Genomic DNA, 52,005 nt, shown 5'->3' on the forward strand with positions numbered 1-52,005 from the left:
TTCGAACCCGGAAGCTAAGCCTTACAGCGCCGATGGTACTGCAGGGGGGACCCTGTGGGAGAGTAGGACGCCGCCGAACAATCATTGCGAGAAAACCCCGCACCGGGAACGGTGCGGGGTTTTCTGCGTTTAGGGTCTCTGTATGCGCTATGACTTGGTCATCTTCGACAACGACGGCGTGCTCGTCGACAGTGAGCCGATCTCCAACCGGCTGCTGGCCGGTTATCTCACCGAGCTGGGGCACCCGACGTCCTACGAGGACTCGTTGCGGGACTACATGGGGGCCGCGATGCACAGGGTGCACGACCTCATCCTGGAGCGGACGGGGCGGAGGCTGCCCGAGGACTTCGACGACGTCTTCCACGGGCGGGTGTTCGCCGCCTTCGAGAGGGACCTGGAGCCCGTACCCGGGGCTGTCGGTGTGCTGGAGAAGCTCGCTGCGGACGGGGTGGCGTACTGCGTGGCCTCCTCCGGGAGTCATGAGCGGATTCGGGTGGGGCATCGGAAGACCGGACTCGACCGGTGGTTCGACGACGAGCGGATCTTCAGCTCCCAGGATGTGGGGCGGGGGAAGCCGGCTCCGGATCTGTTTCTGCACGCGGCCGGGCGGATGGGCGTCGCGCCGGAGCGCTGTGTCGTGATCGAGGACAGTCCGCTCGGTGTACAGGCCGCTGTCGCCGCCGGTATGGACGTGTACGGGTTCACCGCGATGACGCCGGCCACGAGGCTCGCCGAGGCCACCCGACTCTTCGCGGACATGGGGGAGTTGACCGACCAGCTCGTGTGCTGACGGCTGACATTTGTCATGCGGGGCTCTGGACGGTTGTTTCTACTGGCGGGCCCCGCTCTGCCGCGAAGCTGAGCGCATGACGACGAACACAGGAACGCAGGGCAAGCGTCGTACCTTCGTGTCGCTGTTCCTGGACGTGGGAGTACCCATTGGGTCGTACTACCTGCTCAAGGGCGCGTTTGGGATGAGTGCCGTCGCCGCGTTGGGGTGGAGCAGTGTGGTGCCCGTGCTGCGGACCGGGTGGGGCGTGCTGGGGCGGCGGGAGGTGAACGCGCTCCCCTTGCTGATCCTGCTGGCCAACCTGGTCGGGCTGCTCCTCAGCTTCGGAACGGGGGACGCGCGGCTGATGCTGGTCAAGGACAGTGCGGTCGGGAGCCTGGTCGGGTTCGCGCTGCTGGGGTCCGTGGTCCTGGGGCGGCCGATGATGACGGCGACCCTCAAGCCGTGGCTGGTCAAGGGGGATGCGGGGCGGGAAGCGGCCTGGGGGAGGCTGCGGCGGGAGTCGGGGGCGTTCCGGCGGGCGGAGTCGCGGTTCTCCGCGGTGTGGGGTGTCGCCTTCGTCGCCGAGTGTGCGCTGCGGGTGGTGGGGGTCTACACGTTTCCGGTCGACACGATGGTCTGGCTCGGGACGGTTGTCATGATTCTTGCCATGGTGCTCGCGTTCGTGGTCAGTGGGGCGCTGGGGGCCGGGCCCATGGCCCATATGGTCGGGGCCGCCGCTGCCTCGGCCCGCGCGCCCGAGAGTGTCGCCGCAGTCCTTGAAGCTGAGAAGAATTCATCTTTGACTGGATCTACCCACGGGTAAGCCGGGACTCTACGCTCGCCGCCATGACTGATGTGCTGCGGCGCGGCAGGGCCTCGCTCGCGTTCGGCTTCTTCGCCCAGGGGGTCGCGTTCGCGCTGTTGGTGACGCGTATCCCGGCCATCCAGGACCGGTACGGCGTCTCCGACGCGCTGCTGCCGGCTTTCCTCGCCGCCGTGCCGATCCTGGCCGGTGTCGGGAGCGTGGTGACGGAGCGTCTGGTGCGCCGGGTGCGGCCGAGCCGGCTGCTGCGATGGTCCCAGCCCGTGGTGCTGCTGGCGCTGCTCGGGGTCGGGGCGGGGGACCGGGTGGCGCTGCTGGCCGTGTCGCTGGCCGTCTTCGGGCTGGCCGTGGGTGCGCTGGACGCCTCGATGAACATGCTCGGGGTGAGCCTGCAATGGGCGTACGGGCGCAGCATCATGCTGGGGTTTCACGCGGCGTACAGCCTGGGCGGGATTCTGGGGGCGTCGCTGGCGTGGGCGGGCGCGCACTGGGATCTGGCGCTGTGGGTGTCGTATCTGCCGGTGGTCGTCGTGCTGCTGCCGGCCGCGATGGTGGGGAGCCGCTGGTACGTCGACGGGGAGGGTGCCGGTGGGGCGGAGGGGGCGGAGACGCCGCGGAAGGGTGAGGGCGGTGTCGGCGGCGGCGTCGGCTTCAAGGTGCTGTTGCCGCTGTGTCTGGTGATGACGTTCGCGTACATCGGGGACTCGACCGTCTCCAACTGGAGCGCCAAGTATTTGCAGGACGTGCTGGGGAGTTCGGAGCAGCTTGCCACCGTGCCGTACAACGTCTACATGGTGACCACGCTGGTGGGGCGGGCCCTCGGGGACTTCGGGGTGCGGCGGTTCGGGGCCGTGGCGGTGGTGCGGGGTGGGGCTGTCGTCGCGGCGGGTGGGTTTGCCGTGGTGGCGTCGGCGCCGGGGGCCTGGGTGGGGATGCTCGGGTTCACGCTGCTGGGTCTTGGACTGTGTGTGCTGGTGCCGCAGACGTTCGCGGCGGCGGGGCGGCTCGCTGCCGAACGGGACGGCCGTCCCGGGGCGTCCGATGCGGCGGTGGCACGGCTCAATGTCTTCAACTACGTCGGTTTCCTGATCGGTTCGCCGTTGGTCGGGGCGCTCGGGGACGCCTGGAGCTATCGTGGGGCGATGCTCGTGCCGATGGTGTTGGTGCTGGTGACGGTCGTGTACGCCAGGTCGTTCGAGGCTCAACCGGACCGATACGGTGGCGGGCATGAGCGGCCGCGCACAGCTGATGTGGGACGAGGCAGTAACGGGCTATGACTTCGGTCCGGAGCATCCGATGGATCCGGTCCGGCTCGCCCTGACGCGAAGTCTGGTCGGTGCCCTCGGGCTCGACCGGGAGGTGGAGGTCGTCGCGGCGCGGCCGGCCGGCGAGTCGACGCTGCGGCTCGTCCACCGGGAGGACTACATCGACGCGGTGAAGGCGGCGTCGGCGAATCCGGGCGCGGCGGACGGGGCGTACGGGCTCGGGACGATCGACGACCCGGCCTTCGCGGGGATGCACGAGGTGTCCGCGCTGATCGCCGGGCAGTCGGTGGGCGCGGCGGAGGCGGTGTGGCGCGGCGACGCGCTGCACGCGGTGAACTTCGCGGGCGGCCTGCACCACGCGATGCCGGGCGCGGCGTCCGGGTTCTGCGTGTACAACGACGCGGCGCTGGCGGTCGCGCGCCTCCTTGAGCTGGGGGCCGAGCGGGTCGCGTACGTCGATGTGGACGTGCACCACGGGGACGGGGTGCAGGCGGCGTTCTGGGAGGATCCGCGGGTTCTGACGGTGTCGCTGCACGAGCATCCGGCGACGCTGTTCCCGCAGACCGGGTGGCCGGAGGAGACGGGCGCGGAGTGCGCCGAGGGGTCGGCGGTGAACGTCGCCCTGCCGGCGGGGACCGGGGACGCGGGGTGGGTGCGGGCGTTCCACGCGGTGGTTCCGGAGGTCCTCGCGGACTTCAGGCCGCAGGTGCTGGTGACGCAGCACGGCGCCGATACGCACTTCGAGGATCCGCTGGCGCATCTCGCGGTGTCGCTGGACGCGCAGCGGGCGGTGCAGGTGGCGTGTCATGAGCTGGCGCACGAGTACGCCGGGGGGCGGTGGGTGGCGCTCGGCGGGGGTGGATACGCGGTGGTGGAGGTGGTGCCGCGGTCGTGGACGCATCTGGTGGGGATCGCAGCGGGGCGGCCGGTGGAGCCGGAGACGGTGATTCCCGAGGGGTGGCGGCAGGAGGTGTTCGCGCGGACGCGGCAGCTTGGGCCGCAGCGGATGACCGATGGGCGGTGGCCGGTGTCCTGGGCCTCGTGGGAGGCGGGGTACGACCCTGCGGATCGGTTGGATCAGGCGGTGCGGGCGGCTCGGCGGGCGGCGTTTCCGTTGCGGGGGTTGTTGGCGTAGGGGGTGGGGACGCGAACCGGCGCCGGCCGGGTGCCGCCCCAGCGGCACGATTGCCCGCAGCTACGCGGGTGTTACGCCGACCGTGCGTAGGTTCTTCCGTTTCGTGCCCGGTGTGCCGGATGAACCGGCAGCATCGGAGGTGTGCTGACCCGTGGAGCTCTTCGGGCTCATCTTCTGGATGTTCGGCTTGCCGGGGTGGTGGCGACCTCTCGGGAGGTGAGTCTGCGGAGTTACCGGTTGTTCGCCGCCCGGGATCCGCGGGTGCTCATCGGGATCGACCCGGCGGGGGACTGGGGGCAGCGGGAACTGCTCGGGCTGATGGCGCAGAGGTGCGGGGTCTCGGCCGATCCGCGTGACACTTCGGGCCCGGACGTGATCGACCCGGACCGGACGCTCGCCGCCCTGGACGCGTTCGCGGGCCGGCTCGCCGCGGTTGCTCAGCGTCGCGCTCCGGTGCTCCTCGGCACCGGGCATCCGCATCGACTGCTCGGTTTCTACGTCGCCTTGGCCGAGGCGCTGTCGGCGGCGGGATGTACCGTCCTCACCCCGGCGCAGTGTCGTCGTGTCGACATAACGACCCGGTTCGGTCTACGCACCCACACCCTCGACTACGTCCGGGGAGTCGCGCTGGTGCGGGAACCCGACGCCGGGCGCGCCGGTGGTGAGCCCGGCGTACACACGCACTCGCCGCTGCCGGTTCGGGTCGCGCTGGCCGCCGCGGCCGAGGGGGGCGGACCGTTGCCCGAGCTGGTGATCGGGGATCACGGGTGGGTCTGCGGAGCAGGTCAACTGGGGTTCGAGGCCATCGGTCCGGCCGATACGGACGACCCCGCGCTCTTCGTCGGGGAGGCCGAGGGGTTCGTGTCCGTCGCCGTTCCACTTGATGACGCTGTGCGGTCTGAGTACTACCGTCCGCTTACCCGCTACGTACTCAATCGGGCGTGTCTGTCACGGTAGGGAAGCGATGGGTGCACCTCTTCCCCATTCGCATCACCCGCCCCTACATTGGGGAGTGAGCACGCAACGACGAAGAGTCACCGGAAGGGGAAGCCGGTGGCCGTCGAGTGCGGAAGGTTCAGGTGTGACATGGCTGCTGGCGAAAGGCCTCTGAACGAGGTTCAGTTCCTTACCGTGGCGGAGGTCGCCTCGGTGATGCGCGTGTCCAAGATGACCGTGTACCGGTTGGTGCACAGCGGTCATCTGCCCGCGATCCGGGTGGGACGGTCGTTCCGCGTCCCGGAGCAAGCGGTTCACGAGTACCTCCGCGACAGCTACGTGGGGGTGGAAACGGCCTGACGGGCCTCGATTACGACCTCGGCGCTCGGACGGGTAGGCTGGCCCCTCGTAGGTCGTGTGGGCCCATGGCGCTCACCAACCGAGTGATGAGAAGTGAGCGAGGATAGTCGTGGGCTCTGTTATCAAGAAGCGGCGCAAGCGGATGGCGAAGAAGAAGCACCGCAAGCTGCTCAAGCGCACGCGCGTTCAGCGTCGTAACAAGAAGTAGACGACGCTGCGCCGTCAGCGTGGTCTGTGGCCCCTCACCGCATCCGGTGGGGGGCCACAGTCGTACGCCCGCCATTTTTCGTCACGTGCCGCGTCCGGCGGTCGTCACGGCGCAACACCTACCGGCTAAGTTGGCCCGCAGGCGGGGAACGCGGCAGGCTACGGGGCAGGCGGAAGGAAGGCGCTGATCTTGGGCAAGGTCGTGCTTGTGACCGGAGTGGCCCGGCAACTGGGCGGCCGGTTCGTCCGGCGCATCCAGCGTGATCCCGACGTGGACCGGGTCGTCGGCGTGGACGCCGTCGCGCCGGAGCACCATCTGGGCGGCGCGGACTTCGTCCAGGCGGACATCCGGCAGTCCGCCATCGGGCGGGTGCTCGCCCAGACCCGGGCCGACACGGTCGTCCACCTGGACGTGACGGGCACGCCGCTGGGCAGCGGCAGCCGCACGTCGGTCAAGGAGACCAACGTCATCGGCACCATGCAGCTTCTCGGCGCCTGCCAGAAGTCGCCGATCGTGCGGCGGCTGGTGGTGAAGTCCAGTACCAACGTCTACGGGTCCGCTCCGCGCGACCCGGCCGTCTGCACCGAGACCACCGCGCCCAAGTCCCTGCCCAGCGGCGGCTTCGCCAAGGACGCGGTCGAGGTCGAGGGGTATGTGCGGGGCTTCGCGCGCCGCCGGCCGGACGTGTCGGTGACCGTGCTGCGGTTCGCCAACATCCTCGGCCCGGCCGCGGACACGCCGCTCGCCTCGTACTTCGGACTGCCGGTGCTGCCGACGGTGTTCGGTTACGATCCGCGGCTGCAGTTCGTGCACGAGGACGACGTGATCGAGGTGCTGCGCCTCTCCTCGCACGAGCCGCAACGGTCCACGCTGAACAGCGGGACCTTCAACATCGCCGGGGACGGTGTCCTGGTGCTCTCCCAGTGCTCGCGCCGGCTGGGCCGCCCCACGGTGCCGTTGCTGTTGCCGGCGGTCACCTGGGCGGGCTCGCTCGTGCGTACGCTGGGGATGACGGACTTCTCCCCCGAGCAGATCCGGCTGCTCACCCACGGGCGGGTCGTGGACACCACGCAGATGCGCGAGACGCTGGGTTTTCGGCCGAAGTACTCGACGGCCGGGGCGTTCGCGGACTTCGCGCGCGGCCGTGGCGCCGGGCTGCTGCCGCCCGAGGCCCTCGCGGGCGCAGTGGACCGGCTCGCGGAGCTGTCCCTGCCGGGCAGCGGCCACCTCCCGACGCAGAGCGCCAACTGAGGAGCGCATCAACGATGGCGGACGCCAAGGTCATTCCGTTCGACGACGACCGGTCGCGGGGGAGCGGTGCGGGCGGCGGGAGCGGGGGCAGTGCGGCACCGCGCCCGGCACGGCGCCGGGGCGCGGGCAGCCGGCGCAAGGGCACGGCCGAGTCGGAGTCGGAGTCGGAGTCGATGGGCGAGGTGCAGCCGCTGCCCGTGCGGGGGGCCGCCGGGGAGAAGGACGACCCCGGGACGCACGAGTCGCCCGGGCCGCAGCCGTCGGCGGGGAACGGTGTCGACGAGAACGGTGTCGACGAGGACGGCGGCCTGGAGCGGCGTATCGCGGGTGGCCTGTCCTTCCTGCGCCGCCGGCTCACCGGGGACTACGAGGTCGACGACTTCGGCTACGACGCCGAGCTGACCGACCAGGTGCTGATGTCCCTGCTGCGCCCGGTGTACGAGAAGTACTTCCGGGTCGAGGTGAAGGGCGTGGAGAACATCCCGGCCGAGGGCGGTGCGCTGATCGTCGCCAACCACTCCGGGACGCTGCCGCTGGACGGGCTGATGATGCAGGTCGCCGTGCACGACCATCATCCGGCCGACCGGCATCTGCGGCTGCTGGCGGCGGACCTGGTGTTCGTGCTGCCGGTGGTCAACGAGCTGGCCCGCAAGCTCGGTCACACGCTGGCCTGCGCGGAGGACGCCGAACGGCTGCTCGGTCAGGGCGAGCTGGTCGGCGTGATGCCGGAGGGCTTCAAGGGCATCGGCAAGCCGTTCGGCGAGCGCTACAAGCTCCAGCGCTTCGGGCGGGGCGGCTTCGTGTCCACGGCCCTGCGGCAGGGGGCGCCGATCGTTCCGTGCTCGATCGTCGGGGCGGAGGAGATCTACCCGATGATCGGCAACTCCAAGACCTTGGCGCGGCTGCTGGGTTTCCCGTACTTCCCGCTCACGCCGACCTTCCCGTGGCTGGGGCCGCTGGGTGGGGTGCCGCTGCCGACGAAGTGGACGATCCAGTTCGGTGAGCCGATCCCGACGGACGGCTATGCGCCGGAGGCGGCCGAGGACCCGGTGCTGATGTTCAACCTGACCGACCAGGTGAGGGAACAGATCCAGCACACGCTCTACAGGCTGCTGGTGCAGCGGCGGTCGGTGTTCTTCTGACACACCATGCGGTACGGCGGTGGGGCGGCACCCCTTGCTTCGGGTGCCGCCCCACCGCCGTACGCGCGTCGGCTCGGCTCAGTCCGCGTCCTCCGCCTCGATGCCCAGGCCGGGCAGGAGGCCCGGGAGGAGGGGCGGGAGGGTGACGTCCGGCTCCGGGGGCGGGGTGTTGCCGCCCGTCGGTGGGGAGGAGGTGCCGGTGTCGTCCTTCGGCGGGTCGAGCAGGCCGCCGCTGCCGCCGCCGAGCAGGCCGTCGTTCTCGTCGCCGGAGTCGGCGGACTCGCTGGGACGGTCGGACCGGGAGCGTCCGCGTTCGGACGTGCCGTCGTCGCCGGTGCTGGGTGCCGACGCGCGGCCGGAGCCGGGGGTGTCGGTGTTCGCCGAGCCGGAACCGCCAGGTCGGTCGCCGCCGGCACCGCCGTCGTCGTCCCGGGCCGGCGGCTGCGGCAGCATCGACTGCAGCGGGGCGACGTCGTCCTCTATGGCGTCGAACACCGACGACACCTGCTCACTGACGTCCCCGAGCTGCACGGGCAGCCGCTCGCGCAGTGCTCCCCAGGTCTCCCGGTGGGACCGGGAGAAGGCGGAGAGGGCCTGCATGGGGGCCAGCGAGTCGGGGTCGCGGGCGTAGGCCGCGCTGAGCAGGCGGTGACCCTCGGAGGCGTCGTGCCGCATGCCGGACAGGGCGCGGCGGACCTCGCCGAGGGACTCGTGGTCGAGGGGACCGCTGCGGCCGCGCTCCATCAGGCGGCGTGCTTCGCTGAGGCGGGTCGAGGCGAGGTCCAGGTAGGCCCGGCCGCGCTCGTCGTTGCCGTCGGCGAGGCCGAGGCGGAAGTCCTCTATGCCGCGCTTGAGGCCGTAGAGCGAATCGCCCGGCAGGGCGTCCGAACTGGCGGCGGCGACTCCGCCGAAGGCTCCGGCGGCCACGCTCACGCTCAGTCCGCCCGCGGTGAGGCCCTTGGCCAGCCGCGAGCGGGGCCGGAACCTGCTGAGCGGGGCCGCGCGGTGGGTGCCACGCGCCCGGCGCTGCTCGGGTACCGAACCGGAACCGTCCGCCGCCCCGCCGCCCGCGGTGCCCTCCTGCAGCATGGCCTCGAAGGCGGCCACGAGCTGGGCCCGCTGGACGACCTTGACCTCGGGATCCAGCTTGGGCCGGGGCAGCGTCTCCAGACCACCGGCGAGGGTCACCAGGCGACCCTGCTCGGTCGGTTCCGCGGTCGCCCCGTCGGTTGCCGGTCCTTCGGACTGCTCGGCCGCCGCCCCGGGATCGGACTGCTCCTCCAGAGCCTGGGCGAAGGCGTTCGCCCGCCGGTGTGCCGATACGTTCGCGATCACTGGCGGCACCTCCTCTCGTCATCACGGTCGACTCCCCAGGGGGTCCTGAGGGTTGCACGCCCTGGTCGGAACCATCCGATCGGGTGATCGGAGTCGGCCAGGGAGCGACCACAGGGAGCCTGCATCCCGCACAACGAGCGGCGTGGCACTTGGGTTACGGACGGTGGATGATCGGACCGCGGACTCAACGGTCCTTCACCGAAGGTGATTTGGCGGATGCGGAGAGTTCGGATTGCTCGTGGGTTGCTCGTGGGTTGCTTGTGGGTTGCTTGGGGAGGGTCAGCGCGCGTCGTCCGGGAGCAGCCGGGCGAGGGTGCGTACGGCCCGGTACTGGAGTGTCTTGATGGCGCCCTCGTTCTTGCCCATGACGCGGGCGGTCTCGGCGACCGAGAGGCCCTGGAGGAAGCGCAGGGTCACGCACTCCTGCTGCTGCGGGTTGAGCCGTCGTACGGCCTCCAGCAGGGCGGCGTTGGAGAGTGATTCGAGGACGGAGTCCTCGGGGGACCGCTCGACCTCGTTGGCGTCGAGCATCTCCCCGGTGGTGACCTCGAGGCGGAAGCGGCTGGACTTGAAGTGGTCGGCGACCAGGTTGCGGGCGATGGTCACCAGCCAGGCGCCGAAGTCGCGGCCCTGCCAGGTGAAGGTGCCGATGCGCCGCAGCGCCCGCAGGAAGGTCTCGCTGGTGAGGTCCTCGGCGGTGGCCTTGCCGCCCACGCGGTAGTAGATGTAGCGGTACACGGTGTCGCTGTACTGGTCGTAGAGCCGGCCGAAGGCGTCGGCCTCGCCCGCCTGGGCCCGTTCGACCAGGTCCATCATGCGGGCGCTGTCGCTGTCCGCGGCAGGGCGTCGGTGGGTGGTGGGCGCGGCCCCGGACGAGGACGAGCGCGCCCGTCTGCCGACGGCGGCGCTTCCTTCGGCCAGTGCGTAGCACGGACCGGCGGGCACGGCGGCCGCGGCGAGGGCGGGGACGGCATACGCGGTGGGGACGAAGCCGCGCAACAGGTCGCGGGCTGACTTGACCGTTGCGCGCAGCGTAGCCAGGCCCGAGGCGTCAACCCCGACGTGTGGGTACACGGGACTCCCAGAGGCAGAGCTTCCATCACGTGCAGTACGGAACCATTCACCCGTCGTAGCGAAGGTGGGGTACCGGAATGCGTCTGAGGAGAATAACGCTTCGTGCAGGCACTGCTACGCCCAGTTGCTCAAATCATCGATTACGTCGCTTCTGTGCCCGATTGACGCTCGATCAGGTGCGGCAGAGTGATCGGTTGATGACCGGAACGGTTCGGATTCTTGGTAACTACAGAGCGTGTTGTGGCCGATGTGAGTAAAGGTGACTGGAGGGCGTGTCCCGGGGGTACGTCATCCCGGTTGGGGCCCGGGATGTGGGGCCCGAGATCAGGACCTCGGTGGGGGCGTGGTCACCGGCGGCGGCGGTGCAGCGCGATGGCGGCCGCGGTGCCGCCGGCCACCGCGCCGACGCCCGCGGCCGCGGGGATGCCGACCTTGGCCGCCTTGCGGCCGGTGCGGTAGTCGCGCAGGCGCCACTCCAGCTCGCGGGCGTGCTTGCGCAGCTTGGAGTCCGGGTTGATGGCGTACGGGTGTCCGACCAGGGACAGCATCGGGATGTCGTTGTGGGAGTCGCTGTAGGCGGCGCAGCGGGACAGGTCCAGGGCCTCCGCCGCCGCCAGGGCCCGCACCGCCTCCGCCTTCGCGGGGCCGTGCAGCGGCTCGCCGACCAGCTTGCCCGTGTAGACGCCGCCGATCGACTCGGCCACCGTGCCGAGCGCCCCGGTCAGTCCCAGGCGGCGGGCGATCACCTGGGCGATCTCCACCGGGGCCGCGGTGACCAGCCAGACCTTCTGGCCCGCGTCCAGGTGGGCCTCGGCGAGGGCGCGGGTGCCGGGCCAGATCCGCTCGGCCATGTACTCGTCGTAGATCTCCTCGCCGATCGACTTCAGCTCGGAGACGCGGTGGCCCTTGACGATCGACAGCGCGGAGTCGCGGGCGTCCTGCATGTGCTCCGGGTCCTCGAGCCCGGCCAGCCGGAAGTACGCCTGCTGCCAGGCGAACCGGGCGAGGTCGCGGGTCTCGAAGAACTTCCGCTTGTACAGGCCGCGGCCGAAGTGGAAGATCGCGGCGCCCTGCATCACGGTGTTGTCGAGGTCGAAGAAGGCGGCTGCCCTGTCGTCGCCGTGGACCGGGAACTCCGCTTCCGCCCCGGATTCGGGAGCGGATTCGAGAGCGGAGTCGGGGGCGGTCTCCTCCGCCGTCTGTGCGGACTTGCGGGCTGCCTCGGCCGAGGCCTCGCCTGCCAACACGCTCCGCGCCGTGGCGGAGCGCCTACGGGGAGTGAGCCATCGAAGAGCGGCCATGCCCGTGAGCATAGCCAGTTTGTTCGGAGGCTTCGGACTCGAGAGGTTCGCAGGCCGTGAACTCTGGGCGACCGTGTCGTTAAAGGGCCGCCCGCGCGGGTGCGCCGGTGGGTCGACCGGGCAGGCGGACCGCCCGCCGCCGAGGGGTCGGCGTACGCCCGCCCGCGCGCGAGAATGGCCGGCATGAGTCCCCTCTTCCGTCGAAAGCCCACGCGAGAGCCCACGCGAATGTCCACGGGAAAGCCCGCGCAGTCCCCTGAGTACTCCGAGAACCATCTCGTCACCCTCATCCGCAAACCCGGCTGTCATCTGTGTGATGACGCACAGCTCGTCGTCGAGAAGGTCTGTGCCGACCTCGGTGTCCCCTGGGAGGGGAAGGACATCACCCAGGACCGCCAACTCCACGACGCGTACTGGGAGCAGATTCCGGTCGTCCTGGTCGACGGCAGGCAGCACACCTTCTGGCGTGTGAACGAGGAACGGCTGCGCAAGGCACTGACCGACCAGTCCAAGTAGTCCGTATGGTCGCTTAGGATCGATGGCGACCAGGTCTCGGGGGCGTTGATCGTGAGGAGCGTGTGCGGCTTTGCCCCCGATGAGTGAGGAACGAGGGTCCGTATGCGCCGGTTCCCGTACCGTGCGCCGGGGGCGCGTGACCCCGGTCACGTTGGCCGGGCAAATCGGACACCATCTTTGTGCACGCGTTCACAAAGACATAGCCTGCATTCGACGGGGCGGTCATGTAGGGACGTATGACCGCCTACAGCCCCGCTCTACCCGCAGGAGCACCGTGGCAACTGGCCGAGCACACCGACCGGCGACCCGCAGCCGAGGGATTCCCGAGGCCACCGTCGCCAGGCTTCCGCTGTACCTCCGCGCGCTGACCGCGCTCTCCGAGCGCTCGGTGCCCACGGTCTCCTCCGAGGAGCTGGCGGCCGCCGCGGGAGTCAACTCCGCGAAGCTGCGCAAGGACTTCTCCTACCTCGGCTCCTACGGGACCCGGGGCGTCGGCTACGACGTCGAGTATCTCGTCTACCAGATCTCGCGTGAACTCGGGCTGACCCAGGACTGGCCGGTTGTGATCGTCGGTATCGGCAACCTCGGTGCCGCGCTCGCCAACTACGGCGGGTTCGCCTCCCGCGGTTTCCGGGTCGCGGCCCTCATCGACGCCGATCCGGGGATGGCCGGAAAGCCCGTCGCCGGCATCCCGGTGCAGCACACCGACGAGCTGGAGAAGATCATCCAGGACGACGGTGTCTCGATCGGCGTGATCGCGACCCCCGCGGGTGCCGCCCAGCAGGTCTGCGAACGCCTCGTGGCCGCCGGCGTCACCTCCATCCTCAACTTCGCGCCGACCGTGCTGAACGTCCCCGAGGGCGTCGACGTGCGCAAGGTCGACCTCTCCATCGAGCTGCAGATCCTCGCCTTCCACGAGCAGCGCAAGGCCGGCGAGGAGGCCGCGCCCGACGGCGTCGCGCCGCCGCCCGTCGTCGCCCGCAAGCGGCCGCACTCCACCGACCAGGGGCCCGACGGGGACGTACCCGCCGTGATGCCGGCATGAGCCTCCTCGTCGTCGGGCTGAGCCACCGCAGCGCCCCCGTCAGCGTGCTGGAGCGGGCCTCCCTGAGCGCGGACGCGCAGCTCAAGCTGCTCCAGGACACGGTCGCCGCCGAACCGGCCGCCGAGGCCGCGGTCCTGGCCACGTGCAACCGCATCGAGCTGTACGCCGACGTGGACAAGTTCCACGCCGGTGTCGCCGAGCTGTCCACGCTGCTGGCCCAGCACAGCGGGCTCGGCCTGGAGGAGCTCACTCCCCATCTCTATGTGCACTACGAGGACCGGGCCGTCCACCACCTGTTCTCGGTGGCCTGCGGGCTCGACTCGATGGTGGTCGGCGAGGGGCAGATCCTCGGCCAGATAAAGGACTCCCTGGCCCGCGCCCAGGACCTGCACACCGCCGGACGCCTGCTGAACGACCTGTTCCAGCAGGCGCTGCGCGTCGGCAAGCGCGCCCACTCCGAGACCGGCATCGACCGCGCCGGGCAGTCCCTGGTCACCTTCGGCCTGGAGCAGCTTTCCGCCGGAGCCGACGTCCAGCAGTGGGCGCGGGGCAAGAAGGCCCTGGTCATCGGCGCCGGTTCGATGTCCTCGCTGGCCGCCGCGACGCTCGCGCGTGCCGGGGTCGCCGAGATCGTGGTCGCCAACCGCACCTTCGAGCGCGCCGAGCGCCTCGCGCTCCTGCTCGAAGAGCAATATGGACAACGTCTTTCCGAGGGCGACGACACGGACGTGCTGGCCCGCGCGGTACCGATGGACGCGGTGCCGGGCGAGCTGACACGTGCCGACGTGGCCGTCTCCTGCACCGGCGCGACCGGACTGGTCCTCACGGCCGACTCCGTGGCGGCGACGGTCGCGGTCCGCACCGGCACCCCTGCCGTCGAGGCCGACGACGCCCGTCCGGCGGAAGCAGCGGATGTGGCGGATGCCGCTGAAACGCCACTGCTGGGCGCAGGCGCAGGCGCAGTCGCCGGTACCGCCACCGGTGGCGACGGCGACGAGAACTGCCCCCTGGACCTGTCCTCCGTCCCCTCCGGCTTCTCCGTCATGGGCGAGGCCGCCGTGGCCGGCATGGACGCCGCGACGCTGGAGCAGCACGGGGCGTGGGCCGCGGGCGGTACGGCGGTGGACCGGACGCGCGAGGCCGGACGCCCCGGCCCCGAGGCGGACGCCGAGCTGATCGACGCGCTCGCCGCGACGGCGACGCGCGTCGGCCGCATCCCCGAGCGCCGCCGCCCTGCGCCGGTCGCCGAGGTGCCGCGCCCGCAGCCCGTGCTCTTCCTCCTCGACCTCGCCATGCCGCGCGACATCGACGCCGCCGCGCACCGGCTGGGCGGGGTGCGCCTGGTGGACATCGAGTCGCTCGCCGACGCCTCAGCGGACGCACCGATGGCCGCCGACGTCGACATGGTCCGCAGGATCGTCGCCGACGAGGTCACCGCCTTCGGCGCCGCCCAGCGCGCCGCGCACATCACCCCCACCGTGGTCGCCCTGCGCAGCATGGCCGCGGACGTCGTGGCCGGCGAGATCGCCCGCCTCGAAGGCCGACTGCCGGAGCTCGACGACAAGCACCGCGCCGAGATCACCCAGACCGTCAAGCGTGTGGTCGACAAGCTGCTGCACGCGCCGACGGTACGGGTCAAGCAGCTCGCCGCCGAACCCGGCGGTGCCGGGTACGCGGACGCGCTGCGCACCCTGTTCGACCTCGACCAGGAGACGGTGGCCTCCGTCTCCCGCGCCGAGAACAGCACTGAGAAGAACCGAGGGCCGGCATGACTGAGAAGGCACTGAGGCTGGGAACCAGGCGAAGCAAGCTCGCCATGGCCCAGTCCGGGCAGGTGGCGGACGCCGTGAGCCAGGTGACCGGTCGGCCCGTTGAGCTGGTCGAGATCACCACGTACGGCGACACGTCGCGCGAGCAGTTGGCGCAGATCGGCGGCACGGGCGTGTTCGTCGCCGCGCTGCGCGACGCACTGCTGCGGGGGGAGGTGGACTTCGCGGTTCACTCGCTCAAGGACCTCCCCACCGCGCAGCACGAGGGCCTGGTGATGGCCGCCGTACCGGAGCGCGAGGACCCGCGGGACGTGGTCGTCGCCCGGGACGCGCGCAAGCTGACGGACCTCCCGCGCGGGGCCCGCATCGGCACGGGTGCGCCGCGTCGCATGGCGCAGTTGAACGCGTACGCCCGCACCCACGGGACGGAGTTCGAGACGGTCCCGATCCGGGGCAACGTCGACACGCGCATCGGATACGTCCGCAGCGGTGAGCTGGACGCGGTCGTGCTGGCCGCCGCCGGACTGAACCGGGTGGGACGCACCGACGAGGTGACCGACTTCCTGTCGGTCGACACGGTTTTGCCGGCCCCCGGCCAGGGGGCACTCGCGATCGAGTGCGCGGCGGACAACGCCTCGCTGATCGCCGCGCTCGGCGAACTCGACGACCCGTTCACGCGGGTCGCCGTAACCGCCGAGCGGTCACTGCTCGCCGCCCTGGAGGCCGGTTGCAGCGCCCCTGTGGGCGCGCTGGCCGACCTCCTGGCCGACGGGCAGACTGTCAAGGAAATGCGCCTGCGCGGCGTCGTCGGCACCACCGACGGCTCGACGCTGGTGCAGTTGTCCACCACCGGTCCCGTGCCTGAAACGCACGAGGCGGCACTCGCACTCGGTCGCGAACTCGCCACCGAGATGCTCGCCCAGGGCGCGGCCGGTCTGATGGGGGAGCGAGCACATTGAGCCCCACCGCCTTTCCCGCCGGTCCGGAACACGGGCACGTCACCTTCCTCGGTGCCGGACCCGGAGATCCGGGACTGCTGACTCTGCGCGCCGTGGAGGCGCTGTCGCACGCGGACGTCCTCGTCGCCGAGCACGAGGTGCTCGACGTCGTACGCACGCACGCGAGGCAGGGCGTGTCCGAGGTGCACACGGATGCCGATCCGTCGGATCCGGGCACAGGCGCGCCTCAGCTAAAGGTAGTTGACGGTGCGTCAGCCACCCCCGGCACTCCCGTTGTGCGAGATGCCGCACATCTTGTCATGGAGGCCACGCGGGGCGGCAGGCGGGTCGTGCGTGCCGTGACCGGGGACCCCGGGCTCGACGCGTACGCCGCCGAGGAGATGCTGGCGTGCGCCGCGGCCGGGGTGCCCTTCGAGGTCGTCCCCGGCATCGCGAACGCCGTCGGCGTGCCCGCGTACGCCGGTGTGCCGCTGCGCGACGCCGAGGGCGCCGACGTGCGGTTCGTGGACGCCCGTACGGCGTCGGACCGCTGTTGGACCGAGGTCGGCGCCTCCGACGGCACGGTGGTCGTGTCGACGACGCTCGACTCGGTCGCGGCGGCCGCCGGTGAGCTGGTGTCGGCGGGCCGCAAGCCGGACACCCCGCTGACGGTGACGATCGCCGGCACGACGACGCGGCAGCGCACCTGGACCGCCACGCTCGGCACGGTCGCCCAGACCCTGAAGCAGGCGAAGGTGCTGCCGTCCCCGGACGGCGGCCGCCCGGTGATAGCCGTGGTCGGCGAGCGCAGCGCCCCCGCCCGGCGCGACCAGTTGTCGTGGTTCGAGTCCAAGCCGCTGTTCGGCTGGAAGGTCCTCGTGCCGCGTACGAAGGAGCAGGCGGCGTCGCTCTCCGACCAGCTCAGGTCCTACGGCGCGGTCCCGCACGAGGTCCCGACCATCGCCGTCGAACCGCCGCGCACCCCGCAGCAGATGGAACGCGCGGTCAAGGGCCTGGTCACGGGCCGCTACGAGTGGATCGCGTTCACGTCGGTCAACGCGGTGAAGGCGGTCCGCGAGAAGTTCGAGGAGTACGGGCTCGACGCCCGCGCCTTCGCCGGCATCAAGGTCGCGGCAGTGGGCGAGCAGACGGCGAACGCCCTCATCGCCTTCGGCGTGAAGCCGGACCTGGTCCCCAGCGGCGAGCAGTCGGCCGCCGGTCTCCTGGAGGACTGGCCGCCGTACGACCCTGTTTTTGATCCCATTGACCGGGTCTTCCTCCCGCGCGCCGACATCGCCACGGAGACCCTCGTCGCCGGTCTGATCGAGCTGGGCTGGGAGGTCGACGACGTCACCGCCTACCGCACGGTGCGCGCCTCGCCGCCCCCGGCCACGACCCGCGAGGCCATCAAGGGCGGCGGCTTCGACGCGGTGCTCTTCACGTCGTCGTCCACGGTCCGCAACCTGGTCGGCATCGCCGGCAAGCCGCACAACGTCACGGTGATCGCGTGCATCGGCCCGGCGACGGCCAAGACCGCCGAGGAACACGGGCTGCGCGTCGACGTCATGGCTCCCGAGCCGTCCGTCCACAAGCTGGCGGAGGCCCTCGCCGACTTCGGCCTGCGCCGCCGCGCGGCCGCGGTGGAGGCGGGGGACCCGGTGACGCGGCCGAGCGAGCGGCGGCCGGGGGCGCGGAGGCGGCGGTCTTCTACGTGAGGTGACGCGGGGCGCCCCGGCCCAGGTGGCTCGGGGGCGCCCCGCTGGGGCCGATCGGTGATTGGACAGTTTGTCCCGGCGACACGCGGCAAAAGTCGCGTTTCTTCCGGGACGGACTGTCCAATCACTGGGGCACTCCGGCCCAAGCCCGTCCGTATCCGCCGCCCTCGAGGCCGTGCACCACAATCCATGGATACATGGTTCTGTGAATTCAGGCTTCCGTGTACTGTCGGTGGGGTGCTGACTCTCGCTGCTGACATCGAGGTGCTGGCGCGGTTCGGCCGCGCCCTCGCCGACCCGATCCGCTGCCGGATCCTCCTCGCCCTGCGCGAGGCCCCGGCCCACCCCGCCGACCTCGCCGACACCCTGGAGATCTCTCGCACCCGGCTGTCGAACCACCTGGCATGCCTGCGCGACTGTGGCCTGGTCGTCGCCGTCCCGGTCGGCCGCCGCACCCGCTACGAGCTCGCCGACGAACGTCTCGGCCACGCACTGGACGACCTGCGCACCGCCGTGGTCGCCGTCGAGGCCGACAAGACCTGCGTGGACGCGGACGAGACGGGCTGCTGCTGACATGACCGAGATGTCCATCGGCATGGGCCCTGCCCCGGCCCGCCGCGACGTCCTCGCCCGCCGGATACGGCTGCTGGTCGCGGCCACCATCACCTACAACGTCATCGAGGCGATCGTCGCCATCACCGCCGGCACGATCGCCTCCTCCACCGCCCTGATCGGCTTCGGCCTGGACTCCGTCATCGAGGTCTCCTCCGCCGCCGCGGTCGCCTGGCAGTTCTCCGCCCGCGACCATGCCGTACGCGACGCGCGGGAGAAGACCACCCTGCGGATCATCGCCGTGTCGTTCTTCGCGCTCGCCGCGTACGTCACCATCGACGCCGCCCGCGCGCTGACCGGCACCGGCGAAGCCGAACGCTCCATCCCCGGTATCGTCATCGCCGCCCTCTCCCTCGCGGTGATGCCGTTCCTGTCCGCCGCCCAGCGCAAGGCCGGCCGCGAACTCGGCTCCGCCAGCGCGGTCGCCGATTCCAAGCAGACCCTGCTCTGCACCTACCTCTCCGCGGTCCTCCTGGTCGGCCTCGTCCTCAACGCCACCCTCGGCTGGTCCTGGGCCGACCCGATCGCCGCCCTCGTCATCGCCGCCATCGCCGTCAAGGAAGGCCGCGACGCCTGGCAGGGCAAGGGCTGCTGCGCCACCCCGGCCACCACCACAGCGGCCCCGAACGCCGCCGTGGAGACGGACGCCTGCGGCTGCCGCCCCGGCTGCGACTGCTGCGGCGGCTGACGAGCTGGACTTCGCTGTGGCCCATTGGGCTGCCGTCCCGCAGGCGCGGCAGCCTGAACGAACCTGCGAGTCCTGAGCAGAAGACTAACGCCGCCGTGCGTCCGAGTCCGGGCGTCCGCCGGTCCAACACCCGCTCCGGTGTCGTCCACGTACGCACGTACCAGTCGGGTCAGTACGTCGTCATCGGTCATCACCTCGCCCAGCACCACCGGCTGTCGCTGACCGCGATCGGGCTGGCCACGCACATCCTGTCGCTGCCGGAGAGTGCCCTCGTCGACATCCGGAGCCTTGCCGAGCGTTTCCCGGAGGGGCGTGAGCGGATCGCTTCCGGCCTGCGGGAGTTGGAGGAGCACGGCTATCTGGAGCGTGTGCGTGAGCGTTCGGAGACGGGGCGTCTGGTCACGCGTACGTATGCCCATCACACGCCTGAGCGGGCGGTCGCGCCCGCCGTACGTCGGCGCGCGGTTGCGGTGGTACGGGAGGGCGGGAATGCCGCCACCACGGCAAGGCCGTCGCCCTTCTGGCGGGACCGCGCCGTACCGGCGAACGTCTCACGCTGTCCTCCCGAGACGTGAACACTCTGACCCCGAGTGTCATCCAGTGGTTTGAGAGAGGAGCCACGACCGGCCTCGTCCACCGGGCGCTGACCTCGGATCTGCCCGTGGAAGCGACGCGCCGCCGGTGTGTGACGGCTGCGAACGGGCGGGGCTACGGGCGGTCCGCCGGTCGGTGCACCGCCCCCAGGTCCAGCGGTGGGGCCGGTGGGAGTGGGCCGGGGCGGGACGGCGGGTGGGCCTGGAAGGACTGGAAGAGGTAGGTCAGGAGGCGGCGGGCGGCGGGGAGGGCGACCTCGGGGGGCTGGGTGGCCAGGCCGCTCACCGCCAGGAGGAGGAGAGGGATGTCGGCGGGGGCGAAGTCCTCGCGGAGCTGGCCGGCGTCGCGGGCGCGTTGGATCAGGTGGCTCAGGCCCTCCTTGGCGCAGGCGCGGTCGCAGGCGCGGTCGCAGGCGCGGTCGCGGTGCAGCGCTTCGGGGAAGTCCGTCAGGAACACCGTGTCGAAGCCGCGGTCCGTCACCAGCGTGGTGCACACCTTCTCCAGGAGCGTGTAGAGCCCGTGCCCCGGGTCGGGGTCGGACAGCGCCGTGTCGAAGAAGGCCGCGCACTCGGAGAGCTGGTTGTCGAAGGCGGCGGTGAGGAGTTCGGCGCGGGTCGGGAAACGGCGGTAGAGGGTGGCCACGCCAACGCCCGCCCGGCGGGCGACCGCGCTCATCGGGGCGTCCGTGCCCTGCGCCGCGAACACCTCGCGCGCGGCCTCCAGGACGCGTTCGCGGTTGCGGCGGGCGTCGGCGCGCAGGTCGTCCGGTCCATGGTGCGCGGGGGTGCGCTCGGGGGGTTTGTGAGAGGTGTGGGGTGCCATGTCTTCTCATTTCCGGGCAAGTGGATGGCATCGTCCACTTACGAGGTTAGCGTGGGCGGTGCAAGTGCATCGGCCGTGGTCATCGGCCCTCAGTCTGGAGGAGAAACATGCAGGATCTCTCTCGCCTGTCCGGCACCACGGCCCTGGTCACCGGGGCGTCGGGAGGCATCGGCGCCGAGTTCGCGCACCGGCTCGCCCGGCGCGGTGCGGACGTGGTCCTGGTGGCGCGGTCGGGCGACAAACTGGAGGGACTCGCCTCGTCCCTGCGTTCCGCGCACGGCGTGCGGGTCCTGACGCAGAAGCTGGACCTGTCCGAGCCCGGGGCGGCGGGCGCGATGTACGAGTGGAGCGTCGAGAAGGGTGTGGAGATCGGTTTCCTCGTCAACAACGCGGGCGGCGGGGTCGGCGGTGCGGCGGCGAAGGCCGACCCGGCGGCCGTCGCGGCGATGGTGCAGCTGAACGCCAACACCCCGGTCGAGAGCACCATCCGCTTCCTGCCGGGCATGGTCGAGCGGGGTACGGGGACGGTGGTGAACGTGTCGAGCGCCTCCGCGTTCCTGCCGACGCCGTACCTGGCGGGCTACGCCTCGGCCAAGGCGCTGGTGCGGTCGTTCACGCTGGCGGTCGCCGACGAGGCCGCCGGCTCGGGTGTCCGGGTGCTGGCGCTGTTCCCGGGAGTGACCGCCACCGGGCAGAAGTCCGAGGACGTGCTGCCCGAGATGGCGAGACTCGGCGGCATACGCACGCCCGAGCAGGTCGTCGGCACTGCCTTCCGGGCGTTGGGCTCGGGCAGGATCTCGGTCGTCGACGGACGTCGCTACGCCACGTTCGCCCGGCTGAACCAGCTCCTGCCGGAGCGGGCGGCCCTCGCGCTGGCACGGCGGTTGACGAAGCGCATCGCCGCGTTCTGAGGGGCCGTACCGTGCACCGAGAGGGGACGGCTGGTTCCTGGCCGCGTTGACAGTCCGGCGGGCCGGCGCGTGTAATGAGGGCGGTGCCGCGTGGCGCCGGTCAAAGAGCAGTGGGCCGGCCGGCGATCGGGCGAGCGCCCTTCAGTCAAGGGGTCCGTGATGCGTTCCTACTCCGCGCCCTGATTCCGAGTCGTCCGACGCAGCGCTTCCGCGCGTCGGCTCTCGTGCTTGTTCCCCGCCCTTCGTGCGCCGCGGCACGTGTCGTTGCCGTCCCGTGGCCTGCCGTTCCGGAGACACAGAACCGTATGCCCACGTCATTCCAGCAGTCCGTCATCGACGAGTTCCGCGCCAACGAGGGGAAGGTCGGCGGCCCCTTCGAAGGCGGCGACCTGCTCCTGCTGACCACCACCGGCGCCAGGTCGGGCTCCTCGCGGACCACACCGCTCGGTTACGTCCGCCACGAACACTCCCTCCTCGTCGTCGGGGCCAACCTCGGTGGACCGCGGCACCCCGGGTGGTACTACAACCTGCTTGCCCATCCCGTGGTCCGGGTGGAGGTGGGCACGTCGAGCTTCGAGGCGCTCGCGGTGCCCGCCGAGGGGGCCCGGCGCGAGGAGCTGTTCGCGCACGTCGTGCGGGCGGCGCCCGGGTACGGCGACTACCAGGCCCTCACCAGCAGGGCGCTGCCGGTCGTCGTGCTGGAGCAGGCCGAGCCCGAGGTGTGGGAGGGGCGGCCCCGAGAGGTGCGTACGCTCGCCGACAAGCTCCTGGAGGTGCACACCTGGCTGCGGGGGCAGGTGCGGCAGGTGCGGGCCGAGGTCGAGGCCCACTTCGCGTCCCGGGGTGGCGGTGGCGGTGGCGGTACCGGTACGTCGCCGGGGCTCGGGCTCCAGATACGGCAGCGCTGCCTCGCGTTCTGCCAGGCGCTGGAGTTCCATCACGTGAGTGAGGACGGGCACCTGTTCCCCGGGATCGCCCGGCACCACCCCCAGCTCACCGACGTCTTCGACCGGCTCGCCGGGGAACACCGCACGGTCGCCCGCATCCAGGGCGAGCTGGCGGCCCTGCTGGACGGTGTCGCCATCGCCGATCCGCCGCGCTTCCGGGCCGAGCTGGAGGAGATGTCCGCACAGCTCAACGCCCACCTCGACTACGAGGAGGAGGTGTTGCTGCCGTTGCTGGCCGACGTGCCGTGGCCGCCGGTCGCGCCGCCGGTCGGGTCTTAGGCGGACTCCAGCAGTTCCTTGAGCCGGGCCAGGTCGGCGGCGACCATGCCGGCGTCACGCTCGAAGTCCGCGTCGTTCGTCTCCGGCTGCCGACGGAGGGTGAACACCACCTCGCTTCCCGTGGCGTCGGCGATGACGCGGAGCGGGTTGTAGACGGTCTCCCCGGAGGGGAGCGTGACGTAGTGGTCGAGTACGCCCAGTTCGTTACGGGGGGCGAAGGCGACTGTGACCCGGCCCATGGGGGAGGACTCCGCGATCCATCGGTCACCGGCCCGCTCGATGGATCCGCCCAGGCCACGGGCCCAGGCGGGCAGGTTGGCGGGGTCCGAGGCGTAGGCGTAGACGTCGTCGAGGGTGCGGTCGACATGGATGCTGAGGTGGCGTGATTCCCTGCCGGTGGCGTTCATGGCAGCGACGGTAGCGGGCCGCCGGCACCGTTCTCTTGAACGAATCGGACACCGGCCCGGGCCGACTCGCCGTCGGCAAAGGCACGGGTGGGGCGGGCGTAGCGTAGGTGGTATGTCGACGTACGGATCCTTTCCCGGTACCCGGCCCCGGCGGCTGCGGAGCACTCCTGTCATGCGGCGGATGGTCGCCGAGACCCGGCTGCACCCCGCCGACTTCATCCTCCCCGCCTTCGTGCGCGAGGGCGTGCGCGAGCCGGTGCCGATCGCGGCGATGCCCGGCGTCGTGCAGCACACGCGGGACACGCTGAAGAAGGCCGCCGCGGAAGCGGTCGAGGCGGGGATCTCCGGCATCATGCTCTTCGGGGTGCCGGAGGACGGGAAGAAGGACGCGGCCGGGACGGCCGGTACCGACCCGGACGGGATTCTGCAGGTCGCGCTGCGCGATGTGCGGGCCGAGGTCGGGGACGAGCTGCTCGTCATGTCCGACCTCTGTCTCGACGAGTTCACCGATCACGGGCACTGCGGGGTGCTGGACGACCAGGGGCGCGTCGACAATGACGCCACCCTTGAGCGGTACGCCGAGATGGCGCAGGTCCAGGCCGACGCGGGCGCCCATGTCGTCGGGCCCAGCGGGATGATGGACGGGCAGATCGGGGTCGTCCGTGACGCCCTCGATCAGATCGGGCGGGAGGATGTCGCGATCCTCGCGTACACCGTCAAGTACGCCTCCGCCTTCTACGGGCCCTTCCGTGAGGCCGTCGGGTCGTCGCTCAAGGGCGACCGGAAGACCTACCAGCAGGACGCCGCCAACGCGCGGGATGCCATGCGGGAGCTGGCGCTGGACCTGGAGGAAGGCGCCGACATGGTGATGGTCAAGCCGGCCGGGCCCTACCTCGACGTCCTCACCAGGGTCGCCGACACCGTGGACGTGCCCGTCGCCGCCTACCAGATCTCCGGCGAGTACTCGATGATCGAGGCCGCCGCCGAGAAGGGCTGGATCGACCGCGACCGGGCCATCCTGGAGTCCCTCACCGGGATCAAGCGGGCGGGCGCGCGCAACATCCTGACGTACTGGGCAACCGAGGTCGCCCGCACGCTGCGCTGAGCGACCTGTGCCGGCCCTCCACACAGGGGGTGCGGGCGCGCGGACCCCTTCAGTACTCGAGCGCGTTCGCCGCGCTGGTCTGCCAGTAGGTGACCGTCAGCGCGGTGTCGACGTACACGCCGCCGGAGGGCAGCTTCACCGTGGCGATCGAGCCGTCCTCGAAGGGGATCGTGAGGGTGTTCGCGTCGTAGCCGTTCTCGCCGCTGCCGTCGGCGGACGACAGGAGCACGCCCGCGTAACCGGACTCGCCGGGGGCCAGCGTCGTCAGCGCCTGCGGCTGGCTGGACTCGGCGACGGGCGGCACCGACTGGGCCTCGCCGAACCGCGCCGCCGGGTACGGGGGCAGCGCGCACGTCTTCGAGCCGGTGTTGGTGGCGGTCAGCAGCAGGTGGTTGACCGGGCGGGGGGCGTTCGCCGCGGTGATCTGCACGTCGGAGGCGGAGCACTTGCCGGCGACGTCCGAGTCGGAGCCGCCGGAGCCGTCGCCTGCTCCCGCGCTGGAGCCGGAACCGCCGCTGCCGGAGCCGCCGCTGCCGGAGTTCGACGCGTTGTCGTTGTCCGAGGAACCGTTCGAGCCCGCTTCGCCGGTGTCGCCCTTCGCGTCGTCCGACGGCTGGGTGGTGTTTCCGTCCGCCGACGTGGAGGTGGAGGAGGCCGGCGCCGGGGAGCCCGTGACGTCGTCGCCCTCGCAGGCCGTCAGGGAGAGTGCGGCCAGTGCGACCGTGGTGGCGGCGAACAGGCGGGTGCGGGTGGTGCGTGCGGACATGGAGGTTCCTCTTCGGATGTGGGAGTGCTGGGAGTGGGGTGAGTCGCTCGACCGTTCACCGGGAGCGGCTGCTTGGATGACCACAGCTTGCGGCCGTGCTCGTCCCGGCCGCCAGCGCTGGGGGAACATGCGGGACGATGGGACGCCTGGAACGCTCTGACCTGCGGGAACAATGTCCCGCTGGGATGCGGTACGGGGATGCGAGGAGAGGGAGGAACGGTGGCGGGGGACGACTTCGCGGGGCTGCTGCGGGAGTTGAAGGAGCGGTCCGGACTCAGTTACGGGGTACTCGGCAAGCGGCTGCACATGAGCGGCTCGACCCTGCACCGGTACGTCAGCGGGGAGGTGGTTCCGGTCGAGTTCGCTCCCGTGGAACGCCTCGCCCGCGTGTGCCGGGCGACGCCCGAGGAACTGCTCGAACTCCACCGCCGCTGGATCCGCGCGGACGCGCTGCGCGGCGTGAAGAAGGAGGAGACCGAGGACGGAGAGGGCGGAGAGGGCGGAGAAGGTAGAGAAGGGGGCGAGGGCTCGGTCGGGGGCAGTGCCCCGCCCGCCCCGCCCGCACCGCCCGCACAGGACGTACCGGACGCACCGGATGCCACCCCGACCGCCCTCGTCGCACCCGGCCCGCCCCGCCGCCGGGTCCCGCGCGCCGCGCTCTACGCCGCGTCCGGCGTCGTCGCCGTCAGTGCCGCCGTGGCGCTCGTGGCCAACCTCGTGTCGAGCCCGGACGGCGACGGAAACCACGGTCCGGCCGGGGCCGTCGCGCGGACCTCCGCGTCGGTGTCCGGGACCGCGACCGGGACGGGGTCCCCGAGCGCGAGCGCCTCCACGTCCGCCCCGTCCGCCTCCGCCTCCGCGTCCTCGTCGACGTCTCCCTCCGCGTCACCGTCGCGTCCGGGCACCCCGACGCCGAGCCGCGAGGCAGCCGCCGGCGGCCCGGCGCTGACCGTGTCGACGACCCCGTACTACTGGGACCTGCCCTGCGACCACGCCTTCCTGGTCGACCGCAGCCCGCAGAACGTGCCGAAGCCGCCCCCTCAGCAGGACGCCGTCGGCTGGGCCACGCCCCTCAACGCGGTCTCCGCGAACCGGCAGACGGTCGTCCTCACCGTGCAGGGCACCGGCCCGGAGACGGTGGTCCTGGAGGACCTGCACGTCCGGGTGAAGAGCAGCGGACCGGGGCTGGACTGGAACCAGTACGTGATGGGCAACGGCTGCGGCGGCCAGGTGCACACCACGGCCTTCGACGTCTCGCTCGACCTGGGCACCCCGACGGCGACGCCGATCGGGGGCCAGCGGGACTTCCCGTACAGCGTCAGCGAGTCCGACCCCGAGGTCTTCCACGTCAACGCGCACACCAGCGCCCACGACGTGAGCTGGGAGCTGGAACTGGAGTGGTCCAGCGGCGGCCGGCACGGCACGACGCTCATCGACGACGACGGCAAGCCGTTCCGCACCAGCGCCTCCCGGGACGAGTCCTACTACGCGTACCCCCTCGGCAGCGACGCCTGGGAGCTGGTCGAGGGCGGCTGAGACGGGACCAGGGCTCCGCCAAGTGCACGCGGGGACTAGGTTGTTGGCCGACAATCCGGTTCGCTTCGGTTCACTTCGCTTCGTCAGGAGACGCCCATGCCCGGTGACGCCCTCAGCCAGGACCCCGCGGAGCTGCGGAGGAGGATCGACAGCAGCAAGGCGCACCCGGCGCGTGTCTACGACGTCTTCCTCGGGGGCAAGGACCACTATCCGGCCGACCTCGGTGCGGCGGCCGCCGGGCTCGCCGCCAACCCGCGCGGCTACCTCGACGTACGGCACAACCGCGACTTCCTGCGGCGCGCGGTGACCACGCTCGCCCGCGAGGACGGCATCCGGCAGTTCCTCGACATCGGCACCGGGCTGCCGACCGCCGAGAACGTGCACCAGATCGCTCAGCGCATCGCCCCCGAGTCGCGGGTCGTCTACGTCGACAACGACCCGGTCGTACTCGCCCACGCCCGCGCCCTGCTCACCAGCGGACCCGAGGGGCGTACGGACTACATCGACGCCGACCTGAAGAGCCCGGCGCAGATCCTCGAACAGGCCGCCAAGACCCTCGACTTCGACCGGCCCGTGGCGCTGTGCCTCGTCGCCATCCTGCACTTCGTCGAGGACGCGGAGGCGTACCCGATCGTCCGCGAACTGGTCGACGCGCTGCCCGCCGGCAGTCGTCTCGTGCTCAGCCATCTCACCGAGGACCTCAACGCGGAGAACGTGCGCGCGGTCCAGCGGACGTACACCGAGCGGGGCTTCACCTTCGTGCTGCGCTCCCGCGACGACGTCGAGCGGTTCTTCGCGGAGAGCGGTCTTGAACTCGCCGACCCGGGCGTCGTCCCGGTGCACCACTGGCGGCCCGACCACGCGGCGCCGGTGCCCGAGCAGCCGGAGGAGTCGTACCTCGCCGGTCTCGACGACATCGAGAAGGTCCGGTACAAGGACATCAACGACGTCACGGACGCGGACATCAACGTGTACGGCGGGCTGGGCGTCAAGGCCTGACACCCCAGGCAGTCGCACGGGTGTCCGGATCGCGGAAAGTCGCCTGTACGCGGCACGCATTTCCATACGCTGCGCGCATGACCGTGACCGTGACTGAGACCGCGTCCGATGCCGCCACACCCGCCCGCGCCCAAGCCCACGCCCCGCTGCCGTCGCTCGCCGCGCGGGCCCGGTCGATCGGGGGTTCCCCGGTCCGGGACATCCTCGCCGTCACCGCCCGCCCCGAGGTGATCAACTTCGCGGGCGGGCTGCCGGCCCCCGAGCTGTTCGACGCGGAGGGCATCGCCGCCGCGTACCGGGACGTCCTCGCCGAGGCGCCCGCGCGAGCCCTGCAGTACTCCACCACCGAGGGCGAGCCCGTCCTGCGGGCCGCGCTCGCCGCCCGCACCTCGGCGCGCGGACTGGACACCGGCGCCGACGACATCCTCGTCACCACCGGCTCCCAGCAGGCCCTGTCGCTCCTCGCCACCGCCCTGCTGGAACCCGGCGACACCGTCCTCGTCGAGAGCCCCTGCTACCTCGCAGCGATCCAGGCCTTCGGCTTCGCGGGCGCCCGGGTCGTCGCCGTACCCGGGGACGAGGACGGGATCGACCCCGGGGCGCTGGAGGAACTGGTGGTGCGCGAGCGCCCCAAGCTGCTCTACACGGTCCCCACCTTCCAGAACCCCACCGGCCGCACCATGCCCGCCGCCCGCCGCGCCGCGGTGGCCGAGGTCGCCGGGCGGTGCGGGCTGTGGATCGTCGAGGACGACCCGTACGGGGAGCTGCGCTTCGAGGGTGAGCGGCTGCCGTGGATCGCCTCCTACGAGGGTGCCCGGGACCGGACCGTGCTGCTCGGCTCCTTCTCCAAGGTCATGGCACCCGGCCTGCGCCTGGGCTGGCTGCGGGCGCCCGCCGAACTGCGCCGGGCCTGTGCGGTCGCCAAGCAGGCCGCCGACCTGCACACCCCGACCGTCAACCAGCTCGCCGCCGCCCGCTACCTGGCCGACCGGGACCTGGACGCCCACGTCGCCCGCGTCGCCGCCGTCTACGGCACCCGCCGGGACGCCATGCTCGCGGGCCTGGCCGACGCGCTCCCGGCGGGGTCGGTGTGGACCCGCCCCGAGGGCGGCATGTTCCTGTGGGCCCGGCTGCCCGAGGGGTACGACACCACGGCCCTGCTCCCCGGGGTGGTCCGGCACGACGTGGCGTACGTCCCCGGCGCCCCCTTCCACGCCGGCGAGCCCGACCGCGCCACGCTGCGGCTCTGCTTCGTCACCCAGACGCCGGACGAGATCGCGGAGGGGCTGCGGAGGCTGGGGGAGGGCCTGCGGGAGGGCCTGGGACAGGGCCTGCGGGAGGCGTAGGCCACGTCGTGCGCCCGGGGGAGGGCTCGAGGGAGGGTCGGGTCAGCGGCCGAGGACCTTGCGGCTCCTGCCGAGGTCGAGGAAGACGGTCTCGCCGGTGGAGTCGTCCAGGCCGTCGTTGTCGGTGACGGCGTAGACGCGGCCGTTCCCGGCGACGGTCAGGCCCTCCAACTTCTCCTGCGTCCAGCCGTGCGTCGCCCGCAGGTCGGGGAGGACGTCGTGGGCGAGGGACTTGGGGAGGACGGGGAGGGTGCCCGCGGGAGCGGCGGTCCTCGGCAGCGGCACGGTGTAGATCTTCTTGGTCTTCGCCGCCGGGCCGCCCAGCTTGTCGCGTTCGACGACCGCGAGCCGGTCGCCCACGACGGTGATCTCCGACAGGCCGATCCAGTCGCCGTCGGTGGTCGTGGCGGCCGTCCGGTAGCCGTACCAGCTCCAGGTGCCGGCCGCCACGTCGTAGCGGCCGAGCCGGACGACGCCGGACGGGTCGGTCTTCACCTCGCGCTGGAGGGTGGCCCAGACGATCTCGTGGCCGCGGGCGTCGGTGGTGGCGGTGACTCCCTCAAAGCCCTGCGAGCCGAGGCCCGCGGCGACGTCCGCGGGCAGGGCGACGACCTGACGGGTCACGCCGGACCGGTCCAGGCGCACCAGCCGGTTGCCGGTGCCGGTCTTGCCCTCGACGGCCAGCCAGAAGCCGCCCCGGGGACGCGCGTACACGCCCTCGGCGTCGTAGCCGGCCGGCTCGCCCGTGGAGTCCTTGACGGTCAGCTCGCGCGTGACGACGGCACCCCGCCTGCCGCCGGTGTCGATGGTCAGGACGCGCGTCGTGGCGTACGCCGCGTCCGTCACGGCGTACACCTCGTCGTCGCGGCCCGGTACGGCCGACAGGCCGCTGAGCGCGCCCCAGCCGATCGGCGTACCGGAGGCGTCGGAGGCGGACGAGAGGGAGGGGGCGGTGTTCGCGGCGGTGCCGCCCCTGCCCAGACGGAACAGGGTGACCGAGGCGCGGACGCCCGCCTCCGCGTCGTCCTCCTCGCTGGAGACGGCGAGCAGGCCGCGGGACGGGATCGGCAGCAGGCCTTCGGGGCCGTTGGTGGTCTCCAGGATCTGGCGGAACCTCGGCCTGGTGGGCCGGCTGATGTCGTACACGGCCACGAAGTTGGAGCGCTCGGAGCCGACGAAGGCGTACCGGACACCGCCGTACGTGGCGATGGCGAGGCCCTCGGGCTCGGTGCCCTTGTTCTCGGAGCGGTCCTCGTTGAGCAGGCCGTAGCGGGCGGCGAGGTGCTCGAAGCCGTTGCCGGCGTCCCAGACGACGTTGCCGGTACGGCTGTCGAAGACGGTCCAGCCGCGCGTACCGCCCTTCCAGTCGCCCTCGTTGGCGGTGGCGAGGTAGCGGTTGTCGATCCAGCCGACCGCGTCCGGCTCGCGCGGCACGTCGGTGATCGACCCGGTCTGGTCGATGACGCCGTCCTCGACGGTGTCGATGCCGTCGACGGAGGCGGTGCCGGCGCTGAACGCCTTGGTGATCCGCCCGGAGGCGAGGTCGATGACGACGATGCCGTTGTTCTCCTGGAGCGTCACGACGAGCCGGTCGCGGCCGTTGACGGAGACGTACTCGGGTTCGGGGTCGGTCGGCGCGGCGATGCCGGCGGCGGTGAGCGCGGGCAGCGCCGAGCCGTCGGACTTGGTCAACGCCACCTTGCGCAGGCCCCACTCGGCGGGCGAGGACCCCGACAGGTCGACGATCTGCACGAAACCGGCCGGCGCCTGCGGCAGGTCGCCCTCCTCGCCGCCGGGCGGGGTGGCCTCCTCGTCGCGCTCGTTCTCGATGGCGACGGCGGCGTACCGCTTGTCCTTGCTGAGAGCGATCGAGTCGGGCTGCCCGCCGAGGTCATGGCTGGCCACGCGCTCACGGGTGCGCAGGGAGATGACGTCCAGGCGGCCGGAGGGGTCGGTGTGGCTCGCGCTGGTGTTGACGACGACCAGCGCGTACGCGCCGACGACCGTCACTGAGGTCGGCTCGTCCTCGGCGTCGCCCAGCTCGGTGAGGGACAGCGTGCCCAGGCCCTTGGGGCGCTCCGGGTCGCTGATGTCGAGGAAGCCGATGCGCTTGGCGGCGGCGTCGGTGTAGACCTGCGTGCGGCCGTCCTCGCTGACCGCGGATATCTCGGCGACCGTCTCGGCGGCGGCGTCCGCACCGGTGGGCCGGTTCTGGAAGACCGGGTAGGTGGCGGTGCGCGCGAAGGCGGCGCTGTGCCGGTAGCCGTGGCTCCCGCCCCCGCCCTCGCCCGCGCCTCCGCCCTTGCGCTGATCGGCGTGTGCCGGGCCGGTGGCCGCCAGGGCTGCCGCGGTCACGGCCAGCGTCGCGAGCGCGGCGCAGGTTCTCTTCGGGAGCATCGTTCCTCCGGTACGTCCAGATCCGTCCACTGCGTGCCGGATGCTGCCACCTCGGGGCCAGGTCTGGCGGACGGGCCGGTGAACGGCCGGGTGAACGGAGGGCGAAGATCTCGTACTTCGCCCACGTCGCCCACGTCGCCCACGTCGCTCATCGCGGTGTCGTCGTCGCCGGCGGGGGATCGCGCCGTCGACGTCCCGTCCCGGGGGACGCTACTTAGATCTACTCGCAGTGCATCGGACCTTCAGCCCGAGGAGCAGGTCAACGGGGTGAGGCCGGCCGGGTGGTGGTCACGGGCTCGCCGACGCGGGCCTCGACGCACTCCTGTTCACCCTGTTCACCCTGTTCGCCCTGTTCGCCGACGGCCGGCGCGGGCCGGAAGCAGGCCCGGACGGTGCTGCCGGAGCGGGCCTCGGCCATACCGGTGTAGACGTACGTCTCCGTGTCGTCCTTGCTGCTGATGCGTACCTGGTGGGTCGGGCCGCCCGCCGTGACCTCCAACCGGTCGCCGATCCGGGTACCCCAGGCCCGGGCCCAGCCGGCGCCGCACTTCTCGCTGTAGCGCAGCTCCATGTGGGCGCCGGTGGCGGTGCGGTACGTGGTGAGGGTGTCGGGTCCGATGCCGCAGATCAGGCGCATCGGGTCCCGGCCCTCGCAGGCGGCGTCGTGGCACTGCGGGCCGAGGGCGTAGGGGAGGGAGGACGGCATCGCCTTCTCCTCGACCGCGTTCCGGCCCGGCAGCAGGAGGAACGCGAGCGCCACGCCACCGGCGAGCAGGGCGTACACCGACGCCAGCACCACCATGAGCCGCCCCCGGTGGCCGCGCGGCCGTCCGGCCCAGGGAGGCGGCGGCGCTTCCTGCGGCTCTGGCTGTGGCTGTTGCTCCGGCTGTTGCTCCGGCTGTTGCTGTGGCAGCGACTGTGGTTGCGGTCGCGGCCCCGGCTCCTCGGCAGCGGGGGCGAGGACCGCCGCGCGTCCGCGCCAGTCCGACTCGGCGATCTCCCACAGGGCCAGCAGCCGCCCGTCCGGTTCGTCCGCGACCCGGCACAGTTCCTGAACGGCCTGGCGAGGGGGCAGGCCCTTGCCGTTGAGGTAGCGCTCCCAGGAGGACTTGCTGTACGTCGTGCGCTCCGCCAGCGCCGCCAGGCTCAGACCCGTACGGGTCCTCAGCTCACGCAGTGCCGCGACCAGCCGGGCTTGTTCCGTGGTCACTTGGGCGCCGCCTCACGTAGGGCCTTCCAGGTGTGCGGGCCGATGACACCGTCCACGACCAGCTCGTCCCGCGTCTGCAGACGCACCACCGCGCGCTGCGTCTTCGGGCCGAAGACGCCGTCGATGTCTCCCGGGCTCATGCCCGCCCGACGCAACAGGCACTGTGCCTCGGCCACTTCGGGCCCCACGTGGGTGTACGCCAAGATGGTTTCCGTCGTCCGGCTCAGCCCCGCGTACCAGCGGCCGTCTGTCTGCTCCAGCCGGCAGGTGTAGACGACCGGCACCAGGGACTCCGACACGGTGGCCGGGGCCGCCGCGACGGTGTCGGTACGGTCCTTCGCGAGTTGGGCGCGGGCTTCGGAGAGCCGCATCGACAGCAGGACCGTCGCGGACACGGACAGCACCAGGGCCGCCGCTCCCGCCGTGACCAGGACGTGCAGATAACGCCCGTACCTCTTCCGCTCCGTGGGTGGGGGCGGGTGCGTGGGCGCCGGTGTCGCCGGAGCGCTCCCCGGGGTGATACTCGAGGTGCTCTCCGGGTCTCCGGCGGTGGCCACGCGTCCCTCCGCCCAGCGCTCGGCGGCGATCTCGTGCAGTACCAGCAGCCGGGCCGGATCGTCACCGCCGATGCGGGCCATCGCCTCGACGGCCTTCCGGGGCGGCAGTGACCTGCCGTTCAGATATCGTTGCCACGATCTCGCGCTGTAGCCGGACTTCGAGGCGAGTTGACGGGCACTCAGTTGGCTGCGGTCCTTCAGTTTGCGCAATCGCACGATCAACTGATGGATGTGTGGGTGTAGGTCGGCGGGCAGCTCTCTCCAACGCGACATGTCTCTCCCGTACGCGTTCGGGACCGCACCGGTCCGGTCGGCCCCCCGTGTCCCGGTCATATTCTGCATCAGCGCCCACGACGCTCCCGGAACAGCGATCCCTCCCCCAGTACAGAATCAGCCATTCCCGTTCTTCTGCGTCCCGCCGGAGTGACTCGGCGAGTGGCGTCCCAGCAGGTCAGCGAGTGGGACGTCCCGGGAGCCCGTCACTTGCGCGTCAACTGTGGCCGACCGACGCGTCGGACCGCCAGTCTCGTTGCGGAGTCGGCCGGTGCGGTCGGCTCCGGCCAACGCACGTCAACGGAGGGGAACAGCATGCGGGCTCTCACGAAGGCACTCGTCAGCGTCACGGCCGCGGTCGGCATCGCCGCCGGCGGTCTGGCCACCGCGGGTACGGCGATGGCGGCCCCCGCGCCGGCCCAGCAGCGGACGGCGAGCGTCGAGGCCGCGCCGCTCGCGGTGGTCAACCTCGGGCTGAGCACTGCCCGGGCCCAGCGCTGGCAGTGCTGGCTGCGCGACACGGGCTACAACCCCGGCGCCATCGACGGACAACTGGGCACCAACAGTTGGAAGGCGGCGCAGCGTAAGTTCAACGACCTGAATCTCGGCGCGGGCACTGTCGACGGAATCGTCGGCCCCAACACGATCAAGGCCCTACAGCGCTACCTGAACATCTTCGACTACAACCTCGCCGTCGACGGAATCGCCGGAGACAAGACCAAGGACGCGTTCTGGGACTTCAACGACGTCAACTACTGCGCCTGAGCCAACGCCACGGCCCGTCCACTTCCTCAAGTCGGGGAAGGGGACGGGCCGCGTGCCGTTCACCGGCGAGCACCTCGGAGCCGCTCGGGCATCGGGCTGCCAGCAGGGGCGTGCGTCCCGCTGAACCGACACGGTGGGTCACTCTTTCGCAGGTCAGGGAGGTGGACGTCCCGGGATGACGTCACTTCGACGCCGACTGTGGCCGGGCATCGTGCCGAACCCGCAGTTTCGTTACGGAGCCGCCGGTTGCGGTCGGCTCCACACATCGCAACTTCGCAACATCGCACGTCGAATGAGGGGAACAGTATGCGAGCTCTCACGAAGGCATTTATCGGTGTCACGGCCGCGATCGGCATGGCCGCCGGCGGTCTGGCCACTGCGGGGACGGCGGCAGCGGCTTCCGCGCCGGAGTCGGCTCAGCAGCGGGCGGTGGGTGCCGAGGCCGTCGCGCCGCTCGCGGTGGTCAACCTGGGGCTGAACACCGCTCAGGCGAAGGACTGGCAGTGCTTCCTGCGCAACTCGGGTTACAGCCCCGGCGCGATCGATGGGCAACTGGGCACGCAGAGCTGGAAGGCGGCACAGGGACTCTTCAACGCCCTGGGCTACCAGGACGGTCAGGTCGACGGAATCGTCGGACCCAACACGGTCAAGGCGCTGCAGCGCTTCCTGAACGACGACAACGTCGGCCAGAAGGTCGCCGTCGACGGGATCGCCGGACCGGACACCAAGGACGCGTTCAAGGACCTCGTCAACCTGTTCTCCCACTTCTGCTGAGCCGACCCCGCACTTCACTGGAAGGGACTGGTATGCGAGCTCTCACGAAGTCACTCGTCGGTCTCACCGCCGCGGCGGGGATCGCGGTCGGCGGCCTGGCGACCGCGGGCAGGGCGACCGCGGGCACGGCGACGTCAGGCACGGCGGCGGCTTCCGCGCCGGAGTCGGCCCAGCAGCGGGCGGTGGGTGCCGAGGCCGTCGCGCCGCTCGCGGTGGTCAACCTGGGGCTGAACACCGCCCGTGCGAAGAGCTGGCAGTGCTGGCTGCGCAACACGGGTTACGACCCCGGCGCGATCGATGGGCAACTGGGCACGCAGAGCTGGAAGGCGGCGCAGAGGAAGTTCGAGGGCTATGGCTTCTACGACGACTCCATCGACGGAATCGTCGGACCCAACACGATCATCGGGTTGCAGCACTACCTGAACGTCCACGTCTCCGGCCTCAACCTCGCCGCCGACGGGATCGCCGGACCGGCGACGAAGAAGGCGTTCTGGGACTTCGCCCGCACCGACCGCTGCTGAGCCGGCCTGCCGAAGGCACGCGGGCCTTCGGCGCTCAGAGCCGCTCGGGCGTCCGGATGCCCAGCAGGGCCATGCCCTGGTGCAGCGTGCGGGCCGTGACGTCGCAGAGGAAGAGGCGGTTCTCCACCTGCGTCGGCGTCTCGGCCTTCAGCACCGGGCACTTGTCGTAGAAGGACGTGTACAGCGACGCCACCTGGTACAGGTACGCCGTCAGCCTGTGCGGGGCGTACTCCGCGGCCGCCTCGAAGACCGTGTCGCCGAACGCGTCCAGGTGCAGGCCAAGCGCGCGCTCCGCCTCGTGCAGGTCCAGCTCCGGGTGAGCGGCGGGGCGGGCCTCGCCGGCCTTGCGGAGGATGGACCGGATACGGGCGTAGGCGTACTGGAGGTAGACGGACGTGTCGCCGTTGAGCGAGACCATCTGGTCCAGGTCGAACTTGTAGTCGCGGCTCGGCGACGTCGACAGGTCCGCGTACTTCACGGCGCCGATGCCGACCTGCGCGGCCCGCTCCTGGATCTCTTCCTCGGTGAGGTCCCGCGCCTTCTCCCGTACGACCTCCGCCGCCCGCTGCACCGCCTCGTCCAGCAGGTCCTCCAGGCGTACGGTCTCACCCGCACGCGTCTTGAAGGGCTTGCCGTCCGCGCCGAGCACCGTGCCGTAGGCCATGTTGTGCGCGGTGACGTCGTCGCCGAGCCAGCCGGCCCGGCGGGCCGTCTCGAAGACCATCTTGAAGTGCAGCGACTGGCGTACGTCCACGACGTACAGCAGCGTCGTCGCGTGCAGGTCCTGGACGCGGCCCCGGATCGCGGTCAGGTCGGACGCCGCGTAGCCGAAGCCGCCGTCGGCCTTCTGCACGATCAGCGGGACCGGCTGGTCGTCCTTGCCGCGGATCTCGTCGAAGAACACCACGAGCGCGCCCTCGGAGCGCACCGCCACGCCCGTCTCCTCCAGGATGCGGGCGGTCTCGGGCATGCCCTCGTTGTACGCGGACTCGCCGACGATCTCCTCGTCGCGGATCTCCATGTCGAGCTTCTCGAAGACGGAGTAGAAGTAGACCTTCGACTCGTCCACGAACTGCTGCCACAGCTCCAGCGTCTCCTTGTCACCGGACTGGAGGGCGACGACCCGCTTGCGGGCGCGCTCCTTGAACTCCTCGTCCGAGTCGAAGACCGCACGCGACGCCTTGTACACCTGGTTCAGGTTCGACATGGCCTGCTCGCCGTCGACGTCCTCGGCCGGGGCCAGCTCGCCGGGGTGCTCGAACAGGTACTGGATGAGCATCCCGAACTGGGTGCCCCAGTCGCCGATGTGGTGCCGGCCGATCGTCTTCTCGCCGGTGAAGTCGAGCATGCCGCGCAGGGCGTCGCCGATGACCGCCGACCGCAGGTGGCCGACGTGCATCTCCTTCGCCACGTTCGGCTGGGCGTAGTCGACGACGGTGACGCCCGGGTTCTCCTTCAGCGGCACGCCGAGGCGCTCGCCGTCCGCGTACCGGGCGGCGAGGTTACCGATGATCGCCCGGTCACCGATGGTGATGTTGAGGAAGCCGGGCCCGGAGACCTCGACGTCCTTGATCAGGTCGCCGGTGCTGATGTGCGCGACGACCTCGGCGGCCAGCTCCCGCGGGTTCGACTTCGCCTTCTTGGCCAGGGCGAGGATGCCGTTGGCCTGGTAGTCCGCCCGGTCGCTTCGTCGCAGCAGCGGGTCGACGCCGGCGGCCTCGGGCCGGGTGGCCGTGAGGGCGGACGCGAGCTGCTGCTGGACGGAGTCGCTGAGGGACGTGACCGAGGCCATGGAGTGGTTCGCCGTTCTGCTCGGGGTTCCGGGAGTGTGGCTTGCTGTAGCTACCGAAGCCGAGTATCCCACGCGGTGAAAAGCGGTTTTCGCGGATGCGCGCCGGGCTGGGAGAATGGAGCGGTCAGCCGTGCGACCGTACCGGCTGCCCGAGTCAGAAAGAAGGACGTGCCGATCGTGGCTCAGAGCACAGAGACCACCGACTGGGTCTCCCGTTTCGCGGACGAGGTCATCGCCGAGTCGGAGCGTCGTGCCCCGGGCGCGAAAACATCAGTCGCTACCGCTCCGGTCGCTCCGGTTGTGGTCGTCGCGTCCGGACTCTCCCCCTCCGGCCCCATCCACCTGGGCAACCTGCGCGAGGTCATGACCCCGCACCTGGTCGCCGACGAGATCCGCCGCCGGGGCCACCGGGTCCGGCACCTGATCTCCTGGGACGACTACGACCGCTACCGCAAGGTGCCGGCCGGGATCGCCGGGGTCGACGAGTCCTGGGCCGAGCACATCGGCAAGCCGCTGACCTCCGTCCCGGCCCCGAAGGGCTCCCCGTACCCGAACTGGGCCGAGCACTTCAAGGCCGCGACGGTCGACTCGCTCGCCGAGATGGGCGTCGAGTTCGACGGGATCAGCCAGACCGCGCAGTACACCTCCGGCGTCTACCGCGAGCAGATCCTGCACGCCATGAAGCACCGGCGGGACATCGACGCGATCCTCGACCAGTACCGGACGAAGAAGGCGCCCGCGAAGAAGTCGCAGAAGCCCGTCGACGAGGCCGAGCTGGAGGCCGCCGAGGGCTCCGGAGCCGCCGCCGAGGACGACGGCGGCTCCGGCTCCGCCGGGTACTTCCCGTACAAGCCGTACTGCGGCAACTGCGAGAAGGACCTGACGACGGTCACCGCCTACGACGACGACTCGACCGAGCTGACGTACGCCTGCACCGCCTGCGGCTTCTCCGAGACCGTGCGGCTGAGCGAGTTCAACCGCGGCAAGCTGGTCTGGAAGGTCGACTGGCCGATGCGCTGGGCGTACGAGGGCGTGATCTTCGAGCCCAGCGGCGTCGACCACACCTCGCCGGGGTCGTCGTTCCAGGTCGGCGGGCAGATCGTCGGGATCTTCGGCGGCCAACAGCCGATCGGGCCGATGTACGCGTTCGTCGGCATCAGCGGCATGGCGAAGATGTCCTCGTCCAAGGGCGGGGTGCCCACCCCGGCCGACGCGCTCAGGATCATGGAGCCGCAGCTCCTGCGCTGGCTGTACGCCCGGCGCCGCCCCAACCAGTCGTTCAAGATCGCCTTCGACCAGGAGATCCAGCGGCTGTACGACGAGTGGGACCGCCTGGACGCCAAGGTCGCCGACGGCAGCGCGTTGCCCGCCGACGTCGCCGCGCACGCGCGGGCCGTGGGCACGGCCGCCGCCGGTGAGCTGCCGAGGACGCCCAGGCCGCTGCCGTACCGCACGCTCGCCTCCGTCGCCGACATCACCGCCGGCCACGAGGACCAGGCGCTGCGCATCCTCGGCGAGCTGGACCCGGCGAACCCGATCGCGTCGCTGGACCAGGCCCGGCCGCGCTACGACAAGGCCGAGGCGTGGATCAACACCCACGTTCCCGCCGACCAGCGCACCGTCGTGCGCCAGGAGCCCGACGCCGAGCTGCTCAAGTCCCTCGACGAGCCGAGCCGGCAGTCCCTGCGGCTGCTGCTCGAGGGACTCGCCGACCACTGGTCCCTGGACGGGCTCACCCACCACGTCTACGGCGTCCCCAAGGTCCAGGCCGGCTTCCCCGCCGACGCCACGCCCAAGGAACTGCCGCCGGAGATCAAGACCGCCCAGCGGACGTTCTTCGCCCTGCTGTACCACCTGCTCGTCGGCCGCGACACCGGCCCGCGCCTGCCCACGCTGCTGCTGGCGGTGGGACAGGAGCGGGTGCGGACCCTGCTCGGGGAGTAGCACGAGTAGGACCCGCCGGTACGGCGAAGGGGGCGCCCCCTTCGCCGTACGCACAGGCGATCAGGCGATGTGGTCCTCCTCCAGCTCCGCGCTGTGGCGGTTGGTGAACTGGGTGACCAGGCGCTTCGTCTCGTGGTCGGCAAGCTGCGTGCCGTAGGTCGCCTCCACGTTGTCGCCGAACTCCCGGGGCGTCGGATAGCTGCCGTTGATCGACTGCTTGAAGACCTGGTAGTACGCGTCCTCGTCCGGGTCCTGCGGCGACGGGGGCCCGCCGCCCTCACCCAGCGCGCGGGTGCGGCCCGGGACGACCGGTATCGGGAAGCTGCCCGTCTCCTCCGGCGAGGGCTCCTGGAGCGGAGGCTCCTCCTCGTACTGGTCCCGGTACTCGTCGGCCTGCTGCTGCTCCTCGTACCACTGGGCGTACTGCTCGGCCGGGTCGTAGGTGGGGTCGTAACCGCCCTGGTAGGCGACCTGGCGGGTGTTGAACCAGGGGCTCTGCTCGGGGCCGCTCCCCTCCTCGCCACTCTGCGTCGACTGATCCGGCTGCCGCTGCCGCTGCCGCTGCTGTTCCGCCTCGGGGCCCTTGACCAGCTCGGGACGCTGCTCGGCCGCCGGCGCCGCCTGCGGATCCGCCGGCTGCGGCCGGGGCGCGGGCGGGAGCAGGGCCGGCTCGATGCCCGCCGCCGCCAGGCCCGACGGGGCGGTCTGCGCCAGGGGGACGCCGTAGCGGGCCAGCCGCAGCGGCATCAGGGACTCCACCGGGGCCTTGCGGCGCCAGGAGCGGCCGAAGCGCGAACGCAGCCGGGCCTGGTAGACCAGGCGCTCCTGCTCCAGCTTGATGACCTGCTCGTAGGAGCGCAGCTCCCACAGCTTCATCCGGCGCCACAGCAGGAACGTCGGCAGCGGCGAGAGCAGCCAGCGGGTGAGGCGGACGCCCTCCATGTGCTTGTCGGCGGTGATGTCGGCGATCCGGCCGATCGCGTGCCGGGCGGCCTCGACGGACACCACGAACAGGATCGGGATCACGCCGTGCATGCCGACACCCAGCGGGTCCGGCCAGGCCGCCGCGCCGTTGAACGCGATCGTCGCCGCCGTCAGCAGCCAGGCCGTCTGCCGCAGCAGCGGGAAGGGTATGCGGATCCAGGTCAGCAGCAGGTCCAGGGCCAGCAGCACGCAGATGCCCGCGTCGATGCCGATCGGGAAGACGTACGAGAAATTCCCGAACCCCTTCTCCAGGGCCAGCTCCCGCACCGCCGCGTAGGAACCCGCGAAGCCGATCGCGGCGATGACGACGGCGCCGAAGACGACCACGCCGATGAGAACACGATGCGTCCGTGTCAGCTTAAGTGGCGCGGCCACCCGTACTCCCCTCGCATTGCCTGTTGTTGCGCGCAACAGAGTGGCACATGTGTACGGGGGACGGGTGGCCGGTGGGTGGAAGAGACCGTCAGCTCGACTTCGAGGACGACTTGGACGACGACTTCGCGGACGACTTGGACGCCGAGTCCGAAGGGGACTTGGAGGACGTCCCGGAGGGCGACGGGGCGCCGCTCGAGGCGCCCTGGCCGCCGGTACCGCTGTTGGCCTTCGTCACCGTGGCCACCGCCTCCTTGGCCGCCTTCTGGGCGTCCTTCACCAGGTCGTCGGCGTCCGGGGTCTTGTCGCCGGCCAGACCCGCGCCGTTGTAGTCGACGGTGACGACGACGTTCTCGACACGTGTCACGACCGTCTGCTGCTTGAAGGTGCCTTCCTTCTTCTTCAGGTCGTAGCGCACCACCGAGGCCTCGTCGCCCGTGCCGCTCACCGGCGCGGTCTTGACGCTCTTCGCGCCCTCCGTGCTCTGGGCGTCCTTGAGCTGCTTCAGGTAGTAGTCGTGCGCCAGCTTGTCGCCCTCGCCGCGCGTCACGTCCGACTCGAAGCGCAGCATCGACACACTCAGCCAGCGGAACTGAGAGCCCTTCACGCCGTTGTCGTCGAGACTGCTCCAGGAGCAACTGGAGCGCTTGGCCGTGTCGTTGGACTCGCCCTCCTTGCCGGAATCGGCCTTGGGCGCCAGGTCTTCCACTGTCTTCTTCGTCAGCACCGAACACGGCTCCGGAAGCTTGCGGAACGCCGCCGCCTGCACCGTCGGGGACGGGCTCGCGGACTTGGACGCGGCGGACTCCTGCGCGGCCTTGTCCTTGCCGTCGTCGGAGCCGGAGTCCGAGGAGCAGCCGGCTGCCACCAGCATCACGGGTACGGCGGCCGCGCCGACAAGGACGCGGGTGAGTCGCTTCGCTCCCTTCGCTTGCTGGTCTCGCTGGTCACGCTGGGCTCGTAGCTGCATGGTTCCTTCACTCATGGCACTCGTGGTTCCTGCGTTCGGAACGGGTCCGAGGGGCCACGGTACGCGGTGAAGAAATCGTGCGGTCCCGCTTCGGGCACACCGCGCACGGGCGCGTGGGAGGCCCGGCGGGGCTCAATCGCTCAGTGAATCCGCTAGCTGGGAGGCCAGTTTCCGCGCCATTTCCTGCATTTCCTCACTGTCCGGCACGACTCCGAGCGCCGCCGACTGCTCCGCGTACTCGATGGTCACCACGACGTTCGACGTGCGGAACGCCACAGTCACCGTGCGCCGCTTCGCCGTCGAACCGGAGTCGCTCAGCGCGTCGTCCACGAACGCCTCGTCACCCAGATCGTCGAGGAGCCGGGGCTGGACCTCGGCGGGCGTGGCACCGGCGGACGCGCTCGACGAGGACGAGGACGAGGAAGGGGACGAGGGGGTGGTGGACGAGTCCGAACCGGAGGCGGGGGCGGAGGGCGAGCCGCCGGCGTCTGCGGACGGCGACCCGGAGGAAGGCGTGCCGGACGGGGAGTCCGAGGCCGACCCGGACTCCGGGACGACCGGTTCGGGCAGGTCGGCAGCCTCCACCTGCTTCGCGAACAACTGCTCGGCCTCGCTGTCGTCGCTCACGGAGTTGTCGTACGACACCACCCGCTCGAAGTCGACGAAGAGGTGGTCGGTCGCGTCCGCCGACTCCACCTTCCAACGGCAGCCGACCTTGCGGTCGGTGTCGTACGCGAGGGTCGGCTCGCCCGCGTACGCCTTCTCGCGCTGCTCCTCGTCCGTGATCTCCTCGATGCCGGGCAGGAGCGAGTCGAGCGCCGTCTCGCCGACCGCGCCACACGGCTCCGGCAGGGTGCGGTACTTGCCGGGCTCGGCCGCCTCGGTCGCGACACCGGGCTGGCCCGCGTTCGAGTCGTCCGCCGTGGCGCCGTCGCCCGAGCCGCCGGTGCAGCCGGCCAGCAACGCCGCCAAGAGGGCGGCGACGCCGGGTACGTAGGCCTTCCGCTGCACGGTGCGGCTCCTCTCGCCGGGGGCGACTGTGGTTCAAGACGGTCCGGGTCGGTCCGGAACGCCGCGGGACGGGTCGGGACGCTGCGGGACTCCAGTGTCCCCGCTTGTTATTCGCTTGCCGCACGGGGGCGTCCCCTGGAGACAATGTGTATCGCACGCGCTGCCGTGAACGCCGGTCGGTCGTCCCTTTGGCTGCCTTTGGCGCCGGTTTTGCGCTTCGAGACTTCTGTTGGTTTTCCGGGGGAATGAGGACGATATGTCGTACGTGGAGATGCCGGGCGCGAAGGTGCCGATCCGCATGTGGGCCGACCCGGCGACGGTCGAGGACGGCGCACTCCAGCAGTTGCGCAACGTCGCGACCCTGCCGTGGATCAAGGGCCTGGCGGTCATGCCGGACGTGCACTACGGCAAGGGCGCGACGGTCGGGTCCGTGATCGCGATGCGGGGCGCGGTGTGCCCGGCGGCGGTGGGGGTCGACATCGGCTGCGGAATGTCGGCGGTGAAGACGTCCCTGACCGCGAACGACCTGCCGGGCGACCTTTCGCGGCTGCGCTCGAAGATCGAGCAGGCAATTCCGGTGGGGCGGGGTATGCACGACAGCCCGGTCGAGCCGGGGCGCTTCCACGGGCTGGCGACGGGCGGGTGGGACGACTTCTGGGGGCGGTTCGACGGGGTGGCGGAGGCGGTGAAGTTCCGTCACGAGCGGGCTGGGAAGCAGATGGGGACGCTTGGCGGGGGGAATCATTTTGTTGAGATTTGTATTGATATGTCCGATTCGGTCTGGCTCATGCTTCACTCCGGTTCTCGCAACATCGGCAAGGAGCTGGCCGAGCATCACATCGGCGTCGCCCAGCAGCTCCCGCAGAACCAGGGTCTGATCGACCGCGACCTCGCGGTCTTCGTCGCGGACACTCCGCAGATGGCCGCATACCGCAACGACCTGTTCTGGGCGCAGGAGTACGCGAAGTACAACCGCACGCTCATGATGGCGCTCCTGAAGGACGTGGTCCGCAAGGAGTTCAAGAAGGCCAAGCCGGTCTTCGAGCAGGAGATCAGCGCACACCACAACTACGTGGCCGAGGAGCGGTACGACGGGATGGACCTGCTGGTGACCCGTAAGGGCGCGATCCGCGCGGGTTCCGGTGACTACGGGATCATCCCCGGCTCCATGGGTACGGGCTCGTACATCGTCAAGGGCCTCGGGAACGCCAAGTCCTTCAACTCCGCGTCGCACGGCGCCGGTCGGCGGATGAGCCGGAATGCCGCCAAGCGCCGTTTCTCCACCAAGGATCTGGAGGAGCAGACGCGGGGCGTGGAGTGTCGCAAGGACTCCGGTGTCGTGGACGAGATCCCCGGTGCCTACAAGCCGATCGACCAGGTCATCGACCAGCAGCGCGACCTCGTGGAGGTCGTGGCGAAGCTGAAGCAGGTCGTCTGCGTGAAGGGGTAGTCAGGGTGGTGGAGCGAGCATTGCGCATCGCTCCACCGTGCTGACTACGCTGGAAGCGGGGCCAAGCCGTCGAGCAGCTTCGTGAGGCGGGCTCGACAGGCGTTCCGGGAGTGCCCCAACTCGGCACACGCGTCGTCGATTGTCGGCGCGAGGAGCAGAATCTTGTCCTTCTCGGAAGTCCAAAGGATGCGCTCCGGACCAGGCTTCTTGGCCGGTGGGCGAACCCAGTTCGTGATTCTTTCGGCAACTGTCTGCTTGCGCCTCAGGGAGAGACACCCCATGTAGTAGAGGGTGGATGTCAGTGTCTGCGCGGCCTTGCCCCTATAGGTGATGTTGTAGACATGGTCTCGCTGGTTGCGGCGGGGCCTGCGCATGGCTCCGGTGACCGTCTGTGCGTAGGAGCACACGTAGGTGCCGATGGCTGTACTACTCGTGCTGAGAGAGATGAAAGGCATGCCACGCCTTGTGAAGCCGACCGACCCGTCGGCGTCGATGAGGCCCCGAAGGTAGTCGCGACGGGAGAATTCGAGGCTCGGTGGGCCGATGTCTCGTGACTTGCGGCCGTAGGGCAGACCCAGGCTATTCAGCTTGGTCCTCGCCTCGAGGGAGCACAGTGTCCAGACGGCTGAATGGTAGTTCTCGACGAAGTTCGTGGATCGCGTTCGCTCGACGACGCTGCTGTTGTACGGCGTCAGGTTCTTGAACCGGTAGAGCAGGTCAACGTCCCGGACGCTGAGTTCGACGGTCAGGCTGCCCTTCTGCCCTGATCCTTGGTATAGGTGCCCGTCGGCCTGTAGGAAGCCGAACATGTACGCGTACTCGGGGACCGTGAGGTCCATGAACTGGTGAGCAGTAGGCTCTCGTTCAGCCACAGGGAAGCTCCACTTCCTTGCTGGTCAGGCTCTCGGTCGGGACGGGCATCCCGGCCGAGGGCCGTCACATTGGATGTTGTGGCGCGAGCCTAGATCGCCAGTTCAACCGCCGTTCGCGTAATCGGATTTGCTTCACTCATGTGAGTTACTGACGTTTTCTCAGAGGGTAACGATCTTGAGGAAAATTGAGGTCCGGACGTATTGGCCTGAAGGTTCGGCTGGTGTGTGCACAGCAGGTGCTGTGGCGGATGAGGACGAGTTCGGTGCTTGCCCGACGTGGGGTGGGGCGCCGTGCGGCACGGTCGGAGACGAGGCCGGCGATCGCCAGCGCGGGGCGATGACCTGGTCGGGGGACTCCTTGGGCGGCCCGGCATACCCGGCGTCGACCTGAGACTTCACCGATGGGTGGAGCTGGAGCTGTTCGGCGATGCCTTCGGTGTGTACGGCCATATGGTTGTGCATCCCGCGGGGCCGCACGACCCCGGACAGAAGTATTGGGCCCTGCCCGTCGCTGAACGTGGTGGTCTTGATCGTGTTCTGTCGACGTTTGCCTGAGATCCAGGCACGGCGCCCGGGACGCTCTGTCTGTAGGCGCCTGACCTGGGTCTTGGCGGCGTCGAGTTGAGGCTCGACCCCTTCGGCCTCAGCGTATGCGAAGAGGTCCTTCAGCGTCCGCAGACGTATTCCGGGCCGGTCGGGCACAGCGAAACCACGGGCCGCAATCAACGAGCGGACCTGCCGGATCGCCGTCGAACAGTCGAGCGGTCGAGCGGTCGACGTCGTACAGCTCGGCGAGAACCTCGTGCGGCAGCCAATGGCGCAGGTGCACCAGGGTGAGAAGCAGCCGGTCGCAGAAGACCAGCTTCGGTTTGCGTCCGGCGCCGGGTGCCCTACGGCGCTCACTGCCCCTGGCTTGGCGAAGCGCAGACTGTCGCGTTGCCTCTCACGGGGCAGCGAGCCACTCGCCGAAGTGTGCGCGGTAGACACCGGACGGGTCAGGCTGGGAGCAGGCGGTGCGGGCTCAGGTCAGCTTCACGACCAGCGCAACCCGCACGGCTGTTCTCAGGTCACGGCCGAATCATCCGGACCGTCGATGCGAGCGGCCGAGTCACCTCACATGGGTTCCACCAGAGCCGCCCGCCACTCCGGGCGCGGATCAGCCCCAACGGTTGTCCAGTACTCCCGGCCGCGCACGATCTGTCCCTGCTCGACGGTCCAGAATGACGCCGCGCGGAACACGCCGAACTCATCGTGTGGCACCTCGACTTCGGAGACCACCTCGTTGCCGTCAGCCACAATCCGCAGCACCCGAATCGACCAACCCTCCGGGTATTCGCGGTTCACCGCGACGAAGTTCTTGTTGCCAACGATGCGCTCCGCGCTGATCGGCCACTCCACCACGACGTCCTCTGCGACCAGACCGGCGACGGCTGACCAGTCGCGCGCCTGGATCCGGTCCCACAACGCCTCAACCACTTCCGAAGACTCCATGGGAGGCACCCTTGCACGAGCCACTGACAACCGATCCTGGGGCCCAGGAGCAACCTGGTAAGTCCCCCAAGCAGCAGCCCCTCCCCGCTGCTAATGAATCCCAAGGTCGTAAGTTCAACGTCTCTGCGGGATCAGGCGTCGACCATTTCGAGTATGCGCGATCTTTGACGGTAGGGAGTCACACAGGGTCCGGCAGGTCCATGAGCGCAAGCTTCGCCGGGTCGACCACGGCGGTGAGCTCGATGATGTGGCCGTCGCCGACGGTGAAGGCGAGCAGCGAGAGTGGGGTGCCGTCTTCGCGCCAGGAGATGACGCCGGGGCGGCCGTTGACCGTCGCTGCATGTCCTCGTGCCGCACTGCCGGCCACTCGCGCGCGAGTGGCGACTTCGGTGGCCCCGAGCGTGACGAACGTGCCGTTCGGGGTGTGGACGGTGAACCTCACTTCGGGGTGGAGAACCTGCAGCAGTTGTTCGAACCGACCGTCGCGGGCTGCGGCCAGGAAAGCCTGGACCACCTTGCGTTGTTCTTGTCCGCTGCTTGCCGGCTGCTGGGCGACCTGTACTTTCCTGCGGGCGCGGCTGGCGAGCATTTTGGTCGCGTCGGCGGATTTGCCAAGAATGGGGCCGATCTCCGCGAAGGGCACGGCGAACACGTCGTGCAGCACGAACGCCAGTCGTTCGTCAGGGCGCAGCGAGTCGAGGACCGTGAGGAGCGCGAGGCCAACGGAGTCCCCGAGTGCCGCCAGGTCTTCCGGCGCGGGAGCGTCGTCGAGCGTCACGGTGAATTCGGGTAGCTGGTCGTCGAAGGAGACTTCTGGGCGCGTCCGGCCCGCCCGCAGGACATCGAGGCTGATGCGGCCGACCACGGTGGTCAGCCAGCCGCCGAGATTGTCGATGGCGTCGGTGTCCTGGCGGGACAGACGCAGCCACGCCTCTTGGACCACGTCTTCCGCATCGGCGTGTGATCCGAGCATGCGGTGGGCGACGGCGCGGAGCCGGTCACGGTGGGACTCGAAGGCATCGGCGATCGGGTTCGCGGGATGGGTGCCGGCCATGTTGTTACCTCCCTGGAAGCTGCTCCGTCATAGGGATGACGCGCACAGGCGCCGCAACGTAACCCGATGAAGGAGAGCACTCCCACATGGAAAACCGGCTCAAGAACAAGAACAAGAACAACCCCGATGTGTGGACGGCGATCCAGCACCTTCAGAAGGCGATCGCCGCCGGGGGCGTCGACCCGAAGGTGCTCGCGCTGGTCCACCTGCGCACCAGTCAGATCAACAGTTGCTCGGCGTGCGTCTATGCCAGTGTCGCCGGGGGGAAGAAGGCCGGTGACACCGATGAGCGGCTGCACAACGTCGCAGCGTGGCGGGAGGCGCCGTTCTACACCGACGCGGAGCGCGCGGCACTGGCGCTGGCCGAGGCTGCCACCCGGCTGCAGGACGGTGCGCAGGGGGTCACCGACGAGATCTGGGAAGAGGTCAACGCCCACTTCAACGAGGAGGAGATCGACGCGATCAATCTGGAGATCGCGCTGACCAACTTCTTCAACCGAATCAACCGCACCATCAAGGAACCGGCCGGCCAGACCTGGAGCTGAGCCCAGCGGGGCTCTTACCCCCTGAGGCTTCGCCAGCGAATGATCTTCGGGTCGGACGCGAAGCCGGGCAGGCGTGAAGCCTTGGTAGGGCTGTTCTGCCAAGATCACGTCCGCTCGAACCAGAGGCTTCACGTGGGTCACCTACTCTGCCGTGCTCGGCGTCCCACGCCACGTCGTCGAGTTCCTCGCCCGGTTGCTGGCCGCCCACCGGCGCAGGATCGGCACCCCGAAGGTTTCTCGCGCCCTGGGCTCGTTCCGGCAAGCGGTATTGGTGCTGCGCCGGTTCCGAGAACACGGCTGCGTGCACTGCCCGGCCCGGAACGCCGGGATCTCGCAGGCCACCGGCTACCGCTACTTCTATGAGGGCATCAGTGTGCCGGCTGCCCAAGCTCCTGATCTGCAACGCGCTGGTCAGACATGTGAGTGCGTGCTGCGAGTGAGCCGCGGCGGCACTGAAGGAATGCTTGCGAGCCCTCAAGCACGTCACCCTCAGCCCCAGCAGAATCGGCGACATGGTCCGCGCCGTACTCGTTCTCAACGGGCACTGGAAATGATCTTCAAATGAGGAAGCCTCACTCACCAGCGTCAGCCCTCCCGGTGCACCTTCGTGTTCGATGCCTGGGCGCGGGGGCGGACGACCAGGAGGTCGATGTTGACGTGGGCGGGGCGGGTGACCGCCCAGGTGATGGTGTCGGCGACGTCGTCGGCGGTGAGGGGGTCGGCGACGCCTTGGTAGACCTTGGCCGCCTTGTCCTGGTCGCCGGCGAAGCGGGTCAGGGCGAACTCGTCGGTCTTGACCATGCCGGGTGCGATCTCGACGACGCGGACCGGGCGGCCGACGATCTCCAGACGGAGGGTCTCGGCGAGGACGTGTTCGCCGTGCTTGGCGGCGACGTAGCCCGCGCCGCCCTCGGAGCAGGTCGTGTGCGTGAAGGGGTAGTAGGGGTGGTGCCGGGCGAGCCGTTCTTGCTCCCCGCATGGCCTCATGAGGGTGGGGGCGCCGTTCGCGGCTGCCCCCACCTGTCTCGTCGTTCGGTCGTGCGACTACTCCGGGACGGCTCCCAGCGTCTCCAGGACGCCGTACACACCGACGCACAGGATGGCCACGCTGCTGAGGACCAGGGCCGTGGTCAGCCAGCCGTTGGTGCGGAAGCGCCGTGGCACTCCGGTGTAGCGCAGCCGCCAGACGGCGACGACCACCGCGAGCAGGAAGATCCCGCCGCCGATGCCGCCGATCTGGACCATCAGAACGGGCGACTGCATCCAGAGGAAGAAGCAGGTCCACAGCAGCGGCAGGGTCCAGGTGAGGATACGGATGGTGCGGGTGCGGGCGCGGACGTCCGACCAGTCGATGACGCCGAGCAGGCCGAGGGTGTTGGTCCACAGCCGGGGCACGGAGGCCGTCGAACCGATGAGGGTGGAGAAGAGGACGCCGAAGGCTCCGACGAGGAACAGGTACTCGGCCCAGGGGCCCATGGTGTCGGTGTAGATCCGCGACAGCGTGGTGATCATCTCGTTGCCCTCGGGCACGAGGCCCTGCGGGTGGAGCACGGCCGCGCCGATGACGTAGAAGGACAGAGTGCACAGCACGCAGACGGCCAGCCCGGCGAGGGCGTCCATGCGCATCACCTTGATCCAGCCCTCGGCCCGGCGGGCGCGCTCCTCGGTGCCGTCGTCGGGGCCGGTCCAGCGGGCGTAGCCCTTCTCCAGGCACCAGTAGGTGTACGTCGTCATCTCGTCGGCGCCGACACCGGTGATGCCGAAGACGGCCAGGGCGATGCCGACGGTGCCGGCCGGTATCTCGAAGCCGAAGCCGCTGCCCAGTTCGCTCGACCCGTAGCCGTACTCGGTGCCGGGCAGGCCGATCGCGAGGCTGACGGTGACCAGGGTGAAGGCGATGACGGAGACCAGGCAGGCGCGTTCGACGTGGCTGTACTTGCCGGACTGCAGCAGCAGAATGGCGGCGAGGGTGACGACGACGGCTCAGAGGGCCAGGGAGCCCCAGCTCAGGGGTTCGCCGATCACCGGCCACAGCACCGAACAGGCGGCCGCCGTGCCGCCGATGATGCCTCCGCGCTGGAACATCTTGGCGAAGTCCATGCCGATCCACAGCCAGTTGATCCAGCTCAGCCCGCCGATGCGCGGGCCGACCTGGCGGTAGCCGTCCAGAGCCGTGCGTCCGTTGAGGATGGTCCATTGGGCCAGTTCCATCTGGACCCAGACCTTGACCGCGGTCGAGACGATCACGAGCCACAGCAGCGCGAAGCCGGCCTGGGCGCCGAGAGAGGTGGTGGTGATCAGCTCTCCGGAGCCGACGACGGCGGCCGAGAGGACGAAGCCGGGGCCGAGATGGCGGAATCGGCCGCGGAAGTTCTCGGGCGCCGGGCGGGCGTCCTCGGGGCGCAGGGTGTACGGATCGGCCTGCGCGTGGTCCGCGGTGGCGGGGGCGGTGGTGGTGGACATGGCGGTGTTCCTTTGCTGGTTCCGGTGCGGCGCCGGAGCGGAAGGCAAACGGGACAGGCGCCCCCGGGAGCCGGGGACGGGCAAGGGATGACGCGGTGGAGTGGTGGAATGGTGGAGCGGTGGAGTGGTGACGCGGTGGGGCGGTGACGCCGGGCTCGGGGTCAGCCGGCCGCGTGGTGCGGGGGTTCGCCGGCGAGGACGCGGAGGACGTCCCCGGCGACCATGAGCCCCATCGCTCGGTTGGCCTCCGGGGTGCAGGCGGCCATGTGCGAGGTGAGGGTCAGGTGCGGGGCCGTGCGCAGGACGTGACCGTCGGGGAGCGGCTCGACGGCGAAGGCGTCGAGCGCGGCGGCGGCCAGGTGCCCGGAGTGCAGCGCGGTGGCGAGCGCGGTGTCGTCGACCAGGCCGCCGCGGGCGGCGTTGACGAGGATCGCGCCGGGTTTCATGGCGTCCAGCCGTGCGGCGTTCAGCAGCGGCTGCCCGGCGGGCGGCGGGAGGTGCAGGGTGACGACGTCGGTGTGGGCGAGGAGCGTGTCCAGCGCGGTGGGTTCGGCGTCCGCCGCGGTCACCGCGTCGTCGGGGACGTACGGGTCGTGGGCGAGCACCCGCATCCCGAAGGCCCGCGCGTAGCCGGCGACGAGCCGCCCGATCCGGCCGAAGCCGACGACGCCGATGGTCCTGCCGTGCAGTTCCGGGCCGAAGAGCTTGGGCCAGCCGCCCGCGTCGACGGCTGTGTGGGAGGCGCTGATCCGGCGGGCGGCGTCGAGCACGAGCCCGAAGGTGTACTCGGCGACCGCGCGGGAGTTGGAGCCGGGTGCGCAGACGACGGGGATGCCGCGGGCGCGGGCCGCGTCGAGGTCGATGGTGTCGGTGCCGACGCCGTGCTTGGCGATGACCTTCAGCCGTGGGGCGGCGTCCATGACCTCGGCGGTCACCGGGTCCATGCCGGCGACGAGCGCGTCCGCGCCGGCGATCCGGGTGAGCAGTTCGTCGTGCGGCAGGGCGCGGTCGGCGTACGGGCGCAAGGGGCCCGCGCCGCCGTCGGCGAGCAGGGTCCAGGGTTCGTCCGAGTGCCGGGCGAAGGTGGGCGTGGTGATGAGTGTCGTGCGGTCCGCTGTGCTCATGCCCCGCAGCCCTTCCGTGCGTCGTCCAGGTGCGCGGTGGCGACCTGCTGGAGGTGGACCACGTCGGCGGCGACGGACGCGAAGGTGAAGCCCTCGGCGAGCCGGCGGGCGGCGCTCGCGCCGTCGCCGTTGTGGATGCCGGCGGCGATACCGGCGGCCTCGGCGGCCACCCGGACGCGGGTGAGCGCCCGCTCGAACTCCTCGGCGACATCCGGGTCCTTGGAGGTCCGGCCGCCGAGGGCGAGGCGCAGGTCGGAGGGGCCGACGTAGATTCCGTCGAGGCCCGGGACGGTGCAGATCTCCGCGACGTTCGCGAGCCCGTCAGCGGTCTCGATCATGGCGAGCACCGCGGTCTGCTCGTGGGTGTCGGCCGGGTCGGGGCCGATCCGCAGTTGGGCGCGCATGGGGCCGTAGGAGCGGCGGCCGTGCGGCGGGTACCGTACGGCGGCGACCGCGTCGGCCGCGTCCTGGGCCGTGTCGACGAGCGGCACGATGACGGCGGCGGCGCCCGCGTCGAGCGCGCGGCCGATGTACGTCGGGTCGTTGGCCTCGACGCGGACCACGCCGACGGCGGTGGAGCCGCGGGTGTCGGTGGCGATGAGGTTGTTCAGCAGGCCCTGGTAGCCGAAGAGGCCGTGCTGGGCGTCGAAGGCCAGGTAGTCGTATCCGAGGCGGGCGAGACGCTCGGCGGCGACGGGCGAGTCGAGCAGCGACCAGTAGCCGATGAGGCGCTGGCGGTCGCGCAGTGCGGCGGTGAAGTGCGCGGCGGTGGTCATGAGGAGTCTCCGGACGGCTGGGGACGGCGGTGGCAGCGGGGGCGTGCGGGGGTGGGGGCGGGG

General features: G+C 70.7%; 49 protein-coding genes, 1 rRNA gene and 2 pseudogenes. 31 read left to right on the forward strand and 21 right to left on the reverse strand.

The genetic code is table 11. The features are described 5' to 3' along the window. The 10 genes from rrf to KUM40_RS26100 form a co-directional block, all read left to right on the forward strand. Nucleotides 1-79, forward strand: a 5S ribosomal RNA gene (gene rrf, locus KUM40_RS26055); the annotation flags it as partial. Between the two features lie 63 nt (nucleotides 80-142). Continuing rightward, nucleotides 143-790: an HAD family phosphatase gene (locus KUM40_RS26060; RefSeq protein ID WP_217168630.1), complete on the forward strand. Its 648-nt coding sequence runs from the start codon at nucleotides 143-145 to the stop codon at nucleotides 788-790. Nucleotides 791-866: 76 nt separating this feature from the next. Continuing rightward, nucleotides 867-1,595, forward strand: a complete 729-nt coding sequence (locus KUM40_RS26065) for a VC0807 family protein (protein WP_217168631.1) — start codon at nucleotides 867-869, stop codon at nucleotides 1,593-1,595. Between the two features lie 23 nt (nucleotides 1,596-1,618). Then, nucleotides 1,619-2,872 (forward strand): MFS transporter, encoded by a 1,254-nt coding sequence (locus tag KUM40_RS26070; RefSeq protein WP_217168632.1) that lies wholly within the window; start codon nucleotides 1,619-1,621, stop codon nucleotides 2,870-2,872. Continuing rightward, the gene (locus KUM40_RS26075; protein WP_217168633.1) at nucleotides 2,823-3,995 is read left to right on the forward strand and encodes an acetoin utilization protein AcuC; all 1,173 of its coding nucleotides are present in this window, start codon (nucleotides 2,823-2,825) and stop codon (nucleotides 3,993-3,995) included. The genes KUM40_RS26070 and KUM40_RS26075 overlap by 50 nt, the downstream gene beginning before the upstream one ends. Nucleotides 3,996-4,136: 141 nt before the next feature. Further along, complete coding sequence (locus tag KUM40_RS26080; RefSeq protein ID WP_217168634.1) at nucleotides 4,137-4,952, forward strand: phosphatase; 816 nt, start codon at nucleotides 4,137-4,139, stop codon at nucleotides 4,950-4,952. A 129-nt stretch (nucleotides 4,953-5,081) separates the two neighbouring features. Next, complete coding sequence (locus tag KUM40_RS26085) at nucleotides 5,082-5,291, forward strand: helix-turn-helix domain-containing protein (RefSeq protein ID WP_212907930.1); 210 nt, start codon at nucleotides 5,082-5,084, stop codon at nucleotides 5,289-5,291. A 109-nt stretch (nucleotides 5,292-5,400) separates the two neighbouring features. Continuing rightward, a complete protein-coding gene (locus KUM40_RS26090; protein ID WP_003948845.1) occupies nucleotides 5,401-5,499 on the forward strand; it encodes a 30S ribosomal protein bS22 in 99 nt (32 codons plus the stop codon). A 189-nt stretch (nucleotides 5,500-5,688) separates the two neighbouring features. Next, nucleotides 5,689-6,750 (forward strand): NAD-dependent epimerase/dehydratase family protein, encoded by a 1,062-nt coding sequence (locus KUM40_RS26095; RefSeq protein ID WP_217168635.1) that lies wholly within the window; start codon nucleotides 5,689-5,691, stop codon nucleotides 6,748-6,750. A gap of 14 nt (nucleotides 6,751-6,764) precedes the next feature. Next, nucleotides 6,765-7,892, forward strand: coding sequence for a lysophospholipid acyltransferase family protein (locus KUM40_RS26100; protein ID WP_217168636.1), 1,128 nt, complete (start codon nucleotides 6,765-6,767; stop codon nucleotides 7,890-7,892). Nucleotides 7,893-7,970: 78 nt separating this feature from the next. Here the strand turns inward: KUM40_RS26100 and KUM40_RS26105 are convergent, their stop codons facing one another. The 3 genes from KUM40_RS26105 to KUM40_RS26115 form a co-directional block, all read right to left on the reverse strand. Next, complete coding sequence (locus tag KUM40_RS26105; RefSeq protein WP_217168637.1) at nucleotides 7,971-9,227, reverse strand: DUF5667 domain-containing protein; 1,257 nt, start codon at nucleotides 9,225-9,227, stop codon at nucleotides 7,971-7,973. A 279-nt stretch (nucleotides 9,228-9,506) separates the two neighbouring features. Beyond that, nucleotides 9,507-10,301, reverse strand: a complete 795-nt coding sequence (locus KUM40_RS26110; RefSeq protein WP_217168638.1) for an ECF subfamily RNA polymerase sigma factor, BldN family — start codon at nucleotides 10,299-10,301, stop codon at nucleotides 9,507-9,509. A gap of 347 nt (nucleotides 10,302-10,648) precedes the next feature. Beyond that, nucleotides 10,649-11,602 (reverse strand): HAD family phosphatase, encoded by a 954-nt coding sequence (locus tag KUM40_RS26115; RefSeq protein ID WP_217168639.1) that lies wholly within the window; start codon nucleotides 11,600-11,602, stop codon nucleotides 10,649-10,651. 174 nt (nucleotides 11,603-11,776) lie between these two features. Here KUM40_RS26115 and KUM40_RS26120 point away from each other — a divergent pair, with 174 nt between their 5' ends. From KUM40_RS26120 to KUM40_RS26155, 8 genes are all read left to right on the forward strand, one after another. Beyond that, entirely contained in the window at nucleotides 11,777-12,118 is a 342-nt protein-coding gene (locus KUM40_RS26120) for a glutaredoxin family protein (RefSeq protein WP_217168640.1), read from the forward strand. 274 nt (nucleotides 12,119-12,392) lie between these two features. After that, entirely contained in the window at nucleotides 12,393-13,163 is a 771-nt protein-coding gene (locus tag KUM40_RS26125) for a redox-sensing transcriptional repressor Rex (RefSeq protein ID WP_217168641.1), read from the forward strand. Beyond that, nucleotides 13,160-14,935, forward strand: a complete 1,776-nt coding sequence (locus KUM40_RS26130) for a glutamyl-tRNA reductase (protein WP_217168642.1) — start codon at nucleotides 13,160-13,162, stop codon at nucleotides 14,933-14,935. The genes KUM40_RS26125 and KUM40_RS26130 overlap by 4 nt, the downstream gene beginning before the upstream one ends. Further along, nucleotides 14,932-15,891, forward strand: coding sequence for a hydroxymethylbilane synthase (gene hemC, locus KUM40_RS26135; protein WP_217168643.1), 960 nt, complete (start codon nucleotides 14,932-14,934; stop codon nucleotides 15,889-15,891). The genes KUM40_RS26130 and hemC overlap by 4 nt, the downstream gene beginning before the upstream one ends. Continuing rightward, on the forward strand, nucleotides 15,888-17,585 hold the full coding sequence (locus KUM40_RS26140; RefSeq protein WP_217168644.1) for a uroporphyrinogen-III synthase: 1,698 nt from the start codon (nucleotides 15,888-15,890) through the stop codon (nucleotides 17,583-17,585). The genes hemC and KUM40_RS26140 overlap by 4 nt, the downstream gene beginning before the upstream one ends. 237 nt (nucleotides 17,586-17,822) lie before the next feature. Continuing rightward, nucleotides 17,823-18,158 (forward strand): helix-turn-helix transcriptional regulator, encoded by a 336-nt coding sequence (locus KUM40_RS26145; protein WP_217168645.1) that lies wholly within the window; start codon nucleotides 17,823-17,825, stop codon nucleotides 18,156-18,158. 1 nt (nucleotide 18,159) lies between these two features. Continuing rightward, nucleotides 18,160-18,885: a cation transporter gene (locus KUM40_RS26150; protein WP_217168646.1), complete on the forward strand. Its 726-nt coding sequence runs from the start codon at nucleotides 18,160-18,162 to the stop codon at nucleotides 18,883-18,885. A 95-nt stretch (nucleotides 18,886-18,980) separates the two neighbouring features. After that, the gene (locus KUM40_RS26155) at nucleotides 18,981-19,460 is read left to right on the forward strand and encodes a helix-turn-helix domain-containing protein (RefSeq protein WP_217168647.1); all 480 of its coding nucleotides are present in this window, start codon (nucleotides 18,981-18,983) and stop codon (nucleotides 19,458-19,460) included. Between the two features lie 133 nt (nucleotides 19,461-19,593). Here the strand turns inward: KUM40_RS26155 and KUM40_RS26160 are convergent, their stop codons facing one another. Then, a complete protein-coding gene (locus KUM40_RS26160) occupies nucleotides 19,594-20,301 on the reverse strand; it encodes a TetR/AcrR family transcriptional regulator (protein ID WP_217168648.1) in 708 nt (235 codons plus the stop codon). Nucleotides 20,302-20,408: 107 nt separating this feature from the next. Between KUM40_RS26160 and KUM40_RS26165 the strand changes: the two genes are divergently transcribed. Next, nucleotides 20,409-21,212 carry an SDR family oxidoreductase gene (locus KUM40_RS26165; RefSeq protein WP_217168649.1) on the forward strand — a complete coding sequence of 268 codons (804 nt, stop codon included), beginning with the start codon at nucleotides 20,409-20,411 and terminating at the stop codon, nucleotides 21,210-21,212. A 305-nt stretch (nucleotides 21,213-21,517) separates the two neighbouring features. Next, a complete protein-coding gene (locus KUM40_RS26170) occupies nucleotides 21,518-22,438 on the forward strand; it encodes a nitroreductase/quinone reductase family protein (RefSeq protein WP_217168650.1) in 921 nt (306 codons plus the stop codon). Here the strand turns inward: KUM40_RS26170 and KUM40_RS26175 are convergent. Then, entirely contained in the window at nucleotides 22,435-22,845 is a 411-nt protein-coding gene (locus KUM40_RS26175) for an SRPBCC family protein (protein ID WP_217168651.1), read from the reverse strand. The genes KUM40_RS26170 and KUM40_RS26175 overlap by 4 nt on opposite strands. A gap of 112 nt (nucleotides 22,846-22,957) precedes the next feature. Between KUM40_RS26175 and hemB the strand changes: the two genes are divergently transcribed. Next, on the forward strand, nucleotides 22,958-23,950 hold the full coding sequence (hemB, locus tag KUM40_RS26180; protein WP_217168652.1) for a porphobilinogen synthase: 993 nt from the start codon (nucleotides 22,958-22,960) through the stop codon (nucleotides 23,948-23,950). A gap of 49 nt (nucleotides 23,951-23,999) precedes the next feature. On the opposite strand, the gene KUM40_RS26185 is transcribed toward hemB, so the two are convergent. Next, on the reverse strand, nucleotides 24,000-24,716 hold the full coding sequence (locus KUM40_RS26185; protein ID WP_217168653.1) for a DUF4232 domain-containing protein: 717 nt from the start codon (nucleotides 24,714-24,716) through the stop codon (nucleotides 24,000-24,002). Between the two features lie 219 nt (nucleotides 24,717-24,935). Here KUM40_RS26185 and KUM40_RS26190 point away from each other — a divergent pair, with 219 nt between their 5' ends. The 3 genes from KUM40_RS26190 to KUM40_RS26200 all read left to right on the forward strand — a co-directional run bounded on the left by KUM40_RS26190 (nucleotide 24,936) and on the right by KUM40_RS26200 (nucleotide 28,597). After that, a complete protein-coding gene (locus tag KUM40_RS26190) occupies nucleotides 24,936-26,252 on the forward strand; it encodes a helix-turn-helix transcriptional regulator (protein WP_217168654.1) in 1,317 nt (438 codons plus the stop codon). Between the two features lie 96 nt (nucleotides 26,253-26,348). Beyond that, nucleotides 26,349-27,251: an SAM-dependent methyltransferase gene (locus KUM40_RS26195; RefSeq protein ID WP_217168655.1), complete on the forward strand. Its 903-nt coding sequence runs from the start codon at nucleotides 26,349-26,351 to the stop codon at nucleotides 27,249-27,251. Between the two features lie 77 nt (nucleotides 27,252-27,328). Next, entirely contained in the window at nucleotides 27,329-28,597 is a 1,269-nt protein-coding gene (locus tag KUM40_RS26200; protein ID WP_254395691.1) for a PLP-dependent aminotransferase family protein, read from the forward strand. 42 nt (nucleotides 28,598-28,639) lie between these two features. Here KUM40_RS26200 and KUM40_RS26205 read toward each other — a convergent pair whose 3' ends face one another. From KUM40_RS26205 to KUM40_RS26215, 3 genes are all read right to left on the reverse strand, one after another. Continuing rightward, the gene (locus KUM40_RS26205) at nucleotides 28,640-30,994 is read right to left on the reverse strand and encodes an esterase-like activity of phytase family protein (protein ID WP_217168656.1); all 2,355 of its coding nucleotides are present in this window, start codon (nucleotides 30,992-30,994) and stop codon (nucleotides 28,640-28,642) included. Between the two features lie 259 nt (nucleotides 30,995-31,253). Further along, entirely contained in the window at nucleotides 31,254-32,204 is a 951-nt protein-coding gene (locus KUM40_RS26210; RefSeq protein WP_217168657.1) for an XRE family transcriptional regulator, read from the reverse strand. Continuing rightward, nucleotides 32,201-33,034, reverse strand: coding sequence for a peptidoglycan-binding protein (locus KUM40_RS26215; protein ID WP_217168658.1), 834 nt, complete (start codon nucleotides 33,032-33,034; stop codon nucleotides 32,201-32,203). The genes KUM40_RS26210 and KUM40_RS26215 overlap by 4 nt, the downstream gene beginning before the upstream one ends. A 315-nt stretch (nucleotides 33,035-33,349) precedes the next feature. On the opposite strand from KUM40_RS26215, the gene KUM40_RS26220 reads away from it, so the two are divergent. The 3 genes from KUM40_RS26220 (at nucleotide 33,350) to KUM40_RS26230 (ending at nucleotide 35,094) form a co-directional block, all read left to right on the forward strand. Then, complete coding sequence (locus tag KUM40_RS26220) at nucleotides 33,350-33,799, forward strand: peptidoglycan-binding protein (protein WP_217168659.1); 450 nt, start codon at nucleotides 33,350-33,352, stop codon at nucleotides 33,797-33,799. Between the two features lie 306 nt (nucleotides 33,800-34,105). After that, a complete protein-coding gene (locus KUM40_RS26225) occupies nucleotides 34,106-34,573 on the forward strand; it encodes a peptidoglycan-binding protein (RefSeq protein WP_217168660.1) in 468 nt (155 codons plus the stop codon). Nucleotides 34,574-34,605: 32 nt separating this feature from the next. Then, a complete protein-coding gene (locus KUM40_RS26230; protein WP_217168661.1) occupies nucleotides 34,606-35,094 on the forward strand; it encodes a peptidoglycan-binding domain-containing protein in 489 nt (162 codons plus the stop codon). Nucleotides 35,095-35,128: 34 nt separating this feature from the next. Here the strand turns inward: KUM40_RS26230 and argS are convergent, their stop codons facing one another. Next, on the reverse strand, nucleotides 35,129-36,886 hold the full coding sequence (gene argS / locus KUM40_RS26235) for an arginine--tRNA ligase (RefSeq protein WP_217168662.1): 1,758 nt from the start codon (nucleotides 36,884-36,886) through the stop codon (nucleotides 35,129-35,131). Nucleotides 36,887-37,054: 168 nt separating this feature from the next. Between argS and lysS the strand changes: the two genes are divergently transcribed. Further along, nucleotides 37,055-38,830 carry a lysine--tRNA ligase gene (lysS, locus tag KUM40_RS26240; protein ID WP_217168663.1) on the forward strand — a complete coding sequence of 592 codons (1,776 nt, stop codon included), beginning with the start codon at nucleotides 37,055-37,057 and terminating at the stop codon, nucleotides 38,828-38,830. A gap of 60 nt (nucleotides 38,831-38,890) precedes the next feature. On the opposite strand, the gene KUM40_RS26245 is transcribed toward lysS, so the two are convergent. From KUM40_RS26245 to KUM40_RS26255, 3 genes are all read right to left on the reverse strand, one after another. Continuing rightward, nucleotides 38,891-40,189, reverse strand: a complete 1,299-nt coding sequence (locus KUM40_RS26245; RefSeq protein WP_217168664.1) for a DUF2637 domain-containing protein — start codon at nucleotides 40,187-40,189, stop codon at nucleotides 38,891-38,893. Nucleotides 40,190-40,277: 88 nt separating this feature from the next. Next, on the reverse strand, nucleotides 40,278-41,171 hold the full coding sequence (locus KUM40_RS26250) for a DUF3558 family protein (protein ID WP_217168665.1): 894 nt from the start codon (nucleotides 41,169-41,171) through the stop codon (nucleotides 40,278-40,280). A gap of 117 nt (nucleotides 41,172-41,288) precedes the next feature. Next, nucleotides 41,289-42,167, reverse strand: a complete 879-nt coding sequence (locus KUM40_RS26255) for a DUF3558 domain-containing protein (RefSeq protein ID WP_217168666.1) — start codon at nucleotides 42,165-42,167, stop codon at nucleotides 41,289-41,291. 256 nt (nucleotides 42,168-42,423) lie between these two features. Between KUM40_RS26255 and KUM40_RS26260 the strand changes: the two genes are divergently transcribed. Continuing rightward, nucleotides 42,424-43,617: an RtcB family protein gene (locus tag KUM40_RS26260; protein ID WP_217168667.1), complete on the forward strand. Its 1,194-nt coding sequence runs from the start codon at nucleotides 42,424-42,426 to the stop codon at nucleotides 43,615-43,617. Nucleotides 43,618-43,661: 44 nt separating this feature from the next. On the opposite strand, the gene KUM40_RS26265 is transcribed toward KUM40_RS26260, so the two are convergent. Continuing rightward, nucleotides 43,662-44,489, reverse strand: coding sequence for an LAGLIDADG family homing endonuclease (locus KUM40_RS26265; RefSeq protein WP_217168668.1), 828 nt, complete (start codon nucleotides 44,487-44,489; stop codon nucleotides 43,662-43,664). Between the two features lie 405 nt (nucleotides 44,490-44,894). On the opposite strand from KUM40_RS26265, the gene KUM40_RS26270 reads away from it, so the two are divergent. Further along, nucleotides 44,895-45,044 carry a hypothetical protein gene (locus KUM40_RS26270; protein ID WP_217168669.1) on the forward strand — a complete coding sequence of 50 codons (150 nt, stop codon included), beginning with the start codon at nucleotides 44,895-44,897 and terminating at the stop codon, nucleotides 45,042-45,044. Between the two features lie 88 nt (nucleotides 45,045-45,132). On the opposite strand, the gene KUM40_RS42725 is transcribed toward KUM40_RS26270, so the two are convergent. The 3 genes from KUM40_RS42725 to KUM40_RS26285 all read right to left on the reverse strand — a co-directional run bounded on the left by KUM40_RS42725 (nucleotide 45,133) and on the right by KUM40_RS26285 (nucleotide 47,034). After that, nucleotides 45,133-45,351, reverse strand: a complete 219-nt coding sequence (locus KUM40_RS42725; RefSeq protein WP_374227423.1) for a transposase family protein — start codon at nucleotides 45,349-45,351, stop codon at nucleotides 45,133-45,135. Between the two features lie 251 nt (nucleotides 45,352-45,602). Next, nucleotides 45,603-45,980: a nuclear transport factor 2 family protein gene (locus tag KUM40_RS26280; protein ID WP_217168671.1), complete on the reverse strand. Its 378-nt coding sequence runs from the start codon at nucleotides 45,978-45,980 to the stop codon at nucleotides 45,603-45,605. A 178-nt stretch (nucleotides 45,981-46,158) separates the two neighbouring features. After that, a complete protein-coding gene (locus KUM40_RS26285) occupies nucleotides 46,159-47,034 on the reverse strand; it encodes a sigma-70 family RNA polymerase sigma factor (RefSeq protein WP_217168672.1) in 876 nt (291 codons plus the stop codon). Between the two features lie 86 nt (nucleotides 47,035-47,120). On the opposite strand from KUM40_RS26285, the gene KUM40_RS26290 reads away from it, so the two are divergent. Then, entirely contained in the window at nucleotides 47,121-47,579 is a 459-nt protein-coding gene (locus tag KUM40_RS26290) for a carboxymuconolactone decarboxylase family protein (protein WP_217168673.1), read from the forward strand. 585 nt (nucleotides 47,580-48,164) lie between these two features. Here KUM40_RS26290 and KUM40_RS26295 read toward each other — a convergent pair. The 4 genes and pseudogenes from KUM40_RS26295 to KUM40_RS26310 form a co-directional block, all read right to left on the reverse strand. Next, a pseudogene (locus KUM40_RS26295) lies at nucleotides 48,165-48,491 on the reverse strand (SDR family NAD(P)-dependent oxidoreductase); the annotation flags it as partial. A gap of 132 nt (nucleotides 48,492-48,623) precedes the next feature. Next, nucleotides 48,624-50,042: pseudogene (locus KUM40_RS26300) on the reverse strand (Nramp family divalent metal transporter). A gap of 161 nt (nucleotides 50,043-50,203) precedes the next feature. Further along, a complete protein-coding gene (locus KUM40_RS26305) occupies nucleotides 50,204-51,166 on the reverse strand; it encodes a phosphoglycerate dehydrogenase (protein WP_217168674.1) in 963 nt (320 codons plus the stop codon). Beyond that, complete coding sequence (locus tag KUM40_RS26310; protein WP_217168675.1) at nucleotides 51,163-51,942, reverse strand: HpcH/HpaI aldolase/citrate lyase family protein; 780 nt, start codon at nucleotides 51,940-51,942, stop codon at nucleotides 51,163-51,165. The genes KUM40_RS26305 and KUM40_RS26310 overlap by 4 nt, the downstream gene beginning before the upstream one ends. Nucleotides 51,943-52,005: the final 63 nt, after the last annotated feature.

Source organism: Streptomyces sp. AC512_CC834, assembly GCF_019049325.1.
In the GTDB taxonomy this organism is placed as follows: Bacteria; Actinomycetota; Actinomycetes; order Streptomycetales; family Streptomycetaceae; genus Streptomyces.

Excerpts from the sequence above, each read along its gene's own strand:
- KUM40_RS26060 (WP_217168630.1), top strand. The coding sequence starts at position 143 with ATGCGCTATGACTTGGTCATCTTCGACAACGACGGCGTGCTCGTCGAC.
- KUM40_RS26065 (WP_217168631.1), top strand. The coding sequence starts at position 867 with ATGACGACGAACACAGGAACGCAGGGCAAGCGTCGTACCTTCGTGTCG.
- KUM40_RS26070 (WP_217168632.1), top strand. The coding sequence starts at position 1,619 with ATGACTGATGTGCTGCGGCGCGGCAGGGCCTCGCTCGCGTTCGGCTTC.
- KUM40_RS26075 (WP_217168633.1), top strand. The coding sequence starts at position 2,823 with ATGAGCGGCCGCGCACAGCTGATGTGGGACGAGGCAGTAACGGGCTAT.
- KUM40_RS26085 (WP_212907930.1), top strand. The coding sequence starts at position 5,082 with ATGGCTGCTGGCGAAAGGCCTCTGAACGAGGTTCAGTTCCTTACCGTG.
- KUM40_RS26100 (WP_217168636.1), top strand. The coding sequence starts at position 6,765 with ATGGCGGACGCCAAGGTCATTCCGTTCGACGACGACCGGTCGCGGGGG.
- KUM40_RS26115 (WP_217168639.1), bottom strand. The coding sequence starts at position 11,602 with ATGGCCGCTCTTCGATGGCTCACTCCCCGTAGGCGCTCCGCCACGGCG.
- KUM40_RS26120 (WP_217168640.1), top strand. The coding sequence starts at position 11,777 with ATGGCCGGCATGAGTCCCCTCTTCCGTCGAAAGCCCACGCGAGAGCCC.
- KUM40_RS26130 (WP_217168642.1), top strand. The coding sequence starts at position 13,160 with ATGAGCCTCCTCGTCGTCGGGCTGAGCCACCGCAGCGCCCCCGTCAGC.
- hemC (WP_217168643.1), top strand. The coding sequence starts at position 14,932 with ATGACTGAGAAGGCACTGAGGCTGGGAACCAGGCGAAGCAAGCTCGCC.
- KUM40_RS26150 (WP_217168646.1), top strand. The coding sequence starts at position 18,160 with ATGACCGAGATGTCCATCGGCATGGGCCCTGCCCCGGCCCGCCGCGAC.
- KUM40_RS26160 (WP_217168648.1), bottom strand. The coding sequence starts at position 20,301 with ATGGCACCCCACACCTCTCACAAACCCCCCGAGCGCACCCCCGCGCAC.
- KUM40_RS26165 (WP_217168649.1), top strand. The coding sequence starts at position 20,409 with ATGCAGGATCTCTCTCGCCTGTCCGGCACCACGGCCCTGGTCACCGGG.
- KUM40_RS26170 (WP_217168650.1), top strand. The coding sequence starts at position 21,518 with ATGCCCACGTCATTCCAGCAGTCCGTCATCGACGAGTTCCGCGCCAAC.
- KUM40_RS26175 (WP_217168651.1), bottom strand. The coding sequence starts at position 22,845 with ATGAACGCCACCGGCAGGGAATCACGCCACCTCAGCATCCATGTCGAC.
- hemB (WP_217168652.1), top strand. The coding sequence starts at position 22,958 with ATGTCGACGTACGGATCCTTTCCCGGTACCCGGCCCCGGCGGCTGCGG.
- KUM40_RS26185 (WP_217168653.1), bottom strand. The coding sequence starts at position 24,716 with ATGTCCGCACGCACCACCCGCACCCGCCTGTTCGCCGCCACCACGGTC.
- KUM40_RS26195 (WP_217168655.1), top strand. The coding sequence starts at position 26,349 with ATGCCCGGTGACGCCCTCAGCCAGGACCCCGCGGAGCTGCGGAGGAGG.
- KUM40_RS26200 (WP_254395691.1), top strand. The coding sequence starts at position 27,329 with ATGACCGTGACCGTGACTGAGACCGCGTCCGATGCCGCCACACCCGCC.
- KUM40_RS26205 (WP_217168656.1), bottom strand. The coding sequence starts at position 30,994 with ATGCTCCCGAAGAGAACCTGCGCCGCGCTCGCGACGCTGGCCGTGACC.
- KUM40_RS26215 (WP_217168658.1), bottom strand. The coding sequence starts at position 33,034 with ATGTCGCGTTGGAGAGAGCTGCCCGCCGACCTACACCCACACATCCAT.
- KUM40_RS26220 (WP_217168659.1), top strand. The coding sequence starts at position 33,350 with ATGCGGGCTCTCACGAAGGCACTCGTCAGCGTCACGGCCGCGGTCGGC.
- KUM40_RS26225 (WP_217168660.1), top strand. The coding sequence starts at position 34,106 with ATGCGAGCTCTCACGAAGGCATTTATCGGTGTCACGGCCGCGATCGGC.
- KUM40_RS26230 (WP_217168661.1), top strand. The coding sequence starts at position 34,606 with ATGCGAGCTCTCACGAAGTCACTCGTCGGTCTCACCGCCGCGGCGGGG.
- argS (WP_217168662.1), bottom strand. The coding sequence starts at position 36,886 with ATGGCCTCGGTCACGTCCCTCAGCGACTCCGTCCAGCAGCAGCTCGCG.
- KUM40_RS26250 (WP_217168665.1), bottom strand. The coding sequence starts at position 41,171 with ATGAGTGAAGGAACCATGCAGCTACGAGCCCAGCGTGACCAGCGAGAC.
- KUM40_RS26260 (WP_217168667.1), top strand. The coding sequence starts at position 42,424 with ATGTCGTACGTGGAGATGCCGGGCGCGAAGGTGCCGATCCGCATGTGG.
- KUM40_RS26280 (WP_217168671.1), bottom strand. The coding sequence starts at position 45,980 with ATGGAGTCTTCGGAAGTGGTTGAGGCGTTGTGGGACCGGATCCAGGCG.
- KUM40_RS26285 (WP_217168672.1), bottom strand. The coding sequence starts at position 47,034 with ATGGCCGGCACCCATCCCGCGAACCCGATCGCCGATGCCTTCGAGTCC.
- KUM40_RS26290 (WP_217168673.1), top strand. The coding sequence starts at position 47,121 with ATGGAAAACCGGCTCAAGAACAAGAACAAGAACAACCCCGATGTGTGG.
- KUM40_RS26305 (WP_217168674.1), bottom strand. The coding sequence starts at position 51,166 with ATGAGCACAGCGGACCGCACGACACTCATCACCACGCCCACCTTCGCC.
- KUM40_RS26310 (WP_217168675.1), bottom strand. The coding sequence starts at position 51,942 with ATGACCACCGCCGCGCACTTCACCGCCGCACTGCGCGACCGCCAGCGC.